This is a genomic window from Arthrobacter bussei (genome assembly GCF_009377195.2).
Lineage (GTDB): Bacteria > Actinomycetota > Actinomycetes > Actinomycetales > Micrococcaceae > Arthrobacter_D > Arthrobacter_D bussei.
Genome location: NZ_VJXX01000008.1, coordinates 1 through 55,221 on the forward strand (window position 1 = coordinate 1; position 55,221 = coordinate 55,221).

The 55,221-nt window shown below is 61.1% G+C and carries 63 protein-coding genes and 1 pseudogene (1 of these 64 only partly in view); 25 read left to right on the forward strand and 39 right to left on the reverse strand.

The window, feature by feature from the left end:
- Positions 1-286: 286 nt before the first annotated feature.
- Entirely contained in the window at positions 287-850 is a 564-nt protein-coding gene (locus FNH21_RS16160) for a recombinase family protein (RefSeq protein WP_191932082.1), read from the forward strand.
- A gap of 36 nt (positions 851-886) precedes the next feature.
- Here the strand turns inward: FNH21_RS16160 and FNH21_RS16165 are convergent, their stop codons facing one another.
- The 4 genes from FNH21_RS16165 to FNH21_RS16180 form a co-directional block, all read right to left on the reverse strand.
- Entirely contained in the window at positions 887-1,240 is a 354-nt protein-coding gene (locus FNH21_RS16165; protein ID WP_152817083.1) for a hypothetical protein, read from the reverse strand.
- 183 nt (positions 1,241-1,423) lie between these two features.
- Positions 1,424-1,936, reverse strand: coding sequence for a GNAT family N-acetyltransferase (locus FNH21_RS16170; protein WP_338403330.1), 513 nt, complete (start codon positions 1,934-1,936; stop codon positions 1,424-1,426).
- 59 nt (positions 1,937-1,995) lie between these two features.
- On the reverse strand, positions 1,996-2,610 hold the full coding sequence (locus FNH21_RS16175; RefSeq protein ID WP_152817084.1) for an SGNH/GDSL hydrolase family protein: 615 nt from the start codon (positions 2,608-2,610) through the stop codon (positions 1,996-1,998).
- Between the two features lie 38 nt (positions 2,611-2,648).
- A complete protein-coding gene (locus tag FNH21_RS16180; RefSeq protein WP_152817085.1) occupies positions 2,649-3,344 on the reverse strand; it encodes a nucleoside/nucleotide kinase family protein in 696 nt (231 codons plus the stop codon).
- Positions 3,345-3,512: 168 nt separating this feature from the next.
- Between FNH21_RS16180 and FNH21_RS16185 the strand changes: the two genes are divergently transcribed.
- The 3 genes from FNH21_RS16185 to FNH21_RS16195 all read left to right on the forward strand — a co-directional run bounded on the left by FNH21_RS16185 (position 3,513) and on the right by FNH21_RS16195 (position 6,014).
- The gene (locus FNH21_RS16185) at positions 3,513-4,163 is read left to right on the forward strand and encodes a hypothetical protein (RefSeq protein ID WP_152817086.1); all 651 of its coding nucleotides are present in this window, start codon (positions 3,513-3,515) and stop codon (positions 4,161-4,163) included.
- Between the two features lie 2 nt (positions 4,164-4,165).
- Positions 4,166-4,405, forward strand: coding sequence for a helix-turn-helix domain-containing protein (locus tag FNH21_RS16190; RefSeq protein ID WP_152817087.1), 240 nt, complete (start codon positions 4,166-4,168; stop codon positions 4,403-4,405).
- Positions 4,406-4,529: 124 nt separating this feature from the next.
- Positions 4,530-6,014 (forward strand): hypothetical protein, encoded by a 1,485-nt coding sequence (locus tag FNH21_RS16195; RefSeq protein WP_152817088.1) that lies wholly within the window; start codon positions 4,530-4,532, stop codon positions 6,012-6,014.
- Positions 6,015-6,075: 61 nt separating this feature from the next.
- Here FNH21_RS16195 and FNH21_RS16200 read toward each other — a convergent pair whose 3' ends face one another.
- Both FNH21_RS16200 and FNH21_RS16205 read right to left on the reverse strand, forming a co-directional pair.
- Complete coding sequence (locus FNH21_RS16200; RefSeq protein WP_152817089.1) at positions 6,076-6,426, reverse strand: hypothetical protein; 351 nt, start codon at positions 6,424-6,426, stop codon at positions 6,076-6,078.
- 101 nt (positions 6,427-6,527) lie between these two features.
- Entirely contained in the window at positions 6,528-7,085 is a 558-nt protein-coding gene (locus tag FNH21_RS16205; protein WP_152817090.1) for an ArsR/SmtB family transcription factor, read from the reverse strand.
- Positions 7,086-7,159: 74 nt separating this feature from the next.
- Between FNH21_RS16205 and FNH21_RS16210 the strand changes: the two genes are divergently transcribed.
- Together FNH21_RS16210 and FNH21_RS16215 are read left to right on the forward strand one after the other, a co-directional pair.
- On the forward strand, positions 7,160-8,410 hold the full coding sequence (locus tag FNH21_RS16210) for an MFS transporter (protein WP_152817091.1): 1,251 nt from the start codon (positions 7,160-7,162) through the stop codon (positions 8,408-8,410).
- 310 nt (positions 8,411-8,720) lie between these two features.
- On the forward strand, positions 8,721-9,134 hold the full coding sequence (locus FNH21_RS16215; protein ID WP_206687076.1) for an ASCH domain-containing protein: 414 nt from the start codon (positions 8,721-8,723) through the stop codon (positions 9,132-9,134).
- 34 nt (positions 9,135-9,168) lie between these two features.
- Here FNH21_RS16215 and FNH21_RS16220 read toward each other — a convergent pair whose 3' ends face one another.
- The 5 genes from FNH21_RS16220 to FNH21_RS16240 all read right to left on the reverse strand — a co-directional run bounded on the left by FNH21_RS16220 (position 9,169) and on the right by FNH21_RS16240 (position 12,233).
- Entirely contained in the window at positions 9,169-9,645 is a 477-nt protein-coding gene (locus FNH21_RS16220) for a hypothetical protein (RefSeq protein WP_152817092.1), read from the reverse strand.
- A gap of 107 nt (positions 9,646-9,752) precedes the next feature.
- Complete coding sequence (locus FNH21_RS16225) at positions 9,753-10,877, reverse strand: hypothetical protein (protein ID WP_152817093.1); 1,125 nt, start codon at positions 10,875-10,877, stop codon at positions 9,753-9,755.
- Complete coding sequence (locus FNH21_RS16230) at positions 10,874-11,206, reverse strand: PadR family transcriptional regulator (RefSeq protein WP_152817094.1); 333 nt, start codon at positions 11,204-11,206, stop codon at positions 10,874-10,876. Before FNH21_RS16230 ends, FNH21_RS16225 begins: the two co-directional genes overlap by 4 nt.
- Positions 11,207-11,340: 134 nt before the next feature.
- Positions 11,341-11,664 carry a hypothetical protein gene (locus FNH21_RS16235; protein ID WP_191932089.1) on the reverse strand — a complete coding sequence of 108 codons (324 nt, stop codon included), beginning with the start codon at positions 11,662-11,664 and terminating at the stop codon, positions 11,341-11,343.
- A 92-nt stretch (positions 11,665-11,756) separates the two neighbouring features.
- The gene (locus FNH21_RS16240; protein WP_152817095.1) at positions 11,757-12,233 is read right to left on the reverse strand and encodes a hypothetical protein; all 477 of its coding nucleotides are present in this window, start codon (positions 12,231-12,233) and stop codon (positions 11,757-11,759) included.
- A gap of 110 nt (positions 12,234-12,343) precedes the next feature.
- Between FNH21_RS16240 and FNH21_RS16245 the strand changes: the two genes are divergently transcribed.
- Entirely contained in the window at positions 12,344-13,432 is a 1,089-nt protein-coding gene (locus FNH21_RS16245; protein ID WP_152817096.1) for a DNA glycosylase AlkZ-like family protein, read from the forward strand.
- Positions 13,433-13,512: 80 nt separating this feature from the next.
- On the opposite strand, the gene FNH21_RS16250 is transcribed toward FNH21_RS16245, so the two are convergent.
- Together FNH21_RS16250 and FNH21_RS16255 are read right to left on the reverse strand one after the other, a co-directional pair.
- Positions 13,513-13,848, reverse strand: a complete 336-nt coding sequence (locus FNH21_RS16250) for a hypothetical protein (RefSeq protein ID WP_152817097.1) — start codon at positions 13,846-13,848, stop codon at positions 13,513-13,515.
- A gap of 112 nt (positions 13,849-13,960) precedes the next feature.
- On the reverse strand, positions 13,961-14,461 hold the full coding sequence (locus tag FNH21_RS16255) for a DinB family protein (protein ID WP_152817098.1): 501 nt from the start codon (positions 14,459-14,461) through the stop codon (positions 13,961-13,963).
- 137 nt (positions 14,462-14,598) lie between these two features.
- On the opposite strand from FNH21_RS16255, the gene FNH21_RS16260 reads away from it, so the two are divergent.
- The 3 genes from FNH21_RS16260 to FNH21_RS16270 all read left to right on the forward strand — a co-directional run bounded on the left by FNH21_RS16260 (position 14,599) and on the right by FNH21_RS16270 (position 16,230).
- Positions 14,599-15,006, forward strand: coding sequence for an ASCH domain-containing protein (locus tag FNH21_RS16260; RefSeq protein WP_152817099.1), 408 nt, complete (start codon positions 14,599-14,601; stop codon positions 15,004-15,006).
- An 85-nt stretch (positions 15,007-15,091) separates the two neighbouring features.
- Positions 15,092-15,616 (forward strand): GNAT family N-acetyltransferase, encoded by a 525-nt coding sequence (locus FNH21_RS17520; protein WP_152817100.1) that lies wholly within the window; start codon positions 15,092-15,094, stop codon positions 15,614-15,616.
- 95 nt (positions 15,617-15,711) lie between these two features.
- On the forward strand, positions 15,712-16,230 hold the full coding sequence (locus FNH21_RS16270) for an HAD family hydrolase (protein ID WP_338403331.1): 519 nt from the start codon (positions 15,712-15,714) through the stop codon (positions 16,228-16,230).
- A 58-nt stretch (positions 16,231-16,288) separates the two neighbouring features.
- Here the strand turns inward: FNH21_RS16270 and FNH21_RS16275 are convergent, their stop codons facing one another.
- From FNH21_RS16275 to FNH21_RS16290, 4 genes are all read right to left on the reverse strand, one after another.
- A complete protein-coding gene (locus tag FNH21_RS16275) occupies positions 16,289-16,582 on the reverse strand; it encodes a hypothetical protein (RefSeq protein WP_152817101.1) in 294 nt (97 codons plus the stop codon).
- Positions 16,583-17,046: 464 nt separating this feature from the next.
- Positions 17,047-18,636 carry an AlbA family DNA-binding domain-containing protein gene (locus FNH21_RS16280; protein ID WP_152817102.1) on the reverse strand — a complete coding sequence of 530 codons (1,590 nt, stop codon included), beginning with the start codon at positions 18,634-18,636 and terminating at the stop codon, positions 17,047-17,049.
- Positions 18,637-18,762: 126 nt separating this feature from the next.
- Positions 18,763-19,359 carry a class I SAM-dependent methyltransferase gene (locus tag FNH21_RS16285; RefSeq protein ID WP_152817103.1) on the reverse strand — a complete coding sequence of 199 codons (597 nt, stop codon included), beginning with the start codon at positions 19,357-19,359 and terminating at the stop codon, positions 18,763-18,765.
- A 139-nt stretch (positions 19,360-19,498) separates the two neighbouring features.
- On the reverse strand, positions 19,499-20,095 hold the full coding sequence (locus tag FNH21_RS16290; RefSeq protein ID WP_191932083.1) for a TetR/AcrR family transcriptional regulator: 597 nt from the start codon (positions 20,093-20,095) through the stop codon (positions 19,499-19,501).
- A 64-nt stretch (positions 20,096-20,159) separates the two neighbouring features.
- On the opposite strand from FNH21_RS16290, the gene FNH21_RS16295 reads away from it, so the two are divergent.
- Positions 20,160-20,717 (forward strand): hypothetical protein, encoded by a 558-nt coding sequence (locus tag FNH21_RS16295; protein ID WP_152817105.1) that lies wholly within the window; start codon positions 20,160-20,162, stop codon positions 20,715-20,717.
- 376 nt (positions 20,718-21,093) lie between these two features.
- On the opposite strand, the gene FNH21_RS16300 is transcribed toward FNH21_RS16295, so the two are convergent.
- The 3 genes from FNH21_RS16300 to FNH21_RS16310 form a co-directional block, all read right to left on the reverse strand.
- The gene (locus tag FNH21_RS16300; protein ID WP_241743321.1) at positions 21,094-21,522 is read right to left on the reverse strand and encodes a GNAT family N-acetyltransferase; all 429 of its coding nucleotides are present in this window, start codon (positions 21,520-21,522) and stop codon (positions 21,094-21,096) included.
- A gap of 105 nt (positions 21,523-21,627) precedes the next feature.
- Positions 21,628-22,134 (reverse strand): GNAT family N-acetyltransferase, encoded by a 507-nt coding sequence (locus FNH21_RS16305; protein WP_152817107.1) that lies wholly within the window; start codon positions 22,132-22,134, stop codon positions 21,628-21,630.
- Positions 22,135-22,272: 138 nt separating this feature from the next.
- Positions 22,273-22,470 (reverse strand): MazG nucleotide pyrophosphohydrolase domain-containing protein, encoded by a 198-nt coding sequence (locus tag FNH21_RS16310; protein ID WP_206687077.1) that lies wholly within the window; start codon positions 22,468-22,470, stop codon positions 22,273-22,275.
- A 255-nt stretch (positions 22,471-22,725) separates the two neighbouring features.
- Here FNH21_RS16310 and FNH21_RS16315 point away from each other — a divergent pair, with 255 nt between their 5' ends.
- A complete protein-coding gene (locus FNH21_RS16315; protein WP_152817108.1) occupies positions 22,726-23,208 on the forward strand; it encodes an SRPBCC domain-containing protein in 483 nt (160 codons plus the stop codon).
- A gap of 94 nt (positions 23,209-23,302) precedes the next feature.
- On the opposite strand, the gene FNH21_RS16320 is transcribed toward FNH21_RS16315, so the two are convergent.
- From FNH21_RS16320 to FNH21_RS16330, 3 genes are all read right to left on the reverse strand, one after another.
- Complete coding sequence (locus FNH21_RS16320) at positions 23,303-23,701, reverse strand: hypothetical protein (protein ID WP_152817109.1); 399 nt, start codon at positions 23,699-23,701, stop codon at positions 23,303-23,305.
- A gap of 398 nt (positions 23,702-24,099) precedes the next feature.
- Entirely contained in the window at positions 24,100-25,236 is a 1,137-nt protein-coding gene (locus FNH21_RS16325) for an MFS transporter (protein WP_241743322.1), read from the reverse strand.
- Between the two features lie 321 nt (positions 25,237-25,557).
- Positions 25,558-25,983 carry a hypothetical protein gene (locus tag FNH21_RS16330; protein ID WP_152817111.1) on the reverse strand — a complete coding sequence of 142 codons (426 nt, stop codon included), beginning with the start codon at positions 25,981-25,983 and terminating at the stop codon, positions 25,558-25,560.
- Positions 25,984-26,545: 562 nt separating this feature from the next.
- Here FNH21_RS16330 and FNH21_RS16335 point away from each other — a divergent pair.
- Positions 26,546-27,094: pseudogene (locus tag FNH21_RS16335) on the forward strand (recombinase family protein); the annotation flags it as partial.
- A 184-nt stretch (positions 27,095-27,278) separates the two neighbouring features.
- On the opposite strand, the gene FNH21_RS16340 reads toward FNH21_RS16335, so the two are convergent.
- The 4 genes from FNH21_RS16340 to FNH21_RS16355 all read right to left on the reverse strand — a co-directional run bounded on the left by FNH21_RS16340 (position 27,279) and on the right by FNH21_RS16355 (position 30,176).
- Positions 27,279-27,818: a GIY-YIG nuclease family protein gene (locus FNH21_RS16340; RefSeq protein WP_152817113.1), complete on the reverse strand. Its 540-nt coding sequence runs from the start codon at positions 27,816-27,818 to the stop codon at positions 27,279-27,281.
- Positions 27,819-28,026: 208 nt separating this feature from the next.
- The gene (locus tag FNH21_RS16345) at positions 28,027-28,668 is read right to left on the reverse strand and encodes a hypothetical protein (protein WP_152817114.1); all 642 of its coding nucleotides are present in this window, start codon (positions 28,666-28,668) and stop codon (positions 28,027-28,029) included.
- A gap of 158 nt (positions 28,669-28,826) precedes the next feature.
- Entirely contained in the window at positions 28,827-29,198 is a 372-nt protein-coding gene (locus FNH21_RS16350) for a hypothetical protein (protein ID WP_152817115.1), read from the reverse strand.
- Positions 29,199-29,621: 423 nt separating this feature from the next.
- Entirely contained in the window at positions 29,622-30,176 is a 555-nt protein-coding gene (locus FNH21_RS16355; RefSeq protein WP_152817116.1) for a hypothetical protein, read from the reverse strand.
- A 200-nt stretch (positions 30,177-30,376) separates the two neighbouring features.
- On the opposite strand from FNH21_RS16355, the gene FNH21_RS16360 reads away from it, so the two are divergent.
- From FNH21_RS16360 to FNH21_RS16390, 7 genes are all read left to right on the forward strand, one after another.
- Entirely contained in the window at positions 30,377-31,075 is a 699-nt protein-coding gene (locus FNH21_RS16360; protein ID WP_152817117.1) for a DUF6308 family protein, read from the forward strand.
- Positions 31,076-31,887: 812 nt separating this feature from the next.
- Positions 31,888-33,768, forward strand: a complete 1,881-nt coding sequence (locus FNH21_RS16365) for a hypothetical protein (RefSeq protein ID WP_338403332.1) — start codon at positions 31,888-31,890, stop codon at positions 33,766-33,768.
- Positions 33,769-33,835: 67 nt separating this feature from the next.
- Positions 33,836-34,132 (forward strand): hypothetical protein, encoded by a 297-nt coding sequence (locus FNH21_RS16370; RefSeq protein WP_152817118.1) that lies wholly within the window; start codon positions 33,836-33,838, stop codon positions 34,130-34,132.
- Between the two features lie 310 nt (positions 34,133-34,442).
- On the forward strand, positions 34,443-34,643 hold the full coding sequence (locus FNH21_RS16375) for a hypothetical protein (RefSeq protein ID WP_152817119.1): 201 nt from the start codon (positions 34,443-34,445) through the stop codon (positions 34,641-34,643).
- 1,092 nt (positions 34,644-35,735) lie between these two features.
- On the forward strand, positions 35,736-36,506 hold the full coding sequence (locus FNH21_RS16380) for an AAA family ATPase (RefSeq protein ID WP_152817120.1): 771 nt from the start codon (positions 35,736-35,738) through the stop codon (positions 36,504-36,506).
- A 2-nt stretch (positions 36,507-36,508) separates the two neighbouring features.
- Positions 36,509-37,129 carry a hypothetical protein gene (locus tag FNH21_RS16385; RefSeq protein ID WP_152817121.1) on the forward strand — a complete coding sequence of 207 codons (621 nt, stop codon included), beginning with the start codon at positions 36,509-36,511 and terminating at the stop codon, positions 37,127-37,129.
- 6 nt (positions 37,130-37,135) lie between these two features.
- Positions 37,136-37,831: a M48 family metallopeptidase gene (locus FNH21_RS16390; RefSeq protein ID WP_152817122.1), complete on the forward strand. Its 696-nt coding sequence runs from the start codon at positions 37,136-37,138 to the stop codon at positions 37,829-37,831.
- A gap of 278 nt (positions 37,832-38,109) precedes the next feature.
- Here the strand turns inward: FNH21_RS16390 and FNH21_RS16395 are convergent, their stop codons facing one another.
- Positions 38,110-38,421 carry a hypothetical protein gene (locus FNH21_RS16395; protein WP_152817123.1) on the reverse strand — a complete coding sequence of 104 codons (312 nt, stop codon included), beginning with the start codon at positions 38,419-38,421 and terminating at the stop codon, positions 38,110-38,112.
- A gap of 709 nt (positions 38,422-39,130) precedes the next feature.
- Here FNH21_RS16395 and FNH21_RS16400 point away from each other — a divergent pair.
- The 4 genes from FNH21_RS16400 to FNH21_RS16415 are packed head-to-tail and all read left to right on the forward strand — an operon-like array spanning position 39,131 to position 42,619.
- Entirely contained in the window at positions 39,131-39,535 is a 405-nt protein-coding gene (locus FNH21_RS16400; protein ID WP_152817124.1) for a plasmid mobilization protein, read from the forward strand.
- Between the two features lie 2 nt (positions 39,536-39,537).
- Positions 39,538-41,220: a relaxase/mobilization nuclease domain-containing protein gene (locus FNH21_RS16405; protein ID WP_152817125.1), complete on the forward strand. Its 1,683-nt coding sequence runs from the start codon at positions 39,538-39,540 to the stop codon at positions 41,218-41,220.
- Positions 41,221-41,241: 21 nt separating this feature from the next.
- Positions 41,242-42,000, forward strand: a complete 759-nt coding sequence (locus FNH21_RS16410) for a hypothetical protein (RefSeq protein WP_152817126.1) — start codon at positions 41,242-41,244, stop codon at positions 41,998-42,000.
- Positions 42,001-42,028: 28 nt separating this feature from the next.
- Positions 42,029-42,619 carry a GNAT family N-acetyltransferase gene (locus tag FNH21_RS16415; RefSeq protein ID WP_152817127.1) on the forward strand — a complete coding sequence of 197 codons (591 nt, stop codon included), beginning with the start codon at positions 42,029-42,031 and terminating at the stop codon, positions 42,617-42,619.
- A 120-nt stretch (positions 42,620-42,739) separates the two neighbouring features.
- Here FNH21_RS16415 and FNH21_RS16420 read toward each other — a convergent pair whose 3' ends face one another.
- The 11 genes from FNH21_RS16420 to FNH21_RS17465 all read right to left on the reverse strand — a co-directional run bounded on the left by FNH21_RS16420 (position 42,740) and on the right by FNH21_RS17465 (position 54,840).
- Positions 42,740-44,515: an SIR2 family protein gene (locus tag FNH21_RS16420; RefSeq protein WP_191932085.1), complete on the reverse strand. Its 1,776-nt coding sequence runs from the start codon at positions 44,513-44,515 to the stop codon at positions 42,740-42,742.
- A gap of 96 nt (positions 44,516-44,611) precedes the next feature.
- Positions 44,612-45,535: a hypothetical protein gene (locus FNH21_RS16425; protein ID WP_152817129.1), complete on the reverse strand. Its 924-nt coding sequence runs from the start codon at positions 45,533-45,535 to the stop codon at positions 44,612-44,614.
- 86 nt (positions 45,536-45,621) lie between these two features.
- Complete coding sequence (locus tag FNH21_RS16430; RefSeq protein WP_152817130.1) at positions 45,622-46,245, reverse strand: Pycsar system effector family protein; 624 nt, start codon at positions 46,243-46,245, stop codon at positions 45,622-45,624.
- Positions 46,246-46,352: 107 nt separating this feature from the next.
- The gene (locus FNH21_RS16435; protein ID WP_338403333.1) at positions 46,353-46,847 is read right to left on the reverse strand and encodes a DUF4913 domain-containing protein; all 495 of its coding nucleotides are present in this window, start codon (positions 46,845-46,847) and stop codon (positions 46,353-46,355) included.
- Positions 46,844-48,577, reverse strand: coding sequence for a type IV secretory system conjugative DNA transfer family protein (locus FNH21_RS16440; RefSeq protein WP_152817131.1), 1,734 nt, complete (start codon positions 48,575-48,577; stop codon positions 46,844-46,846). Before FNH21_RS16440 ends, FNH21_RS16435 begins: the two co-directional genes overlap by 4 nt.
- Positions 48,574-50,190 carry a helicase HerA domain-containing protein gene (locus FNH21_RS16445; protein ID WP_152817132.1) on the reverse strand — a complete coding sequence of 539 codons (1,617 nt, stop codon included), beginning with the start codon at positions 50,188-50,190 and terminating at the stop codon, positions 48,574-48,576. The genes FNH21_RS16440 and FNH21_RS16445 overlap by 4 nt, the downstream gene beginning before the upstream one ends.
- Positions 50,191-51,699 (reverse strand): SCO6880 family protein, encoded by a 1,509-nt coding sequence (locus FNH21_RS16450; protein WP_338403334.1) that lies wholly within the window; start codon positions 51,697-51,699, stop codon positions 50,191-50,193. It lies immediately after the preceding gene.
- Positions 51,683-53,098, reverse strand: a complete 1,416-nt coding sequence (locus tag FNH21_RS16455; RefSeq protein ID WP_152817134.1) for a TrbL/VirB6 family protein — start codon at positions 53,096-53,098, stop codon at positions 51,683-51,685. Before FNH21_RS16455 ends, FNH21_RS16450 begins: the two co-directional genes overlap by 17 nt.
- Before the next feature lies 1 nt (position 53,099).
- Positions 53,100-53,852, reverse strand: coding sequence for a DUF8175 domain-containg protein (locus FNH21_RS16460; RefSeq protein WP_152817135.1), 753 nt, complete (start codon positions 53,850-53,852; stop codon positions 53,100-53,102).
- 18 nt (positions 53,853-53,870) lie between these two features.
- A complete protein-coding gene (locus FNH21_RS16465; protein ID WP_152817136.1) occupies positions 53,871-54,164 on the reverse strand; it encodes a TrbC/VirB2 family protein in 294 nt (97 codons plus the stop codon).
- 40 nt (positions 54,165-54,204) lie between these two features.
- Entirely contained in the window at positions 54,205-54,840 is a 636-nt protein-coding gene (locus FNH21_RS17465; RefSeq protein ID WP_338403335.1) for a DUF6668 family protein, read from the reverse strand.
- Between the two features lie 99 nt (positions 54,841-54,939).
- On the opposite strand from FNH21_RS17465, the gene FNH21_RS16475 reads away from it, so the two are divergent.
- On the forward strand, positions 54,940-55,221 hold the 5' portion of the coding sequence (locus FNH21_RS16475) for a helix-turn-helix domain-containing protein (protein WP_152817138.1). The gene runs 18 nt beyond the window's last position; only the first 282 of its 300 coding nucleotides appear in the window; the start codon lies at positions 54,940-54,942; its stop codon lies off the right edge, out of view.

Below are 55,221 nucleotides of genomic sequence, written 5' to 3' on the forward strand. Positions count from 1 at the left end.
CGATCGTCCCCGGCAGGTTTTGAAATGGGCCAGCTCCAACGAGCTCTACCAAGCCCACATCACCACCTTCGATCAGCCCGCGATACCCTCAAGACCACAGGTGGTGCATTGACCGGTTGAGGTCGCCATCCTTTGACTGGACGAACGGCAAGGCTCGACGACGGATCTGCGATCTCCAGGATCGGCGGGGGAGTGGGCGGCCGCGTCCCGTCCCAACAATGTGTCTCACGGCGGGTATTCTCAAAAATAGGAGAATCAGCCTTTGATGAGTGCATGAGGAGTCGGCGTGGGAAGTATCGGGTATGCCAGGGTCAGCACGCTGGAGCAGAACGCCGATCTGCAGCACGCAGCACTCTCGGCGGCGGGCTGCGATCGGATCTTCACCGACCACGGGGTGAGCGGGACGCGGGCGAGCCGGCCCGAGCTGGATAAGCTCCTGGATCATCTCCGGGCGGGGGATGAGGTGGTGGTGTGGAAGCTGGACCGGCTGGGCCGCAACACCCGGAACCTGCTGGCCCTGATCGATGACCTCGAACAAAGGAGTGTCCACTTCCGGAGTGTCACCGAGGGGATCAGCACCACCGGTCCCATGGGTCGGGCGATGCTGACCGTGATGTCCGCGTTCGCGCAGCTCGAGCGCGACCAGCTGGCCGAACGCACCAGGGCCGGCATGGCCGCGGCCGCCGAGCACGGGAGGAGGGCTGGCCGGCGGGAGGTCACGGCCGAGCACGCGAAGGTCCGGCGCGCCCAGGAGTTAAAGGCGCAGGGGCTGACGCCGGCGGATATCGGGAAGATCATCGGCGCCAGCCGGGCGACCGTGTACCGGTACCTGAGCATCGGATCGACCTGACCCGCCGGCATCAACTCAGCCCCGAGGCCGGGGTGATTAGAGGCCGCTGGGAGAGACGACCGCCGTCACTGCGAAGGCTGATCCGACGACCACCGCCATGATGCCGAAGAGGCGCGCGTACAGGGGCGTCGAGAGGAAGGATCGCGAGTAGTCGGCGCCCATGGGCCGGTACTCCTTGATGGCGGATGCCATCCCGTCGGCGGTGCCGTTGATGTTCAGGCTCGCGCAAAGACCCAGCAGAAAGACCAGGGTGCCCACTCCCACGAGAGCGACTCTCCGTGCTTCTGCGAGATCCATGACGAAGGTGGCGAACAGCAGCACGAAGGCGAGGAAGATCAGGACGTACAGCGTCTTCGCGGGCTGCGGGAGCCTGCCGATGAAGGAGAACATCCGGCCAGCCTACGACGCCGGGTGAGAGCTGGTGACCCGAGTGCAGTTCCGCCCGAATCTGGGGCCCGTGCTGGGCCTCGTGCCGCGTGGGGGCGGGCCCAGTTGTGGTGCCCCGTGCGATTGAAGGTCCTTGGCTGGGACACTGATGGACTCCTGACCGCACAGTGTGCCAGGAAGGGGTTCCTATCGGGCGTTGAGTGTTCGTATCATTTCAAGTTCTTGCTGGCCCGGGTCGAGGGAGTAGGCGGTAGTGATGCCAGTCAGGTCGTAGCCGCGTCGTTGATAGAACGCTTGCGCCCGGTGATTGTGCTCGTGCACGGTCAACCGCAGCGTCGCGGCGTGAGTAGCTGCCCATGTCTCGACAGCATCGAGCATCCTGTCCGTAACGCCGGCGCTGCGCCCTCGATGCGAGGGAGCGGTGTAGACGCCGACGAGCAGGGGACCGGTAGACGCGTTCGGAATCCAACCACTCATTGCTCCCACCCATGTCCTATCCGCGTCGATCGCTACCATCGATGCGCTGTCCATAGCGTTGCCCCGCCTTCCGCGCCGCCGCCACTCCTGCTCATCCTGTCGCTCGGCGTCCACCAAACGTTCGGCGAAGCCGTATGGGGTATCCCGAATCATCTCTAGTCGGAGGTTTCGGATGGCCTCCCAGTCATCCTCGGTGGTGGCCCTGATCGTTACGTCCTTCACGAGCCAAACCTACCATCGCCCCTCCTTGGTAGGCGCTGCCCTGTCCGTGAGTAGACCGTTTACCGGGGCAGCGAAATAGTTCGTTCAAGGGCTCGCTGGACGTACGGCGACAATGCCTCCGTCATGACCGCGGCCAGGACCGCATGCCCCTCGTCGTTGGGGTGCAACTGCCCTTCTTCAGGGAACAGGTACGGCAGATAGTCCTCGCCGAAGACGCCCCGTTGCCCCTTGACGAACGGCAACCCGGCTTCCTCCGCGCATGCACCGTGCAGGTCGAAGACGCGCCGGCCCTTCGGTGGTTCCTGGCGTGTCGAGGGCCAGTACGGCTCCACGACGAGTACCTGAGACTCGGGCAAGGCGTCGCGAAGCGCAGTCATGTCCTGAAGCATGACGCGACGCAGCTCGTCCTCCCGATCGGGGATGCACTCGTAGTCGTTCTGGCCCAGAGCGATCAGGGCGATCTGTGGCTGGGCGTCGATGACCATCTGCAGGGGGTGCAGCAAAAATGCGCCCGTGTCGCGCCGCCGGATGAAGCCAAGACCGTCGACGGAGAAGTTGTGTTCCTCCAGATTCAGGTTGGTACAGGTGATGCTTGTCCAGCGCTTGCTGCGGTCGGAGATTCCCCGCCACCCGGTGCCGATACTGTCTCCGTAGATCCCCATTCTGATGGTCATCGGTTCACGCTAACAACGCCCCGACTGTTATCCAGTCATCACCACGAATGACCGCAAGCGTACTCCTCAGGGGCCTGTCGGGGCAGCGTTGGGGCAGTGACGGGGCGGACGACGGGGGCGGTGAAGTCGCTGTTGTCGATCACGAAGGTAGCTCGTTCCCGGGGTCTCGCGGCTGCGAAGTAAAGCCGCTGACCGTGGACATACCGGCGCATCGTCGGGTGTTCCGGATCGCGGTTGGTGCCGTCCCGGGCTGCCATTCGCGCCGCGGTCACGGTGAAAGGAACGTCGAGGTACACCGAGGCGTCCCAGGACGCGACGAGTTCATCGCGGTGCAAGAACATGCCCTCGACCAGGACCAGCGCGTCCGGTGGGGCCTGGAGAAAGGCCGCCAGTGCTGGTTGGTCCGTCACCGGGTCGTAGGAAGCCGGCGAGTATCGTCCATCTCCCTCGGTGCCCAACGGTGTGAGCACATGCTGCTGGAGGGCCGGATAGTCGTAGGTGTCCTTCCAGAATCCTTCCGGTGAGTGCCGGCCGCGGGCGTGCCTGAGTGGCGAGGGGTTGAGGAAATCGTCTGCGTGGATGGTGATGACGGGGCGATGATGAGTCTCCGCTGCCAGGTTGGCTGCGAATGAGGTTTTTCCGCTGCCATCGACGCCGTCGATCGCCACGATCCTCCGCCCGGTCCCGACGGCGCCGAGAATGCTCTCGGCCAGGTCACGCATGAACTTCCCCATGCCCCCATCCTCCTAGAGATGAACGTCCAGCAGCGTGCGAAGCGGGATCCGTCACCGGACGCGGGCCGTTACTGCTTGACCGGTTCGGTCGGGAACTACTGCCTTGTCACCTGCGGCCTTCGGATATATCGTCTATCGATAACAACGGTAATCGATAAGGATGTGGGTATGAGTATTTCTTCCAGCGAGTCCTCCCGACCAGCGGGTGGACGGATGGCTGTCTCCCGTTCCACCCGCACCGACCTGGTGGCGACTCTCGGAGTCGGCGTCGTCGCCGCGGCCTATGTCCTGACTGTGCTGGTCCTGCGCCTGGTCGAGATCCTCGGCGGCACCGGTATAACAGTGCCGGTGCAGTTCGCACCAGTGGAAACCCTGGTTCCGGGTCCAGACTCCGGAGCGCCCGTGAGCATCGATGAAGGGCTCGTCGTGGTCTCGGACCTCCCGATCGCCACGTTCATCAGCGTGCTCCTGGCGGAGGTGCTCCCGGCCGTCGCGGCGCTGATCGTCATCGGCTGCGCGGTCGTCGTCTTCCGGCGACTGTGGCACGGCGAGGCGTTCGCACCGGGGACAGCCCGCCTGGTGACCATCAGCTCGTTCGCGATCCTCGGCGGGTGGGTCGCGTCCTTCGTCTTCGGGACCATGGCGTCCATCGGTGCTCTGACTGTCGCGCTGGGCGCCAACGCACCCGACGATGGCAGTTGGCTGTTCGCCGCGCACGTCGACTGGCTGCCCTTCCTCGCCTCTATGGCACTCGGCGGGCTCGCGATCCTCACTCGCAACGGAGAGAGGCTGCGCGCGGACACTGAGGGCCTGATCTGAGCATGCCCGACACCGAGTTGAGTGGCGTGCACTGTCGCCTCGACGAGCTCCTGACCGAACGGGGTATGACTCTCACCCGATTGAGCGAACTGGTCGGCGTCAGCCTCGTCAACCTGTCCGTACTCAAGAACGACCGGGCACGAGCGATCCGCTTTTCAACCCTGACCGCCATTTGCCGGGCCCTTCGCTGCGATATCGGAGAGCTCCTCGTAGTAACCCCAACACCTGAAGCACAGCCGTAGACGGCACGATCGCCGCAGCATTCCTCAACAGGACGTCATTCCGATAGCCGATTGGCTTGCGGGCATCCGCAGCGGCTTATTCGAGGATGTCCACCATTACAGGGATGATGATCACGTGCTATCCATGCTTGACGTCATCGACAACTACCTCGCCACGCGAGAGGACACCGACTTCTCCACTGTCCCGGGGCGCGACATTGAAGCGTTCGGTGAACGGGTTAGAGAATTTGCCGTTAGCCACACACCGACGATTCAGCAAGACGCACACCCCATCTACTTGGGGGGCTGGCCCTCAGCAAACTTCGCGCTACTCGGCGGCGACCTAATCTTTTCGAGTCTGCTTTACAGCGGGCAGGTTCTCGTGCGCGATCCCATCGCCGATTGGTTCTCTGGGGAGCAGTACCGCATCGAACACATGATTGCTGCTCGCCGCGGCTATCGCCCTCCAGACGACGACGCAGAAACCCGGACGCGACGCACCCGCGCGTTCCTGTGCACCGTGATACCGGCGCTGGTTCGCATGCGCCCGCTCATTGAAGCAGGCATCATCGTCCCCGTTGCGTCTGAACCGCTCTACTTCGAGCGGCGAGCCGCCATCGACCAGCTACGACGCGAAATACGCGCGCGCGTCCTGCAGGATCCGCTCCATTACGCGAGCAGATTTGGTGCCGCCGAGATTGCCGCTGAGGACAACGTTCGCGGATACTTCGCCTTGGCCCCGGGCGCGAACCACGGCCCAGGAATCGAAAGAGCCATCGATCATGGCATCCGATATTTCTCCCGCGAGTACACGTTGGCAAACGCCTACGGCGTCACCTACAGTGCTCCGTTCGACCACGAGCGATTCCTCTGCCGCGAAGGGATCACTCCCATCGTCGGAAGCTCAACGAGGGTTGTCGAATCCGTCCTGCGGTCGGGTCTGCCGATCTTCCACGGTCTCAGCCCACGGTTGATCCGAGATATTCACGACGACGATTCGTTCGCAGAGTTCAGAAGCACACTTCATGAGGTGTACCAGGCGACCCCAGTCGAAGATGCCACACAGGCAGAGGCGTACCTCAGGGATCAGGAGAACGCACTACTGCGCCCACTGATCGCGGAAGCAGAACGCGGCGCCTCCGAGGGACTGCTCAATCGCTTAGGGGCTTCGCTCACCGGCAACAAATACGGCATCGCGGCCGCCCTTGCCGCCGACGTCGTGTTCGGTACGGTCGGCGCGGCAACCGCCCTTACGGTTGCTGGTACGTTCCTCGACGATCTTCCAGGCCGGCGCAAGGGACCGCAACGCATCTGGTCGTCTCTTGTGGCACACGACCGCACCGCCGCTAACGAGCTCGACGGTGTCACGCGAATGCCCGCATCCAACGCGGGTCGCGACAAGGCGGCGGCAGCAGAAGGCGATGCCGCGACCGTGTCGCCTTGGGGCGTGCCGAGCCAGGAGGCAATGAGCATCTCCGTCACAGCTGGTGAATTGATCTGGGATGCCGACCCGCGCACACTTGTCGAGCCAGAGATCGACGAGCAGGCACGTTCTCGCCTCGGCGTCTACGGACCTTGCCGCTGCGGTAGCGGGAGAAAGAACCGCTTCTGTTGCGCCGGCCTGCAGTGAACACACTCGTTCAATGAAGGACCGATGCTTTCGGGCGCTTAGTGATCCTGCAACGGACTTACTACTGTGTGTTCCCAGGAAGATCCGCCCGTGTCTGCCGTTCTAGGGTGGCTGCGCGGCCGATCAAAGCCCAAAAGCCCCCGATGATGACGATTCCGGGCAGGCTCAGCACTAACGATAAGGAGTAGAAAACTTCCAGATTCGTGGACTCCGCGCTTGACGGTGCGTCAAGCCTGCCCTGCATTGTCATCAGGGCGACCGACGCGATGACGGCAAGGCCCACCATCCACAGGTATCGCGTCCAGGCTTGCATGTCGGGTTCTCTCCTGAGAACGAGGAGCCCGACAACCAGAACGCCGATTGGCAAAGCAACGAATCCTGCGATGAACCAGATGAGCTCCATGGAATTCATGATTCACCATAACCAGACCAGGTCTGCAGGCAAGTGTTCACCTAGTGTCCGCAAGCCGATCCTCAACGCAACACCTTGAGGTGGTGTTCCGCAGCTTCCGCCTAGTCGGCTGTTCGGTGAAGGACGAAGATCCCACCGTAGGTGGGTTGATCAGATCGTTGCTTGTCGCTGTCGGTGTATTCGCTCAGTACGGCATCGATGCGCGTGATGAGGTCTTCGGCGTCTTCTGCTGAGAGGTGCAGAGCGAAGCGCGACAGGCTCGCCAGTGCGTCCGGACCCGCTTCGACCAACTCTTCCCGAAACGCCTCGACCGGCGCCAGGGGGCTATCCGGATCGGCGTCGCTGAGGGCGGTATCCAGGTTCCAGGACCGCCCGGTGGATCGGTACGGCTTCTCGAGGGCGCCGCTGCTTCCGGTGCGGACCTCGGCCGGTTCGAGGAACCCGGTGGAGAGCAGTTGCCGCACGTGATAGAACATCGTTCCCGGATCCTGGCCGAGCCGGTCGGCGAGTTCCTTGTTGGTCAGTTCCTGGAGTCCGCACAGGCGCAGGATCCTCAGGCGCAATGGATGAGCTAATGCCTTGATCTCCCGGGCAGTCGCGGCCGGCTTCTCTGTCCGGTTTGCCTGCCCATCTGCTTCTAGCGGCGCCGCATCGGTCATGAGCCCATCCTACGGTCTAATGTACTGAAATCTATCACCTTGAAAATAATCAATCAGCATGGAATGGTCCACCTATGACTCCTCATGCAGCGCAGGCGAACACGACGGGGCGGGCGCCATTGGGTGCCTCCTATTGGAAGCTGTGGGCCTCCTCGGGGCTGTCCAACCTCGCCGACGGGGTCTTCAAGATCGCGCTGCCGCTGCTGGCCATTCAGCTCACCCAGTCGCCTGTCCTGATCGCCGGGCTCAGTGTCGCAGCTACGCTTCCCTGGCTGTTGTTCGCCCTGATCGCGGGAGCGCTGGCGGACCGGCTGGACCGGCGCAAGTTGATGGTGTGGGCGAACCTCGGCCGGGCTGTGCTGCCTGCCCTGTTGGTGGGCGCCATTCTGCTCGGCTGGGGGTCCCTCTGGGCCCTCTACGTTGTTGCCCTGACGGTGGGTGTGGCCGAAACGCTCTACGACACCTCCGCCCAGTCGATCCTGCCCCAGGTGGTGCACAGGGATCAGCTCTCACGCGCCAACGGCCGGCTTTACGGGGTCGAACTCATCACCAACCAGTTCATCGGACCACCGCTGGGCGGACTGCTGGTGGCTCTCGGCGTCGTTGCTGCCTTCGCTATGCCCGCGGCACTGTGGCTTGTGGCCGCTGGTGGCCTGATCATGATTCGGGGATCGTTCCGCACCGAACGCGAGCACAAGACCACGCTGCGGTTCGACATCGGCGAAGGTCTGCGGTTCCTACGGGATCACAGGATCCTTCGCACCCTCGCGGTGATGACCGGAGTGTTCAACTTCGCCTCCAGTGCCGCCTTCGCGGTCCTGGTGCTGTTCGCCGTCGGCCCGGCCTCACCGATGGGCCTATCCGCAACGAGCTTCGGTCTCTTCTTGACGACCTCGGCCGTGGGCGCGTTCGTCGGCTCGATCATCGCCGAACGGGTGGAAGCCAGACTCGGCAGGTCGGCATCACTGACTGTAGCGATCGTCGGGGTCGCGTTATTCGTCGGTGCGCCCGCCATCACCGACAACCCCTACGTCCTCGGACCGATCTTCTTCGTCGGAGGCATGCTGATCGTGCTGTGGAATGTCATCACCGTGTCCCTACGCCAACGCATCACCCCCGACAACCTGCTCGGCAGGGTCAACAGCGCCTACCGCTTGCTGGCCTGGGGCACCATGCCGCTCGGAGCCACAGCCGGCGGCCTACTGGCCCAATGGCTCGGCCTACAAGTTATGTTCGCCATCATGGGACTACTGACTCTGGCACTACTGGGTTTGATGCCCGTCCTCACGAACAAGGCAATCACCGCCGCCGACATCCAGCCATAAGCCGACAAGGTTCTCTGCCGACCGCCCTCTGAACCATTGGACTCCAAAGTCCACTACGAAGCTCACCCGTACCCGACCGGGAGTTTGCACCTCATACATGCGCCAGTTGGTCGCGGAGACCGTTGCACTGGGGTACACCCCAACGCCACAGTTCCAGACAGCCGGTTTAGTTGTGACTTTTCCTGACCGTGGCGGGCTTTTTGAAGCCTCGATGGCGGGGCAGCCCGCCAACGCCCTCCCGTGGTCAAAGCATCCGGGGTCGTTCCAGCGTGAAATGAAGCCTGGTCGAGTGAAGTGCGAGAGTGGAAGCATGACTGAGCCACCGCTATCTCACGCTGAGTTCGGGTTCCCAGGGCCGCTTCGAGACTCGCTGGTCGCGTCCATCCTGTCGGGCGCAAAGACCACGACGACATCGCTGCTTGTGGAGTACGCCGTCGAAGGTGATCCGCTACCCGCAGTGGGAAGGAGGCAGGCAGTGATTGATTCGGCGGGACAGCCTGTCGCCATCATTGAAACAGTGCAGGTCGACCAAGTGAGATTGGATCAGGTACCACTCAGTCACGTCATTGATGAGGGAGAGGGGCATGTCTCCGTCGCTCAGTGGCGTGTAGATCACGAGCAGTACTGGCACGGTGAAGAGATGCGCTCTTATCTAACGGACCCTGCGTTTACGGTCCGCGATGAGACTGCAGTGATTCTCGAGCGCTTCCAACTCATCAGCTAGAAACCGCGGAAAGACCGCCCCGTAAGACGATCCCTCAGCGGGCGGTTGGGTCTACGTCGCAACTTCTGCCGGTGGAGTCGCCGTCGACTGTGAAGTCCAGGTGCAGCATGACGGCATGTGATGGTGGTGCCGGCGTGTACACGCGCATGTCGTCCCAACCGATACCATCGCCGATCATCCGGAACCCTGACGGCTCGTACCGGGTGCCCTGGTCGTCCGTGATGGTGATGCCTACCCTGCTGAGGTTGCTCAGCTTGGGAGGACCGTCTTTCTGGGCTTCCACCGCTTCTGCGGCAAGGTCCTCGAGGCTCCGGGTCTGAGCAATTTCCGCGTCGTGGCTCACTGTCTCGTATCCTCGTGCTGCGCTGAGGTAGACCACTACGCAGGGGGTACCGGATGGAACATCTACGTGCTGGGGAGCTTTCGTGACGTCGATTCCTGCGAGGCGGACATCAACCTTTCCGATGGTCGCAACGATCAGGTTCCCTGGTGCGCGCACGATGGTTGTCATGCGTCACCCTAACTCTCGGCCCCGATGCATCATCTCGTATAAGGATGGTGCATCGTGCGATGTGGGTCGTGCGATGTGGGTCGTGCGGGGGGTGTTGCGGTGTGGTGTTAGTGGGATGTTCGGTGGCGGAGGAATCCAATGACGGTGAAGCATGCGGCTGTGAAGGCGATGGCCATGATCCAGCGCACGTTGCTCCAGGCCCACCCGTGCTGCAGTCCTTCGAACGCGAGATACCCGAAGGCCGGGAGTGCGATGATCCACGCGATACGGCGCCAGCGTTCGCGGACGCGTCTTCCGGATGTTGATCGAGGTAACCGGGAGGCGTAGTCGTTCGGTGCACCGAATTCCTCGCTCAGGGTGGTGTTGTTGTTCCGTGCGTGCTGGCGTGCTTCGACGATGGTGGCTCGGACTTCCTTTTCCGGCATCTCGATGCGTAAGCGCAGGAGCCCTGCCAGCTCGAGAGCCCATTGATCGTCGGTCTGGGCGGTCGGGGCGGCTTTGTGTTCGGTCTGGGTTGTGGCGCCCTGCCGGGATAGCGTTGAACGCAGTGAGTGGTGAAGTGTGCGATGTGCTTGAGCGTCGGAGAAGTAGCGGTAGAGACCGATTGTGACCAGGGCGTGTCCCACGGTGAGTACGGCGTACCACCACAGGGGCCCGGTGAACAACGGTGTCGTATTGCCGAGAACGAAAAGTGAAGCGGTGAGGGTTATTCCCAGGAGGGCGGGAAGGAGCGCGAGGACAACAGCCCAGAGTCGCCTGATGTGTTGGAGCCGGGTCTCAAATGTTGTGAGGCTGACCAGTGCGGTGGTCCCGATCAGTGCTGGGGCCAGGAGCTTACCGAGGGTGTAGTCGGTGGTCCAGTTGCCGGAGAACAGCTCGAGAACCCCGAACATGGCGATCGTGAAGGTCGCGATGCTTGCGGCCAGGACAGGAACGTCCCGCCAACTCGTCGGGGGCTCCACCGGTAGAACTGGGGCACCCTCAGTGCGCCACTGTTGGATCTGGGCGTCGACGTAGTCGAAGGGATCGCCGAAAAGATCCTGCGGGCTTTCGCCGGAATCGCGCACGAGTGCCAGTACCTGAGTCAATTCCGCATGAACGAGGGTGTGGTTGATGTTCTCCAGATACATGCGGCCGATGACGAGTTCGGCCCAGTCCTGATCCGCCTTCACACCCCGGGCAAGGCCGAAAGCGGCCGGAAGTTTGTGGACGTCCAGTGTGGGGGATGTCATGATCGGTTGTCCTTTCCGCTGCTGAGTGCTTCCGTCAGCGTTTGCCACTTGATCAGCCCATCGGAGAGATACTGCCGGCCTGAGTGTGTGATGGAGTAGCTTTTACGACCCGGGCCGGTATCTGCTTGCTCCCACCGCGCTTGAACGTATCCGGTGTCTTCCAGTCGGCTCAGAACGGGGTAGAGCGAGCCGCCTTTTGGTCTTCCGAAGCCGCGTAGTTCAAGTTGTACCGCGATCCCGTATCCGTGTAACGGCCCCTCGAGGACACAACCGAGCACGGCCAGATCCAGACTTGCTCGGATCCACGGCAACGGCCACTGCATCTCCATGTACCTAAGTATGCAGCATACCTATGCAGGCGATCAATCCCTTGGTCCTCGAACTTGATGCCTTTTACACACGAGTAATACCGTTCACCGGAGCGTTTCAGGATCCTGCTGCGTGCTCTTCGCACCGCGTTTCTCTAGCTCGGCGCGAAAGCCGAGATGTACACCGGTTCTCCGGCGTTGGGGTTGCTTCCGAGTAACCGGATGAGCCCACTCTCACGTGGGCTGGCGAAGGGCTTAACTGGCTCGTGCTGCATCTCGACGAAGAGCTCGAATCGGCGCCCACGCGCGTTCTCTTCTATCCACTGGTGGACCTGCGTCAAATCCTCAACATCGCTAAGAACGAAAGCATCGAGCATCCAGCCCCGCGGCGGTGATGCTTGTTCCCAAAAGTTCACCCGGTAGAACGGAGAGTCAACGAAATCATGGTTCTCTGCGTGAACAGTTTCAGATGCCTGCATGCTCTCCACGGTAGGCACCTGCATCGCCGCCGGCGGCTCAGGACAAGAGAATGTGACCTAGTCGCAACGGAGCAGTGCCGCAGGAGGATCCCTCAGCGGGCGGTTGGGTCTACGTCGCAACTTCTGCCGGTGGAGTCGCCGTCGACTGTGAAGTCCAGGTGCAGCATGACGGCATGTGATGGTGGTGCCGGCGTGTACACGCGCATGTCGTCCCAACCGATACCATCGCCGATCATCCGGAACCCTGACGGCTCGTACCGGGTGCTCTGGTCGTCCGTGATGGTGATGCCTACCCTGCTGAGGTTGCTCAGCTTGGGAGGACCGTCTTTCTGGGCTTCCACCGCTTCTGCGGCAAGGTCCTCGAGGCTCCGGGTCTGAGCAATTTCCGCGTCGTGGCTCACTGTCTCGTATCCTCGTGCTGCGCTGAGGTAGACCACTACGCAGGGGGTACCGGATGGAACATCTACGTGCTGGGGAGCTTTCGTGACGTCGATTCCTGCGAGGCGGACATCAACCTTTCCGATGGTCGCAACGATCAGGTTCCCTGGTGCGCGCACGATGGTTGTCATGCGTCACCCTAACTCTCGGCCCCGATGCATCATCTCGTATAAGGATCGGCTTACGGGCAGTCAGGGTGCAGCTGAATGCCGATGGCGCCGGAGAGGCATACCCTTAGTCCATGGCTGTGACCTGGGCTTCGGCACTGGGTTGGCGCCTGCGCCGTCAGTACCTCGACGACGAGCGAGCAGCAACGGTCGAGGGTGTGGTGGATCGACTCGTGGCCTTGCCCTCGTGGTCCGGAGACGCTGCAACTTCAATCCGGTTGCGGCTGGCTCGTTCAACCCCGGGCGACGTCGAGACCGCGATGATGGAGGGACGCGTCTTTGCGACGTACGCGTTTCGCGGAGCCACACACCTTATGACCTCTTCGTCGGCAGCGGTCCATCTTGCGTTACGCTGCGCAGGTCGGCAGTGGGAGCGGTCAAGCTGGCGCAGCCACTACGGTATCGAACCCGAGGAGTGGCCGCGCCTGCGCGCGACGGTGCGCGAGGCGCTGGTCGCCGGTCCCCTGACCCAGCATGAGCTGGCCGAGGCTGTCGCGAAGGACCCGGCTTACCGACATCTAAAGCCAGCCTTCGCTGATAGGTCCCACACGTTCCTCAAACCGTTCGGGTGGCAGGGCGACCTGTGCTTTAGCCCCTCAGACGGTGCGCCCAGGTTTCAGCTTCTCGAGTCCGTGCCCGGCTGGACCGGGCTAGCCGAGCTCGATGATGCGGGGCCTCGGGCGATACGCGCCTACCTCGCAGCGTATGGGCCTACCACTCCGGATCGGATCCAGTACTGGCTGGGTGAAGGTCTGAGCGCTGGGCGCAAGCGCATCGCAGGCTGGATCGATGAGATCGACGCCGAGCTCGCCACGGTCTGGGTCGACGGCGTTGAGGCGCTGTGCCTAAGTGAGCACGTCGAGCCCATCGCGACTGCGGCCGAATCTCACCAGGTGGTGCTGCTGCCAGGATCCGATCAGTGGGTCCTCGGTGCCGGCACGTCAGCGACCTCTATCGTGCCTGCCAAGCATCGGGGGACCGCTACCGGCGGGGCGAATCTTATTCTGATTGGCGGGCGGGTCGGCGGGACCTGGAAGGTTGACCGCAGCACGATCCGGATCAGCTGGTTCGATGGGATGAGCGCCGCGCCCTCGTCGGTGGCCACCGCTGCCGATTGGTTGTCCCAAGCACTCGGGCGCGAGCTCGAGCTTGAAAGTCATTGAGGCGAGGGGAACATGTCCGGTGTAGGGATCCAGCAACGCGACGTTCGCTCGAGGATCGGTCTACGGGACGGGGTGATGGGCTAAGAGTGGTTGAGGGGGCCACGCAGTTCACCCCACCCGAAATGGCTTTCAGCGATGAAGTCCTGAAAATCGCTTTGCACAGAACGAACGAGGGCGTCTACACCGTCATCAAGCCGAAGGCTTCCAGATCCACCTTCTTCACCCAGCACCTGCCACTTGACCCAAGCGTCATGCGTTTCGATGATCGCGTCCGCAGGAAGCTCGCTGCCACGCCCACGGTCGGCGACTTTCTCCAATCGAAAGGTCAGCGACTGTAGCTCTGTGGGATTGAGCATGAACTCAAACATGGGCTCGAGCAGTCGCTTCACGTTTCTCACATACACCCGTTCAGCCATGCGCTCACAGTAGAGCCATCGGTCCCAAGCTGGCCGCCCCGTAGGGCGATCCTCGTGCGCTCATGTCGCAGATGTGTTCGAGGCGTTGCAGGCGGACCGTGAGATTCCTTGCCTAATCTCCGGTAGATCCGTCCAACAGTTCGCGCAGGATGTCTAGGTGCCCGCAATGCCGGCCCGTTTCTTCGATCATGTGCACCAGAACCCACCGCACACTTTGTGCGCCGCCTCCACCGCGGCAGAGATCGTCCATTCCATGCCGCTGCAGCACTTCACGGGATTGTCGGCAGGCAGCCTCGTAGTCTTCGATGATTCCCGCCAGGCTGTCCTCTTCGCTTACCCGGAACTCCCCGTCGGGATCCTCGGCGGACCATCGGGTGGGAACATCGTGTCGGCCGTCGATGCGGTCCTGGAACCAGAACTGCTCAACGTCGGTCAGGTGTTGCACCAAACCTGACACCGTTGTCAGCGAGGGCACGAGCCGCTTAGCGCCGTCGGCATCGGTGAGGCCACTGGCCTTCATCACTACAGTGGCACGGAAGTATTCCAGGAAGCCGGTTAGGGTTTCCCGTTCTCCGGCTGCCGTCGGCGGCTCAGTCCGAGTGTCGTTGTCCATCTGCCCAACCTAGTCATGGCGGTCGAGGCGTGGCATAGGCGCGCCCAACCCCACCAACCAAGAACTGAGGACCGGCCATAACAAGAGTCCCATGCCGATCGACTTACGAACTTGCCGGGCTCTGCTTAGCTGGTGACATGAATGCTGTCCTTCCACCTGTTGAGTTTGCCTTTCCCGGCTCCCTCCGCGATTCGCTGATCTCTGCTATCCAGTCCGGCGCCAAGACCACGACAACTTCGCTTCTGCGCGAGTACGAGATCGAGGACGAACCGCTTCCGATGGTCGGTCAGCGAGGCGTCGTCATCGACTCGGAGGGCAGGGAATCGTTCGTCATTGAAACGACCGGAGTAGTCACGGTTCGGTTGGGTGATGTTCCCTTAGAACATGCGGTGTCCGAGGGTGAGGGGTACGAGTCCGTGGCGCAGTGGCGGGCCGGGCATAGTGAGTTTTGGTCCTCAGCAGCTATGAGGGCAGAACTTGGATCCGATTTTGAGCTGACCGATGACTCACTGGTAGTTCTCGAGCGGTTCGTCGTGGTTCGGTAGCCGATCGGTCACCAGGACGGCCAGCGATCGGCTTGCGTACTGATCGCACGGAGAGATCCAGCGGACGGGCCGATAGGTTGAGGACATGACTCCCTCAGCTTTGCGCTTGCGGCCTCTGCAGCACGCGGATGCAGCTGTCCTCGCTGCATGGGGAGAGGACACTACTTTCTGTCAGCACACCGGGTGGACCGTAAGGTCCCGAGCTGCACTGCACGACTTCTGGGTGCGACAGGTCGAGTATTCGCCTGGTGAGTTGATCCGGTTGGCGGTCGAAGACGCCGACGATGACCTGGTCGGGTACGTGGATCTTCACGGCTCGACTTCGGGCGAGAAGGAGCTCGGGTTCGTGATTGGCCCCTCATGCCGCTGGGGACATGGCCTTGGCCAACGAGTCGCCCGAGCCGGCCTTGCGTATGGCTTCAACGAACTGGCTCTGAACTGTATCTGGGCGGAAGCGCTGGTCGCCAACACGGCTTCCGTGCGGATCCTTCGATCCCTTGGGATGCAGGAGACAGGAACAGGTGGGCCGGGAGTGTTCCTTGGAGCGGAAAGCTACTACCTGCAATTCCGGACGAGACGGAATGGGTGGACACGGAGCCTGGAAGAGTGAGGCTCCCTGCCGGAGTTCAAGCAATAGTGTTCGACGTCGGCGACACGCTGGTCGATGAATCCCGATCTTAGACAACACAGGCCGAGCGTGCGGGAGTGACGCCCTTTGCGTTGATGGGGACACTCGGCGCCCTGATAGCCCAGTACAAGGACCATCGTGGTGTCTGGGACGTGTTGGGTGTCGAGCGTCCTGCTGAGCCTCCGTCCATCGACCAAGCGGACCTGTACCCCGACGCGCTGAGCTGCTTGCAGGCTGCCAGAGACGCCGGTCTCGTTGTTGGGATAGCTGGGAACCAGCCAAGCGGTGTTGAAGCCCAACTACACGAGCTCGGCTTCAATGCGGACTTCATCGCTTCTTCCGCTGCCTGGGGTGTAGCGAAGCCCTCTGGTCAGTTCTTCTCCCGCGTTGTTCAAACCGCCGGGCATGATGCCAGCGCGATCTTGTACGTCGGGGACCGCTTGGATAACGACATCCTGCCAGCGCGGGCAGCAGGTATGCGCACCGCTTTCATCCGTCGTGGCCCGTGGGGATACCTGCACGCGCAACGCCCTGAGGTCGACCTTGCCGATGTACGCCTTGAATCCCTCACCGAGCTAACGAGGGCGTTCACCTAGCCCCGAACAGATCTCAGTGAAGGATCCGCTTGTGCGATGCACACCGATGGCGGTGTAATCAGCCCGGGGTGTCTTGGGTGGTTTCGGTAATGCTGATTGCCCACTGCTGACCGGTCTCGCCCTCGACCTCCACAGAAAACTCTCCCTCTATGGAGCGGGTATCGAACACGTTCCGCAGGCCCTCACCTTCCGGGTCGACCTGACACGGTGCCGTGAAGCTGCCGAGGCTTGAGGCCTGGACGTCTACTGTTCCAGTACCCCTGCAGCCGACGTACACGGCGATCGCAGGTGCCTCCGTCGAGAGCGGCCCGAGCGCATTGGTCCCTTCCTGCTCATCCAGAAAGCCGAGCACCGTCTCATTCGCCGGCTGGTACGCCAGTATCGGGCCCGGCGTCGGTGTTGTGGCTGCAGGCGTCGGCGCTACGGCTTGACTCGGTGCGCTGGCCTCAACTGTGGAAGGAGTCGTTTGATCGGGTGCCGGGGACGAGGACGTACATCCGCACAGCGCGAGGAGGCTGCCGATCAGGATGGTTGAGGCCGTACGGCGCATACTGCTACCCCCACGTACTTCGGTATTCTCTGACGATGTTCCTCGAACTGTAGAGGACGGGGTAGAAGGATTGCTGATAGCTGAGGCCTCATTTCCCATCAATACAAACCACGAAGCGGAACGACTCCCCACAGGGCGCTAAGGGATGGGCTCGAGGAGTCGCTTCACGTCTCTCACATACATCCGTTCAGCCATCCGCTCACAGTAGAGCCATCGGTCTCAAGTTGGCCGCCCCATATGACGATCCGCTACCGACCCTAAAACGTCTAACGTTCGAGGATAGAGGCGTTCTTTCTCGTCCATCCAGACAAGGGAAGATCACGAGGACCGCGCCACCATCCACCAGACTGCCAAGACTGGCCCTCGGCAGAATCGATGACCGTAACGATGGAATCCGCGATTTCTTGGTCCGGGATTGTTCCAAAAACCGCTTGTCGCGTTTCAGGTTCGCCCTCCAGCTTGGACAGTGCCGGTATTACCCGGTGCTGGTGGTACATGGCGCAACTCGGGTAGAAAGCAGCCCCGATTGATCCGTCATTGGCTGCCAGTGACAGGCAACACCAGATGAAGTCGAACTGACATAGGGAGTCGAGAAAAACATCCGGAGAGTCAGTGCCCGACGGTAGCTCAATGTCTGGACGTAGCTCTGGGGTCTCGAGGAGGAGTGCGGCGGTGAAGGCGATGAGGTTCCCTCCCTTGCCGGACGCATCGGCCCTAACGAACATGTTTGCTCGGGAAGCTTCGACCAGACCGTGGCGAATCCACGATCGGTATGAGTATGTTTCGTCGCCGATGCGTCGAAGGACGATCGTTGGGATGGCCTCATACATGCCGGCTCGGATGGCGGCGGACCCTACTGCCATCACGCGCAAAATGATCTCTAACCACTTCGCTGGTGCTCCGGGCCCACCAGTTGTTCTGTCCGGTGTAATCAAGTGTGTCTGGTACAGCTCGAAGAGCGTGTTCATCACGTGCTCCACGACAGCAGGTTCGGAGATCAGCACTGCCTCGGTGGCGACCGCGGCGATCCGGTTGAGGGTAGCGGACTGCTCCTCGGCTGTAGAGCTGTTCTGGTAGGCATTTTTCGCGGTGAGGAGGAACCGCTTGAAGAGCCGCTCGTTCCCCTCGTTGAGGGTCGAGCGTACAGCGTCGATGAAGGTGGCAGGATCCATGGCCAGGTCGGGGATGATCACGGATTGTCCCGGTCGATCGCCCATCGTCTGGACCACACGACGGATCAACGCGTCGGTGTCGCTACGGGCTTCGGTTCGAACTTGGGTACGGAAGTTCTGCAGTACCTGGCTCCACGTTCGATGACTCACGACAGCGTTGGTGGTGCCCTCACGGGTGAAGACTGTGCCCTGATGGAACTTGGTCTCAGGGCGCCCAGGAGGTTTGTGCGGGATGATGCCCGGCTTGGACATGGCGGCGGGAAGACCATCAGCAGGGGGTGCGACATAGATGACGGCCATTGTCGCGGGCTTGCCTTCAATCATGAGCTGGTGCACTTGTGCCCTGATGTCCACCGGCGCATCGACGTAGCCTTTGACGATCTGAGTCAGCGCAGCAGACTCGAACATCTCCTTCGTGGGTACGGCAACGGCTCCCGCCGGGGTGCCATCATCATTTGCCCCTATGACCAGGTACCCGCCTCTAGGAAGGTTCATCATGGACGCGCAGTCCTTGACGAAGTCGAGCTTCTTCCCGAGGTCTTTTAGATCCAGTTCCCTTTTGAAATCTAGATCAGGCCGTTCCGCCCCGAGAGCCAACAGTTCGACGAGCTTTTCCTCCCCAACCTGACCGTCATAAGCAAAGGGAGGTATCGACCCGGGAATTTCGCTGGGGCTATCACTCATTTATTGATTCTACTCACTATCTCGAGATGGGAATTGGACAACGAAAATGAACTGAGTCGCCCAGGGCAGAACGTTGGCCCCTTGAAGCAGGGTGGGGCGCGTACGCTGCAGAATGGTTCACTGCACCTATTTACGTCGAGCGGTGATTGCTCCGTGGGGCCGCTGAGTTAAAGTTGTTCTGGTATGAGTTTCGACTACCTCGAAGCCGGCGGCAGCAAGCTTCTCGCTAAGAACACTCACTGGCCATCGATACGCCGGAGTCACTCCATGGGCGAACTGGTTGACCAGGGGGCCTTCGAAAAAGCCGATGAGCAGCGCACCATCTGGTTTCAGAGCCCGGCCGAACTCTTGAAGGGGAATCCCGATCGTGCTGGGCTCATGGTGAATGAGCGAGTACCACGAGAAGATTCCGTCTACCGTGCCGGTTTCAACATTGAGGGTGTTGAGACTGCTGACTTCGAATGGGACACCTGGATAAGTGGTGCGTGCGTGCTCGATGAACTCGGGGACTAAATCCACGCCGCAAGCAGCGAGCCGATGCTCGGTTAAGAAGTTCGTCCACTGGCCAGGACCACAGCCTGCATCGATGACGCAACCATTGATGCCCTCAGCCCAAGTGGCTACGAGCTGACGATCGGACGGATGTACAGCATCCATCGACCCGAAGAGCCCGGCGTACTCCGCTGCACGACGCGCGTACGCCTCGCTCACCTCGTTAGTCATGCGATCGAGTCTAAGCACCTTCAAATCTGCGCCCGCAAGCCAGTCCCTGACCGGGACGGGTGGATGACGAGATTCCTGTCACTGACGCCGAGGGCAGTGGATGCGGCCACGATCGCGTGGTGACGGATGACCACATGATTCATCGTCCTTCCATGGCGAGGCAATCGAGATGGCGGGAGAGCTCTCTTGCCGCCCAGTTCGTGTCCTCGTTTTTGGGCTGTCGAATGAGGTGGAGTGCGAGCCCGTCGATGACGGCGTGGGTGCGCGCTGTCTCGACGGCTGGGTCAAGTCCGCCGTACTTCGAATCCACCGTGAGTAGTTCGAGGAATTTGAAGCATCCTGCCCGCAGGTCCTGGTGCGCTCGATCGTAGGCGGGCTGGAGTACGGGATCTGTCAGGGCGAGAACCCCTACGGAGAGAAAGACTTCCATCTCCACGCGACGCTCGGCATCCAGCGGTAGAAGTTGGGAGAAGTAATTCTCCACCGTCTCCCGCGGCGACACCGAAGGCTCAATCGCGACAATCCGGTCCAGGACGCGCTGACGGACCAGGTCCAGCACGTAGACGCGCAGGACCTCCTGCGTCGGGAACACATACCGCAAAGATCCAGCGGCAATTCCAGCTTCCAGAGCGACGTTGCGGACGGAGAGACTCGTGATCCCATCGCGTACGACGACCCGCCAGGCGGCTTCACCAATAAGCCTTTCCCGGGCCGACTTGTCGATCAACTTAGGCATAACCATGATTCTGACACGACCGTGTGATAACTTCGTGGCACAGTCGTGCTAACAAGGGGCATTCATGATTCTGGGAATCATCATCGCGTGCGAAGTAGGGTTCTGGGCCGCCATCCTTTCCGGGCTCGCAGCTCGATACATCCTCGGCGCCAAGCGGCTCGGCACTGCCCTGCTCCTCTGTGCTCCGCTGATCGATGTGGTGTTGCTCATTGCAGTTACCGTGCACCTATCCAGCGGTGCTGCAGCTTCCTGGCACCATGGTCTGGCCGCCCTCTACATCGGGTTCTCCATCACCTACGGCCATCGGATGATTGCTTGGGCCGACACACGGTTCGCCCATCGATATGCCGACGGACCGGCACCATCGAAGCTCGCCGGTGCGCGATACGCCCAACGGTGCTGGGGCGACTTCCTGCGAACCCTCGGCGCTGCAGTGATCGCCGGAGGAATACTCGCAGCCATCACCTGGTGGATCGACGACCCTGTCCGCACCGAAGCGCTCACAAGATGGAATGGCATCCTCGGAATCGTCGTCGCCGCCGAATTCATCTGGGCACTGAGCTACACCATCTGGCCGCGCAAACTCTCTACATCGACCGTCCAGAACCTTTCCACTCCCTGATCATCGATCGCTGGCTGACAGCAAGCAATCAATCTGGACACGGCTGTTGCTGGTGAGGTAGTTATGGCCAGAACTGCGTCCCGCTACCCGGTCCCCACCGGCACACCTACACCCGACATCGAGCTGACCGCTTCGTCCTACTCGCGACAGACGGCCCCATTCCCGTAAGACCTGTCCGACTTAACGCCCGGTGAACGCACCGTATGCGGGACACCGATGTGAATCGCAGCGGTGAATGGCGTGGTTCTCGCAGCGTTGGATGGCCGACCAACGTCCGTACCAGGATCGATCGGCTTACGACAACCTTCGACGATGATCGATCGGTGCGTGCGCTGCGGCTGCCCTGACTTCGGACTTGTAGGAGACTCGGGTCGAGTCAGCTGCGGTTGAGCATGCGGCTGTGTCGGTGTTCGATGATTGGGGGATCGAAATGTGCGTCCTCCAGGGTGCCCCCGTCGTCGAGCCAGCCGTGCTTGTTGTAGAAGCTGATGGCTCGCTCGTTGCCTTTCGCCACCCAGAGGAAGGCCCGTGCGTAGCCAAGCGCGGTCAGTCTTTGCTCGGATGCGATAAAGAGCGTCGACCCGAGTCCTTGCGCCCACCAGTCTGGGTGCAGGTTGAGGGCGTACAGCTGTCCGGTGTCGGGGGCGCAGTCATTTGGTGCTGGGCCGAAGATGGCGAAGCCGACGGGGAGATCGTCATGGGTGACGATCAGGTGTTCTGTGCCCTTGGCTGGGTCGGTGATGTTCCGTTGCCAATGAGCCGTTGCACGCTCGATGCTCATGCCGTCGAGACGCTCGTCGGTCATGATGCCTCGATACGTCGCTTGCCACGCTGCTATGTGAATCTCCGCTAAGCGCCCGGCATCGTGGTCAACAGCTGGGCGAACCGAGGTTTGAACAGGATCCATGGTCTACGTGTCGATCCAGTAGCGCAGTTTCGGTGTCTCAGCAGTATCAGCCGTCAAGGGAGCCTCGAGGACACCTCCGCACCTTTCGATAGTAGTTCTGGACCCCAGGTTGTCCGCGTCGCAGGTCACCAGGACGTGATCGATCCCGAGCCGTTTCGCTTCAGTGAGGGCGTGCTTCAACATCTGCTGGGCATAACCACGGCGCCTGAACTGCGGGCGAACCGCGTACCCGATGTGCCCACCGACAGTGCGCAAGAACGGGTTCAGACTGTGGCGGATTGAGATCCGGCCGACGAGGTCTCCGTCGACTTCCGCGATGAGGAAAGTAGCCGGGACGTGCTCCTCGGGAAGGTTCTGGCCTTGTCGTGTGTCTTCGACCTTCTCGAGATACTCCGCCCAGTCGAGACCGTCGTCGTAGCTGAAGAGGAAATCGAACTGCTCAGCGGCCAGTTCCCTGTGGGCGAGTAGGGCTTGGTCCTCATCGGACGTGGAAAGGAGACGTAGTTCCATGGGTTCAGATGGTACGGGCAGTCGTTGGACCTGCCCGAGAGGCGAAGTCGATGAGCGGCAGAGGATCCCTCAGAGGGATGGAGTTTTTGCGGGTAACCCGGAGTCGGTGTCCCCTGAACTGGCCGGTAGCCAAGCCAACTACTTACTAGTGATTGCTGATTCGAGATCGACGTCGTGGTGCCGAACCAGCAGTAGTACCTGCCCAAGGACATCTGCCAGTTCGGCTGCAAAGTTGTTGTTGATCTCAGCCGGGGAGAGCTCTTTGTCTCGCGCCTGGCCAACTTTCATCAGGTAAGCCTGAGTGAGCTCACCAACCTCCTCATGCAGCTTCAGCATGAATCAGGAGTCATCTCGTTGGATGCCGTTGCGCTGGGGTTGGGCCCGAGACACTTCTTCCACTTGGTGCGAACAGTGCTCTAGTTCCATTTGCACACCCTATGTTGCGCCAGCCCGTCGCACGGGTGAGCATAGGTATCCGTCGAGCAGGTATGCGCAGGTCGATCTCTCTACCGGACACGATTTGCTGTAAGAGTGCGCGCTGATTCAAATCAGCACGGCAGAGAGCCCCCGTACCCGCGTTAGTGTCTGGTCATGCCTCTCATAAATTCTTCGATTCGAACGATCGATAATTCGGTGTCGCATACCTGGCACATGGCCGTGCCGGCAGATCGCTTGTGGTGGGCTCTCACCGACCCGGTGGCATTGCCGCAGTGGTTGGGGAAGCTAGCTGCTGGAAGGTTCGTTGCAGGAGACGTCGTAAAAATTCAACACGCGGCAGACTCCTTCTGCACCAGCCGGATCATGGAATGTGAACCGGAGCGTCGGCTCCAGATGACGTGGGAGTTTCCAGATGAACCTCTATCGACAGTCCTCATAAGGCTCGCTCCTGAAGCGGGTGGGACCCGTATGGACGTGATGCACGAGGGGCTAGGAGACGAGACCCGCAACTACCTTCCTGGATGGCACACGCACCTGCTCTACCTTGAAGCGCTGCTTCTGGGTCAGCCTCGATCCATGAATGACTTCTGGCCAACCTATGAAGAACTTTCCAAGTCTGAGACCGACTTTCGTTGAGTACTGCGACAGTGCCTGTCAAAGTAGCCAAACCACCTCGTGAGCATAGACATGATGACCGCAAGTCGATAGCTGTGCGAGCGGTGTTGCTTAGCTATGGTTGCGTGCGGGATTTTTGAAGGTACTGTTCTCGCACCTCGAACCAATCGTTCGGTCCAAGCCCCCCGGGATAGGGCAGCGGTGTCATCGCCAGCCGCGATGGTGGAATGGCGCCCACCTGCCATTGGTCTTGGTAGACAATTTGACCAGGATCAGATGAAATTTCGCGCTCCCATATGACACTTTTGGCATCAAGAATATCTAGGAGCGGCTGAAGAGGGTCCGTCATGTCGTCAGCTTGCTCCCTGAACCAGGTGATAGCGCCGACGGAATTTCCATCCGCGTAGAACGGCGGGTTGGGCAGGTTCTCCTGGAACCATGCATCAGCAAGGGCGTAGCGGGTGATTTCTTCTTCATTGAGTCGTCCCGCGCGGCGTAGATGGTCCACCGCCACGAACACGCCTACGGCCGCCCCTGTTCGCCCCACACACTTTGCCTGGAATCGTTGGTAGCTCACCATATCGGCATGATTTCACTATCGAGCCTTCGCCACCTAACCCTTGAATCAATTACTGTCCCGCAGCAACAGGAGGCGCCCCATCACGTGCAGTTACGCATCGACATATGCCGAGAGGCGCGCCCGTAAGCATCGGTCGGTCGCCCCTGCAAACCCCTCTGGGATGTGTGCAGGCGATTACAAGAACCGACACGTTTACCCCGGAGATGGGAATGCATGCACAGGCTCCTCGTACGTGCATCAGTTGTTGCAGTAGATGTCGGGTTGGGGTACACCCTGCGCAGCGCCGCCCGCACGGAAGCCGATCCCGCTGTGGGGCGCGAAGCTGGTGGGCATTATTGGTGGCTGGTTGTGGGGGTGAAGTCTGAGTGGAGCGGTTTATCCATTACTCCGAGTTTGCGTAGTGCCCAGGGACCTACGATGGCTCCGGAGAGGATCACTCCTCCTGCGATGAAGCAGGTGAGCTGCCAGGATGCGGCATCGTAGAGCATTCCCGCGGACGAGGCCCCGATAGCTGCTCCGATGAGCGTGGCAGCTGTGTAGATCCCCATCGCTGCCCCGATCTGGTGCGGGTACTTCTCGGTGATCACGGCTTGTTCGATCGGCATCACCAACGCCCATGCCACCCCGCAGAGAATCCATAGAGCGGCGATGATCAGGGGCCCGGAAGCGTATGCCAGGGAGATGGCAAAGACGCCGCTCAGGATGGACCCGACGATCATCCCGGCGCGCCGACCGATGCGCAGGACGACCTTGTGCAGCACTGGTGGAAGGACTCCCATGGCGATCGCTCCTGGGAGGAAGATGTAGGCGATTCCGCTAACACCCAGCTCGAACGCGCGCTGAAGATGCAGGAGCAGCAAGATCCCGATCATGGTCTCGGCCAGCGCGGTCATCAGCGTCGCAATGAGCATCGGGCGCAGCGAACCGATCAGGACACGTGACCCCTGGGGCGTGGTGGATGCCTGTCTATCCGCTGACCGCAACGGTGCGGGTGCTGGGCTGAGGAAAAGAAGCACGGCGCCTATCGCGCATGCCGCCGCGCCGGCGAAGAAGGTCACCGGAAACGAATCGAACTGCCCCAGCAACATCAGGCCGGCAACAAAAGCGATCCATACCCCGGTTTCCTGGAAGGACATCAGCCGGGCGAACACACCGGAATCCTGTGGGAGATGCTCACCGACCATGGCTCGCAGCGAAACCCACAGGAGTGCTCCGCCGATACCACCGACAGTTGCTGCCGTGTACGCCAGAGGCAAGGAGCCGGCTACTGCGTATCCGCAGCAGGACAAGGCATACAGGAGGGCCCCGAGACCGGCAATGCGTTCGCGTTTCCGGGAATCTGCAAGGTGCCCGGCGATCGGGCGGGCTATGACGGAGACGATCATCTCCAGTGCAACGAGGAAGCCCACCTGTGCGGGACTGGCGCCGAGGGCTATTCCGGCCCAGAGCGGAATCAGGAAATCGAGCAACTCAGCTGGCCCGTTTGTGAGACCTGCTGCGACCAGTGCTGATCCGAGACGGGTGCGGCCCCGTGCAATGTCCCCCTGCATGCGCTCGATCCTAGCCGTACGAGACCAACCCTCCACAGCACTACTGCAGCGACCCCATAACTAGCCGTTCCAGGTGGCTGAAAGCTCGTCCGGAACCGATTGGGCCAGAACCCGGCGCGGAGGGTTTCGGTCAGGACACGTGGGTGTCGCGTTGGGATACACCGAGAGCAACATCGACGATACACGCGGAGCTTCTTGACCGCTTTCTCTGCACTAAGTCATTTCTTCTTGGGTGAGGGGTTAGCGGATGGATGGGCCGTTTTCGTAGACGAACTTTGCCTCGTACTGGGTGTCAGGCTTGGTCGCGGTAATGGTCACGGAGTGCTGCCCTGGTTGGAGCTCGTAGGAGGACTTGGCCGTGGTGGTGCCTGGCGAGGCCTGGCAGATCACCTCGAAGCCATCAGTCAGAGTCAGAGTGCCGGCGCTCAGGCACTTCAATTCGGCGCCGATGTGTGTGGCGTCCTCGGGCGGTTCGCCGAGCTCGATGGTCTGCGTGCCCGTGTAGGTGCCCGATACAGGTTCTGCAACCGCCGAAGGGACAGGGCCAGCGGGTGCGGGTTGGGGCTGCTTCTCCGTTTCGAGGTCTCCGGCGGTGCATCCGGTGATTAGGAGGCCGGCCAGTAACCCGGTGAGCACTAGGACTGGTGATCGTCGCATGATCGACATGGTTTAGATCTGCGCGTCCGTGGCTTCAGCTTCCCTTGATCGCTCGAGCGCCGGGGCCAACGTTCTGATGACGATAGCTGCGCCGACGAGGGTCGTGCCCATCGGTATCAGTGCCCATCGAACCAGTGTCAGAACAAGGTCCACGAGTCCGACCCCGATAGAGGCCGTCGGTCCCACTGATTCTGCAAGTGCACCCATCAGCTGCGGAAGGAGTACCAACATGAATCCGCCGGTCACAATGAGGATGATGCCCCACTGGACGCACTTTTTGGCTGTCGCTTCCATTGTTCCCCCAAACGAAACTGATGATCGTCTGCTGATCGTAGTAGTTAGGCGGGTGAATGGGACCGGGGCGGGCACACAATTTTGGTCACGAGTTTCCAACTGTCTCTGACACTCTCGGCATAGAGGCGGTCCGCCCAACAGGTGTTGCGTTTGGGTACACCCATACCTGACGTCAGACGATGTGGCGTAAACCGTCAGATTAGACTCCGATCTATCATTTGTGGACAGTAGTTGTCACAGGTCTTAGAGTCAAAGCTGACAGATGAGGGGTACTTGGGTGACCGGGCAGCGCGTTGGCTACATCAGGGTGAGCAGTCTTGACCAGACGACGCTCCGTCAACTCGATGGAGTCGCCCTTCACCGCAAGTACACCGATCACGCGTCAGGCAAGGATCAGAATCGGCCCGCGCTAGAGGACATGCTCGATTTCGTCCGTGACGGCGACACTGTGGTCGTTCACTCGATGGATCGGCTCGCCCGCAACCTCGAGGACCTACGCAGCATCGTCCGACGACTGACCACAAAAGGCGTCCGGATCGAGTTCGTGCACGAGAAGCTCACGTTCACAGGGGACGACAATGCGATGGCGACCCTGCTGCTGAACGTCATGGGCGCGTTCGCTGAGTTCGAACGCTCCCTGATCCGCGAACGCCAGCGAGAAGGAATAGCCCTCGCGAAAGTGCGTGGCACCTACAAGGGACGTTCCCGATCTCTGAGCCCGGAGCGGGCAATCGAACTGTGTGAGAAGGCCGCTGCCGGCGTACCTAAAGCGGTACTGGCCCGTGAGTACGGCATCAGCCGTGAAACCGTGTATGCATACCTCCGCGCCGGATCCGGTCAGAAGCCTGAGGCTGATCCTGACGGGGAGAGCACGTTGCGTACCCTCGTTGAGAGTCTGCCCGCCGATACCAGGGAAATCCTCACAGTCAGCCCCTACGACAGCTTGCTCTCGGCATCTGCTACGACCCCGAACCCTTCACCTAAATAAGCCTCACTTCCTAGCTTGAGGGCTACACCCTGTTCAACGGCGGCCGAAATGCATGCCGAAGCCGAGTCTCCAACGCGGCAGCGTCATGCTCAGTACGCGCAAGGAGCCATGAAACGTCGCAGCTCAGCAGCCAGTTCCGAATCGCTGTCGCCTGCTCAGTCGTCACTTTCTGCCGGGTCGGGTTGCCCGTGACATTCGGCGGGATCTGAAACAGCAGTGCACATACGTTCCGACGCAACGAAGATCCCGCAAGGTTCACGCCTCCGCCAAGGTGCGTCGAGAGCCGCGTCTGCAGACTTGTCGCCTTCCCGACATACTGCGGTGCCCCACCACGTGACCACAGGTAGACCCCAGGCTCATTAGGCAGATCCGCGCGGGTCAGACCACTTGCAGCACGTCTCGGCACCGCAAGGAGCTGACTCCAGTCCTTGTCCGCAGGCTCAGTGGAGTCGAGCGGTGTCGACGAAGTCGCTTTCTCCATCGCATCAAGGATGGCGTCCATCTCGAAGTCATCCTCGGCACCGTAAATGTTCAGATCGCTTTGGTCATAGGAGTTCGTCACGACGCAACAGTATCGCCATCAGAATTGCAGACAAGAGCAGGAGGACCAGGCTGACCGGTGCTCATACGCCGAGGCCGAACCGAGCCGCTCATGGCGCCGGCTAAGAAGATTTCTCACTCGGCCTTCGAGTGGCCTGGGACAAGTACCTGCGGACGCCGAGAAGAAGTCGGCATCTGCAGAAGAAGGCCGCGGATCGTGCTTGTCGTCGTCAGTCCTGGGTCCGCCGGGACTTGATGAGTTCGATCGCCCGTTCCCAGCTCGGCCGCGCTGGCTTGTGGTTGGCTCCGGGAGGCGCCAATGCGTACGCCTCGACGTGTTCAGGTTCGACTTTCAAGCGCCGAACGTAGTCGCGCGCCTTGCCTCCGAAGGCAACGACTGTCGCGTTCGGAAGCATCTCCAATTGGGCCCGGAGGTAGCGCTGAGCGCATCGGTGGTCTCTCTGGCTGCCGATCTCGTTATCGATTGAGCACAGGCGGCCCTCGGTGAGCCACACGTGGCGAAGCTGCTCATCGAAGGTGAGATCGGGGTACAGCTGATCCATGAACCAGCGGACATTGCGATGGAACAGATCCGTTCCCTCCGCGAAGGACTGATGCGCATGACGCATCCCATTTTCAAGCAACGTATCCGGACCGTCCTGAGGGTCGTAGATCTCCGACGGGTGAGGATGTCCGGGTTCCGCGAAGACCATCACGAGCTCCACGTCCTCAAGCGCACCCGTTGCGCCGAGGAAACCACGCGGGATGTGCCCCGATTCCGGTGCCCACCGTGCTTCCCGGCAGACCCCAAAATTACTGCAGGGCAGGTACGCCTGACGCAACAATGCTGATAGCTCGTCGTCCGGACGCATCTGAATCCCCCATATGTGAAGCCAGTCCGTGTTCACAGTAGTCGCAGCTTCCAGCGGCTCCGCAGTGGTTGTATGCGGGCGGGCGCGGTTCTTGCGGGACTCGTCCCTCGGCCGTGAAGCGCTGTGCGAACTATTCATTCATCGGTGCGACGCTCGTGTTAGGAGATCGCTCCTGTAAAAACGACCCTGTCATCAAAGTTGTTGCCGTAGATTTCCAACTGAACTTTTTGAGCGTCAATGGCTGAGAGACCGTACCCGAAAACGCCCGTTTTCGTTTCTCCGGGCAGGATCGAACCGAGGGTTGGGTTGGTAATACCTTCATCGGCCGCGGAGGGCGCAGGCGTCCCGGTCTCTCCTGCGGAAGCGGTCAGCGCTGAGACGCCGGCCGCGTCCACGACCTCCTCGCCTTCGTTCGTCACGGTAATCTGCACCGCGGCGATTTTGCCCTCCACAGCTCCAGCCGCGTAGGCCGAAGCAGGTTTCAGACCTGCGCTTTGTATCGTTACTGTCATACCGTCGGCGAAGGTCACGGTGTCCCCGAACGCTGCGACGTCGGGCAACGCGGGTTCAGAGGCAGAAGGCGCTGCGGATGATTGAACGCTCTCAGGTGCTGTGTCCCGTTCTATTTGTGGTTCAGTGCTGCTACTGCATCCGACCACCGTCACGACGAGGAGAGTGCCGACTAGCCAAAATTTCCTGTTCATACGTCTGAGCCCCAGTTTCGATGTACGGCCCCCGCCCTCGCGAAAGCTACCTCAGACACATTGGCATATCGATGGCGGAGCGCGGGATTGAAAGTGGTTTGCGACTGAGTGTCGAGTTCATTCACAGGTGGACGGCTTGGAGCTCTCACCCTTCGGGCTTCGCCCACCCCGTACGTGGATGCCGGGAGTGCTGCATGAATGGATCAGAAGCTTCCGCCCGGTTGCTCGGTTCGGGCGGAAGCTTCTGAATCATGCCTTGAGTGATGCGGGTCTAACGACGTCCATCCAGTCCAGGAACTCAGCGACCGTACCGATGCGGGCAATTCGTTCGTGGATGGCTCGTTGGTCGTGCCCGGGAATGAAGTCGCCTCGGGTTGTCCATCCTTCGCAGCCACACCGGCAAAGTGCTCCAGAGCCGCCATCCAGTTCTTCGTCGTTGAAGTAGCGGACAGGATTCCTGGCCACGCTGACTGGAGTTGGTTTGCCCACGTACTTGTCGAAGACCGGATGTCCATTGGACAGGATTTTCCCGTGAATGGTGTATCGGTGGTCCCTTGTGTCGTCAGGTTCGCGTTCGTTAGTGAGTTCGAGAGATTCGATCTCGACGGCCTGGATGACGGTCCTGCCGAAGGAGAAAAGCGCGAATCTCTCGTTCTGTGCACGCGCTCCGACGGCCCACTCCCCGTGGTTCGCTTCGTACATTTCGTCAGGCGTCATTCCAGCTTCATACCCTACAAAAGGTCGGCCGAGGCCATCCAGTTCAGGATCCACTGACTTCTTCGCAGTGACGGTGATGTGCAGCATGATGGCTCTCCTTGGATAGTTGGCCCTTCCGGAATAATCAACTATGCATCATAAATCAACCGGCTGTCAATAGTTGGGTATCCCGGGTCGTTCAACTATCGAAGCAGCCGTGCACAGACACCCAGGCATCAGCAGTTCCTGTCTACTCAGGCGCTACTGTAGCTGCGGGTGTATGAGCACCTCTCAGCAAGGGGGAGCAAATGCTGCACGAGATTCTGGAAGACACTGAGAAGGCCATCGCACACGTGCGCGATTACTACCGGGCCGACTTTCGTCAAGGACTCCCGCGCACCGGGGCGAGCTTCGACCAATGGGCGGGCGGAGGTGATCGCGCCGACGTCGCCAATCAACTGACTGGCGATGACTTCGTGGCGGTCTCCTTCCTCAGTGTGGAGGTGCCGCCGATGGCTGCCATCGGGCTGATGCGCGACGAGAAGAACAACGTCGACCGCCTTCTGTCGCTCATTCCGACGAATGTGAGGATGTCGGACCTCGACGAGAAAGGCTACGAGCGGCATCTTGGAATGGATAGCCCCGCGCAGGAGCTATGGGAGGTCATTACCCGCCGTAACGGTGCCAAGTGGGACATCGGGTCAACGACGGCAAGCAAGATCATGGCCCGCAAGCGCCCGCACCTCATACCAATAGTGGATAAGGTCATCCAGGACCTCATCGGGGCCGGCCACTACTGGCACGACTGGCACAAAGCTCTGACGGATGGGTTAGGGCTACCGGAACGGCTCGACAAGATCCGTTGGGACTCGGGCATCCTCGACCTCGGCTACGAGCCCTCGCTCCTGAGGATCATGGACATCGTGCTGTGGCAGGAAGGCCTCGCGGAGAAAGCCCGACGGCGCGACATCGCAACCGCCGCGGCTTCCATGATTCTCCCCGCCTAACCCTGCACTCGTCCCTGGCCAAGAGGTTCGAGCCCCATCGTCGTCTTCACCTCGAACCTCGCTTCACACTGCTAGCTCAACGAAAACCGACGGAAGAACTCAAGCGAGGAGCTCGGTGGCACGCTGCTTACGACCTTCTAGCGAGACCGGTACCGACACCCTGCAACTCAACTCCCTGACCTATACCCAGATGGTCTTGGCGGGCTTGAAAGCGCAGCTGTCAGCGACTGACGCGGATGACTCGTGCGGAGGTGCGCTCGTCGTGAACCTGAAGGCATCAGCTCGCGCAGGTATTGGTCAGCCGGCAGCTTGATACCTGTTGATTGGGTAGCTCCACATCTACGTCCAAGCGTCCTCGACCATCGAGGTTCCGGTAGCGAAGCCGTGCGACACGCCGTTTAGCTTCCCACTTAAGTGATTCAGAAATCATAAGTTGAAGCTATGGCACCTTCAGGACCTAAGAAGCGCGGACGCCCTAGCAAGGGCGACCGTCAGGTTGTGACGTTCCGCATCAACACGGTTGACGCTGAAAAGCTCTTCCGTATAGCGGAGAAGCTGGACATGTCCGTCAGTGACCTCGTAGCCGAAAACATCTACGGGTACCTCGAAGGAGCCGACGAAGCCAAACTCTCCAACCAGGAGGCCCTGTCCTTCGATAAAGCCAGTTAAAGCGAGAGGGTCCGCCTAGGCGGACCCTCGTCATATTCAATTCTCGAAGCGTTTCACCCCATCGCTGCCAGGCACCGGGTGAACCGCTCAACCAACTACGTCCTTCTCAGGCCGTACCTGTATATGAGAAAGAGTGTACCTGAGTGCTTGAAGCACCTCCACATCTTCCTGCGCCGACGCGCCGTGGTGATTCTCGTGTCGCTGCGTGGGTTCTCGCACCGCTCATTGCGGGCCAGCAGTTCTACCGTCTCGGGCGGTGGAAGGACGGCCGGTTCCAGTACCCGCGGCCCACCACTCCCCTGCCGATTACCAGGACGCCTCCTGCGCGTCCGGCGGCGGTCATGCTGCACGACGTCGACGGCTCTGTCCGCACACTATGCCTCGACCTCGACACCTCGAAGGCCCGGAAATCGGTCGTTGATGACGACGCCCGCCGCCTCGGAGGGATCCTGCGCACAGCAGGCCTCGCCTACGTTGAGGACGAGTCCCCAAGTGGCGGCCGCCACCTGTACGTGCCGCTGCAGGAACCAATCACCGCAGCCGAGGCCCGCCAGCTGGTCGAAGCCCTCGGACATCGCGCCGCCAGCCTCGACCCGAGTCCGCACCAGAACATCGTCCACGGCTGCATCCGCGTCCCAGGATCAGCACACAAGACCGGTGGCCACCAGAGGCTCGTCACGTCGGTCACGGACGCCTACGGCATTCTGACCCGCCGCAACCCCGTCAGCGCGGTAGAAGCTTTGCGCCGAGCGCTGGCACCGGAGCTGTACCGCATCGAGCAGCAACGCCGCGCACAGGAACGCGCGACAGCGGCGACAGCAGCCGTCCGCGCGATCGCGAAGGGCTCTGGGGCACCATCGGTGGGCAGTGAGCGCCCGCTGCGTTCGGTGGCCCGCACAGGGATCTACGACACCAGCCGTTATGCCAGCCACTCCGAAGCCCGCATGGCGGTCCTCAACCACTTCGCCTCCTGCCACTGGACCCTCGACCAGGTCCGCGCCGGCATGACCAACCAGTTCGCTGGCCTCGCCGCCCTCTACGGCAGCAAGACCGACCGGCTCCTGCCCTTCGAGTGGGCCAAAGCCCAAGCGTTCACCGCCGCCACAGCGCCAGCGAAAGACCCCTCCCAGCGAGCAGGGAAGAAGACTGCGCACAAATACGACACAAGCCGTACTTACCTCACGGGGGGCAGCCCCGAACCCTTCACAGAGCTAAGCCAGCACTCCATTCATCAGCTCGTGAACGACCTCGAGAATGTCCTCTACGCGACTCTCGATTACCGGCTCATGGAACGAGGCAGGGAAGGCATTCACCTGCGCTTCCTCATTCGTGCAGTCCTGGCTTATATGCGGACCATGGAAACGAACATCCTCGACGTCGGGTGCCGCACCTTCGCCCTCGCCCTCGGCAAGAGCCATGCCACCATCGCCCGCCTCCTACCCATCCTCGAACGAGTATCGGCAGGCATCCTCACCCGCATCGACCGAGCACGCGGCCGCAACGCTGATACCTACGCCGTCCAGCTCCCAGAACACTTCCAGCAGCTCGCGCGCGAGCTCACCTGGCGCAAAGGCAAGATCCACGCCATCCGCCCCGTGTTTCGGGTCCTCGGAGACGTCTCAGCCCTCGCCTACGAAGCCATCGAACGCGATCACCACTCCCCCAGCACTGCCGACCTCACCCGCACCACGGGCATCTCACGCCGTGCCCTCATCGACCACCTCGCCGGCATGGAAGCCCTGCAGATGATCCGCAGACACCACGGCCGCTGGGAACTCGTAGCCACCACCAACCTCGCCCAGCTTGCAGACCGCCTCGGTGCTACCGAGGACCGTGAAGCCCAGCTCACCCGCTACCGCAAAGAACGCGCCGCCTGGCACGCATGGCTGGACCGCCACCTCATCCCCCAGCTCAACGAGCACGAGCTGCACGACGCAGAAGTAGACGATCACTGGCTACCGCCCCTCGAGAACGAGGACGAGTACCAGCGATCCCTCTGGAACGCCTCGAGACAAGCGGCTTAGCATCGACCACAACACTCAACTTGGCCGCGAGCAGTTCCACGGGCTGCACCGCATGGAGGTTTCAACAATGTCTGAAGTTGCCGGCGACCAACTCGAAGCGTTCATCAACTCAAGCGCTCACCGGGGCCTCGGTCACGGTCTTCGGTGGCTCAGTGCCTACGCCAAAGCCTTCTTCCTCGGAGATTTCAGCGGGGCCTCACTCGGCACCATCGTGGTCAGGTACAGGACCACCGGAGAGGAAGTGCTGCGTGTCAGCAGTGGAACCCGCGACGAGACAGCCGACCTGCTCATGCGCATCGAACAAGACCTGGCACAGCTGACACTTAGCGACTTCCTCGCGGAGTGGAACGCGACCACACCCTGACCGCACAGTGGCCGCGCCTCCTGCCCACCCGGGCACGGCACCAGCTCCCCCACGCTCCGCTACTTGTCCCGCACACACATGGACAGCAGAAACCCCGTCACCGGCTACACGCCGCCCTGATTGCACTCACACTCCCAGCTCCACCTCGTTTAAACGGCTGCAGAGCAGGGTCTAAGACTGTTGTAAAACATAAGACTTCAAAGACTGTAAAGACTATAAAGACTTGCAAGGTGTAAAAGACCAATAAGACTTTTAGGACTGCCAAGACGGGAGCTGCCAGTGCATCACGGTGGATAGGTAGGGTCAGGTCATGAACGGATCAAACATTCCTGCTGATAAGACCATCGACCCGGTGAAACTCCAGGCGTGGATCGAGATGAATACCGTGACGGGGCGAAACCCCAGCCCAGGTGCGGCCTTCATCTACATCGATGACCTGATGCAGGGATTTGTCGGTAGTCGCTTGGAGCCGGCTCGTCCTCACCCTGACGCCGACCCGATCACAGACTGAGTCGCGGACCAGCTGGTTGAAATCCTGATCGAGTACACAAGCCAGACTGTGCACGGTCACCACTAGCCATTGGTGACCTTCAAGCAATGGTGACCGTGGTGACCGTGGTGATCGTGTGCAGGCGATCGCCTGGTCCCTGCTGTCCACATGTGTACGGGACAAGCAGCGGAGCCGCGGGGAGCTTGTGCCGTGCCCGGGTGGGCTGGAGGCTACGAGTTCCACCAGCGGTACAAAAGCTGGAACCCCCAAAAACATATAGGACTACAAAGACTAATAAGACTTACAAGGGGTATAAGACTTGTAAGACTAAAAAGACTTGTAACGCACATAGAACTGGAATAGCAGCGTAAAGGCTTCGGTCCTCCGCTTCGCTGCGGCCTGCAAATCTTTCTCCGTTGTGCGGGGCGGGGCTTTCTCCGTCATACAGGGCCGCTGATCGTAGCCGTCCGGGGGCCCGTCCAGTCAATCCACGCGCCCTGCACCGGGGACGCGGTCGCTGGTGCTCCCTTATTTCGCCCCCGGTCCTGGTCACTCTTCGGGATTGACAGTCCACCCTCGACCGGCTGGCTCAGTGGGGCCCCGCATGTCGGGGCAGGAAGGAGGTGTGGCTATGAGTAACGACGCAGTCGAACTCACTACTGCGGTGGTGCAGCTGGCGACGGCAATCGCAACTCTTCTCGCTGCACAAAGCGTGCGCTTAAAGCGCAAACGCTCCCGAGCTGGAACTCGGAAGCGAAAGCATCGTGCAGGAAGGTAGTCACTCATCAGCCCGGTGGTCGTGACCGTCAGTTGCGGCCGCCGGGTCCTCCTATTTTATCTGTCCGATACCTAGAAGGGAACAGCGAATGGATTATCTCAATCTCGTCATGAGCATCATCGTTCTGGCGTCACAGGGCGTGTTGATCCGCGAACTGAAGCGTTCTCAGTCCGAGTAACGAGGCGAGGGGCCGGCATGCAGCTGGCCCCTCACCTGGCGGGGAGGCAGGGGCCCGTTCGTTTCACGGAGCGTCGACGCACCGATGAGCTAGTACGACTTCAAAGACTCCAACAGCTAGAGTGACTCATAAGACTCGTAAGACTAAAGGAGTGCGCGTGATCTATACATTCGCTTTGCCGAAGGGTGGAACCGGCAAGACCATCTGCGCAGCTGAGGGTGTGTACTATCTGTCGCGCCTTGGCAGGCGCGTCCTGGCGATCGACCTCGACCAGCAGGGCAACCTCTCGCACCGTCTTGGACTCACGAAGGACGCGGAGATCAAGTACGGGAGCGCGCAGGTGTTGACGGCGACCGCTGACGCGGCAGACGCCGCGGTGCCAGCCCTTTCGATACCTGCGGACGTCGTGCCACACGTTCTGGTGGGAACGCATGAGCTTGCGGCGGTGGAATCCCAGCCGCCGGCGGATCTCGTGACGACGCTGCGCGATCACCTGCCGTCGGTTGCGGGGGAGTACGACGACATCGTCATTGACACCCCGCCTTCGGCTACAGGGCTCGCCCTGGCGGGCCTAGCCGCTGCGGACGTGGTGATAGCACCTGTAGCAACTGCTACGGAGTCCTACGACCAGCTGGAGCGGTTGGACGCCATTCTCACGGTCACGCTCGGGAAGCGCATCAATCCCGGTATCCGTATCGGGTGGGTGATGCCGACGCGCTATGACCAGCGGCGCATCCTTGATCGGGAAGTGGTGGAGGCGATCACGGAGCATTACCCGGGCAGGGTCACAGTTCCCATCCGGGAAGCCGTCACGGTGAAAGACGCATACACAGCTGCATTGACCATCAGCGCCTACCGCCCGACAGCCCCTGTCGCAGTGGACTACGCCGCAGCGTTCGCTCAGATCATGCCGGAAGGGAATCTCTGATCATGGCGAATCCCAAAAGGGTGAGTCTGCCAAAGCGGACTCCCGTCGCCCCTCAGGTGTCACCGACGACTGTCCGGGAACGCGAAGCTGCTGCGATCGCTGAGACGGTCAACCGTGACCTTGCCCGCCTATCTCAGCCAGTGCCTGTGAGGGCCCCAGTACAGCCCCCGAAGGAGAGGGTTTCCAGTGGTGCGAGTCCCGTCGGGAAGAGCCGGCTGGGTACGAGCTGGCAGGCTGTCACGTTCGAAGAGGCCAAGAGCGCGTACATGGTGGATCTCGATCTGAGCGATACCACCCCTAACGCGTTCAACGAGTGGATTGAGGCGGCGATTGTCAGGCATGCGCGCCTGTCACCGAACCGCCGGCAGAAGGTTGTTACAGCGATACCACCGGAGACCAGGGATGAGCCTCCGCGGCCGCGGAGCTTTGACGTTGCTACCAGCGCCCTCAGTGCCATGGATGAGGCGATTACCGAGGATCGGCAGAAGCTCGCGGTTCTCAACGGACGCTCGTCCTTCGTCAGGGACGCTGTGCGTGCCGCTGTGGCTGATGTGAAGCAGCGCAGCGGACGGACGGAGCTGCCGCCGGCGCCGGCACGGCTTCCCCGCCGGCCTCCCAAGTAGATCCTCTTGGATGAGGATGAGGCGTTGCCCATTGCGCGCTCAAAGGTAGACCAGGCATGTTTGGCCGCCGGGCTCCCGCTGCCTGCCGTGGTGATTGTTGAGAAGTTGCGGGGCAGGAAGGGGTCTGACTTCACGGCGCAGTTCCATGCCCGTCAGGGTGTACCCACCATTGAAGTGCCACTCCGGGTCGTCAGGGAGTATCCCGATGATGCTCTGACGTGGCTCCTCGCGCATGAGGTGGGCCATTACAAAGAGCATGCGGGTCGGCGCGTGAAGGACCGTCTTTTCAAGACCGGAATGGTCGTCTTCGGGACTGTGCTAGCTGCCTGGACGCTGTGGGTTGTCGTCGGCGCCGTTATGAGTCCTGTGTCTTCATTCGGTGGGATCTTCGTTTGGCTCGGATTCTTTGCGTACACCACGTACCTGGCTCTCGTGCTGGCGGACAGTCGCGCGGAGGAACGCGCAGCAGACCGTTTTGCTGTTCGGTATCAGGGCTCGATGGCGGGCGCCCTGCAATGGGCGTCACTGCCGCACCGCAGCTCGTCCATCGCCGTCCAGCGCCGCGGTCTTCGACGGTGGGGAAGGGCCCTCTTTGAACCTTTCAATCAGTGGTTGGGATTGATCTTCAGTACCCACCCCTATGTGCCTATGAGGATCGATGCGATGCGTGCCGAGCTGGAACACCCGGTCGAGAGGGGATAGTCGTCAGACGACTAGTGCCCGCACTAGGAGACTCGGCGTAGCTCAGAGAGGTTCGCCGCAGCTCATGCAGGTGTCTTCGCCGTCTTCGTAGATGGCCCCGCAGCATTACTTCGATCCTGAATACTCGGAGTCAGCGTTGCAGTCATCGCATTCACCCTCGGTGAAGTCGAGCACGTCGGTCTCTTTGCCGCAGGAGGGGCACGCTTCCGTCTCCACAGCATTGCTAGGTGATGCGCTGGAATCATCACTTGAACTGCCGAACAATCGGCTGATGAGACTCACTCTTGTTCCTCGCCGGTAGTCGAAGCCTGGTCGCTGGGTGACAGGGCGGCCGACTGCTTCCGGTTGTTGCGGCGGCGGGTTGTTGCAGCGCTATTCTCGAGCCCGAGCTTCTTGAGTTCATCGGCACTCCACCCGTCCTTTGTGGCACGGACGTAGGCGCGCTTATCTTCCTTCTCTGCTTCGGCGAGCTGCTCCTGCAGGTCAGCTATTCGCTGCCTCGCTTTGACCAGAGCTGTCACGGACTCGATGCGCGAGTTCAGGAGGTTGCGTGCCTGCTCTTGTGTCTGTTCGATGCTCAGGTTTGCCATGCTTTCCAGCGTAGCTGCGACCTTCCTCGGCGGCACTAGCTCACACACCGTTTCGCCACTTCTTCGGCAGGGAAGTCATGCAAATGTGCGTAGTCGGGGTCGTGAAACCAGTCACCGACGTCACCGATGTCATAACGGATGATCCGAGCCAGTGGCTGGTAGTAGTCAGGCCCGATACCGAGTCGCCTCCACCGAGCCAGCTCCGCCACAGGCACGCCGTACTTCCGCTGTACGTAACGCGCTCCTACCAAGACCATTGCACCCATCGTGATCCCCGCTTTCATCATTGCCCCGTTCCTTTCGGCAACGCCGTCATCACTTGGACGCGAAGTGAATTGGCAAGTCGGAGACGGTGGACCGTGGAATACCGGAGGGAGCGCAGCGAGTGAGGATATGCCGCGAAAGCCGCCGTCGGAGACTTGCCAAGAGAAGGGCGGACAGTACAGTTACCAGCCGAAACGGAACGGCGTAGCCGGTCCAGCATCGTCAGGCGCGAAGCGCGCCATTGAACGTCAATGACCCCGAGCCCTGTGAAACCGCTCAAAAGGGAGATTGGGTAGTGAGACGGAGCAAGCTGGCAGTTTAGGTGCCCTAAACTTGGTCCTTCCTCGACGCTCGGCGTTCGGTCGGGCACACTGGGAGTGTGATCCCCGGGCAGGCCGGGTTCGCTGCGCTGGCAAAGACACGGGCGGGAAGGCGGTACAAACGGATGAGCGAAGGGATCGCGGGCAGCGGCCTCGCGGGATGGAAGTCGCGCCGCCGCCGCGCAAACGTCGACGGGGGGCGGATGCACCGCCACGTTGTGAAGGTGACCCCGGAAGAAGAAGCGCAGCTCGTGATGGTTGCCGAGCGCCACCACGTGACCGTCGCACGATTACTGATCGAGTCAGCGTTGAGCGAAGCCGGCGAGACTCCGTCAGAGCGGCGGAGCCAGTTCGTGGAGCTGTCAAACCTTGCTCGCCTCGTGGGGACAGTCGCGAACAACGTCAACCAGGTCGCGCGTCATGCGAACAGTACGAGCGAGATCCCCGCCGATGCCGCAGCGTCCGTCGCGCACGCGAAGAGCGTTATCTACCGGGTTGACCGGCTCCTCGCGGAAATGTCGGGTAGGTAATCGTGATCCCGAACATCACCCAGGGTGACCGTATGAGTGGCCTCATGGTCTACCTCGCCGGTCCGGGTCGAGCGAACGAGCATGAGGAACCGCACTTAGTTGCCGGAGACGCCTCGCTTATGGCATGGCACGACGATAACGAGTTGAACCGTGATGCAGCGCTGGACATCGCAAACTCACTAGATCGGGCCAAGCAGTTCTACGGAACCGACGTTGACGGCGGTCACGTCTTTCACTGCTCACTGAGCCTCGCTGCTGAGGAAGGCAAGCTCACCGACCAGCAATGGGGCGACATCGCAAACGATTACATGGACTCGATGGGATTCACGGGTGCCGATGGCAAAGCCCCTTGTCGATGGGTCGCAGTGCGTCACGGCGTCAGTAAAAACGGTAACGATCACGTGCACATCGTCGCGTCTATGGTGCGTGATGACGGCACTAAGTGGAACGATTGGAAGTCCAAGTACAAGTCTCAGCAGGTGTCCCGTGAGCTGGAGAAAAAGTACGGATTGAACCAGCTTGGAGAGATCCGAGCGGAGCGTGGATTCACTCCGGCTGAGCAGGAGAAGGCCCGACGCCAGGGCAAGCCCGAGGTGGAGCGGCACAGCGTGGCACGGACCGTCCGTGCCTGCGCTGCAGCATCAAGTGATGAAGCTGAGTTTGTCCGTCGCACTCGGCAGGAAGGCTTATTGGTTCGCCCGCGGTTCGCGGCGGGAAGAAGCGACGTCGTTACCGGCTATTCCGTTGCGGAGAGACCCGTAAGGGGGGAGCGGGCCATCTGGTACGGCGGTAATGCTATGGGTCGGGATCTCACCTTGCCCAAGCTGCGGATGAGCTGGACGAGTACTCCCGAGAACGCGACCGAGGCTGTCAGTGAATGGACCGCCGCAGGGCGTAATAAGCGCGTCGTGACACCGGGTCGAGAGACCATCACCCCGAGCGCCGAACTATGGCAGAAGCATGCTGAGGAAGTGGGGGAGCTACGGGCCAAACTCGCAGCCACCCCGTACACCGACCACGCGGCGTGGGCGCAGGCCGCACGAGAGACGTCAGCGGCGTTCGGTGCTTGGTCCAAGCGCATCGAACCAACCCCGGGACCGCTGGCAGACGCGGCGCGGGAGTTGTCGAAGTCCGCGCAGCTGCGCCACTACCCACAGGTCGGCGAGCCCCGCACGGGGCAGTCACCAAAGGCCGGCATCGTGTCCGCCAGGGGAGCGACGATGATCCTGCTGGCATCGACCTCCAAGAGTGACCGCGCGGCCTATGCGCTGATGTTCCGGCAGCTCGCGCTCACCGCGAAGGCTATCCACGATATGCACGCGGCTACTAACGACCTCCAACGCGTCCGCAGGCTCACCACGGCGATGGCTGGTATCACCCAAGCCGTCGAGGCAAGCGCCCTCGCCAACACCGTCAGGACCAGCACCCCCGACGAGAAGGTTTCGGAGCATGCTGTGAGAACCCCGGTGAAGGTCCAGGAGGCGACGCTGGAGGAACTGCGGGTGCAGCACCCAGGGGCCGACGAGGAGACGCTGAGAGCCTTCCAGATCGCCGGCCGAGGTCGTAGCGGATCGCCGGTACCGACACCGCTCACCAAGGGTGAGGGCCGCGCGGCACTGGCAGGTTCTATGCCACCGGCACGAGCACCACAACACACGACCAACGAACCAGACCTTGAACGATGAGTCAGAGATAGGGGACTACTGATGAGCGAAGCCGATGGCATTGATGACGTTGTGGAGAACACGCTGCGGGCAGGGCTGATGGCAGCCGCGCGGATAGGTGAGCAGCTGGCGCGACTGCGCGAGCAGGAGCAGCGCAGAATCCAGCAGGAAGAGGAACACCGGGCTCGCGTCCTGAAAGAGCGGTTGACCGCATCGCAAGCCGCGGCACGCGCCCAGCTTGAACCGGTGGGCCGAAATGACTGGTGGGACAAGGCAACGCCAGCCATGGTGGAGCGAGCCCACGAGACGGCGACCGCATGGAAGGACCACGACCCGATCGCCGCGGAGCACGCAGCGCGGATCAAAGACCAGGTGCAGCAGCGCTACGGAATCGACGTCGACAACACTGGGGCCACTGAGCAGCAGATCTCCGCAGCGCTTGCCGAAGCCGAAAGGGCACGCGGGCAGTCGCAGGAAGAACGGACGAACGGCGCATCGGCCAGAGCCGATGAAGCGATAGTCGGCGTGGCTGTGGCAGGAGCACGCAGGGAAGACGCCTCACGATCTGTAGAGCCCAGGCAGGAAGGCTGGGACACCACGGAACGACGATCAGACCTCGCCGCCAACCTCAGCAAGAGCGCGGGCAGCGAAGCCGTACAGGCACGAATGATCGCGGACACGCACCAAGCCACCCACCCAAGCGCCGCGGTGAGCAGCCGCCCGAGAACGACACAGACGGCCAAGAGCCGCCCAGTACAAAGCCCAGGCCGCACCATCGAGAGAGACGGACTCTCGCGATAGGAGTTTTGAAGCTGACAGGCCCGAACGGATGAGTAGCGACGAGTACGACGCATTCGAGATGTCTTTTCCCCCCAACCGAGATTTGAAGCGCATCGAATGGCGCCGAAATCTGGCAACTCTGTCATCATCAGACTTCTCGATACGCGAAGCGACCATGACTGCGTCAGATGCTCGCCGGGTGACCGATCTACAGGGTGCGTGTGAACCACTTAGCATCAGGTCTGTACGAGATAACGCCTCGATGATCAGTACACAGACTGTCCTTATAGCCGAGATCGATGAGACACACATTGGCTTTTGCGTCTCGTTCCCCGGCCTCCAGGAATTCGACCCCCTGTTCATTCAAGTCATCGGGGTGGTACCGGAAGCTCAACGACGAGGATTGGCCACAGCGCTACTCCACACCGCAGCGGAACGAGAACCACACCGCGATATCGCACTCGCCACCCAGGACGACAACCTCGCTGCACAAGCTCTGAATAGACGCTTCGCCCACTCCATCGGCGCGAACATCGAACGCCTTCACCTTGGCACCTACCGGGATCACGACCTTGGAATCATACGAGGGATGGGCTATCGCGCCTGGATCATCCAACGTGAAAAACGCATCCAGAGCTGACATCACACATCAGCCAGCGCCGCGGTCTCCCCTACGGAATTTCGTTAACTGAGCCAACCGAAAGCGCAACCAGGAGACACTAGCCCATTGCTACAGTCAGCCACTCAAGACAAGAACACATCACCACCCAGCGTGGGCTTTGAACTGCGACAGTTTTTCTCGGTGTGCCACCAGACGTGCCTCGTAGCCATCGAGCCCTCCAAAAGCCTCAACCCAAGGCCATTCGTGAGCAAGGCCGGCTGCTTCTCGGAAAGCTAGCTCTGCCAGCGGCACGTCCTGTTGGTCCCTCGACCATGCTCTCTCGCCGACATATTCACCCGGCATAGGCCCGTGGAGATACTCCGTACCTTTGGCGGTGAGGGCATGGACGAGGCTCATACGGTATTCGTACCCGTGAAAGGTCTCGATGTATTGATCGTCGTCCGGTATGAGACTGGACAGGGCATCCCTAGTGTCCTCCCTTAGAAGGCGGCTGACTGGGTAGATCCAACGCTGATTTCGATAGCGTGGCAGTAGTTTCACACTGTCCTGGTCGAGGGCGCGCCAGGGATGCACGAGTTGTGCTGCAGGAAACCTGAGGCGGACTCCGTAATCGAGTGTTCCAACGACCTGCGTACCGAGGTTGATAATCAGGTCGTCGCGACGGCGATGTGTAGCAGCGGTTCCCATTGCTGACTGGACGAGTAAGGCGGGATAGAGCCGGGCCTTGTCCAGATGCTCCTGAATGGGTACTCCAAGACGTCTGACGGAGCCGACATCCATTAGTCGCTGAAGGACATCCAGCCACAGTCTGTCGTGGACTCTATCGCTATCGTGTCGGACGCCTTCGACAAGGAGCGTGCGTAGGAGATGTGATCGTTCTCGGTGATCATCGAGCACCTCTTGGAGTGCCACGCCCTTGTCTTCCGGTATGGACAAGGGCTGCTCGATGACACCCTGGGCCACTACCTCGGTAGCGTCCATCACCAGGTCGTGCAGACTAATACGTCGGATAGGGTCTGGTAGGTATCGCTTCAAGCGAGCGACAGCCATAGCTGTGGTCAACGGCGGGGTGGCCAATCGTTCCAAAGCTTCGATGTTCGAAAGCACCTCGGTGAACAACTCATCAGCACCAGCTGCTGGGATGACCGCCCCTTGGCGCCCAGCCAGGAGTTGTTGAGCGTTCTCGCCCTTGCTGCTGCGCGCATCCCAGTACAGCGGGTATCGCCTGTTCGGGGACGCATTCATGAGAGCCACCAGTGCGGTGTCCCAGTCTGCGGACCAACCGGAAATCACCAGTCCGTACTCATCCAGCACCCGTCCCACGAGGTCGTTCCACGGCTGCGGGTAGGAAGCCAGCTCCTCGGGAGTATTCAGCGAACCCAAGTCTTTGTAGTCACCGTGCAGTTTGACGACCGTTATGGGCGCGTGGGGTAGGGACTGCATTCCAGCCACAGCGTCGGAGCGGGAGATCACTTGAGCGGCCACTCCCTCGGCGCTCAGCGCCTCCTCCATGAGACGATCGAAGTTCGTGGTGAGGATGACCTTTACGTATCCCTTTTTGACCAACTGGGCAATGGCCCGGTGGGCGGCACTCGGACCCTTCACCCCGTCCTCGCGCTCCTGGTTGGTGGGTTCAAAATAGCCCTCCAATAGACCCTGACGAGCAGCGGCAGTCGGGGCTAAAGACTCGAGTAGGGAGGAGTACCCAAGGCCCTCACCGTGGTGCTCGGACCACCATGCCTCGGGGTTGGCTGCGGCCTGATCAGCAGTTTTGGCATCTTCCTGAACGGCAACCTTCCGAACCAAGTCCGTGACGACGCCCCAGCCTGTCGGCATACCAGCACCGGTTGATATGCCTGAGCCCAGCAGCAGGGCGTAGACCCCTGGTTGGGCGTGCATTGATGTCGCGAGCATCGCACTAGGTGAAAGTGGCCTAGCCATAATCTGGGACCCTTCGGTATTCGGCTCAGTTTGTAAGTAGGGAATGGAATCGATGGACTGCCCTATGGCTCAGCGGAATCCACGCAACGCGTTGCGCCGCTGAACATCAGACGCGAGCTTGGCGGTGAGTGCTTCCTGCATACGCATCTTCTGAAGCCCACGTCGCACATCGTCTGGGATATCGCGCTTTGTCTCTCCTGCCATGATGGCGTCACAGAACTTGGGTCCACAGGTATCACACCAGCCTGATTTCAAGACCACGGCGTCTTGGTCATCCTTTGGCAACCGATCGACCTGTACATCGGACCACAAGCTCGCGGATGGCCCATCGTGACAGTCGCAGCTGAAGGCAATGTAATCGTTGCCCCTGAACTTCTCCCAGACCGACTGCGTGACGATGACTTGGTGACGCTCAGCTGCCTGCGCGCACTTAGCTGCGTAGTTGACCGGCTTACCTGCCCACACGGCTTCCTGCTCGCTTACGACTTTGCGAGTCCCGATCCGCTTAACCAGCGTGCGGGCCGCATGGATACCTACCTTGTACCCGGTTTCGGGGGCGTGCGGCCAACGCTTTTCCAGCCGCTGCACGAGGTCTTCGCTGAATGTCCGGATCGTCACGCCGGCACACAGGGCGCGCTCGTAGGCACGATCACCCCAGAAGAGGCCGAAGCCGCCATCCCCTTGGATGTCGATGAAGTTGGCCTCGAAGGTGTGCAGAATACTGACAGCGCCCTCGACGCTGCTCTTGTAGATGCGGGCCGTCGACTTATCGTGCTTGCCCGTTCCGAGGTGGGTGGAACCCTTCAGGTCACATACCACCGCAACCACCTCGGGAAGTTTCACCCAGGTATCACTGGAAGACGAGGGAATGTCTTTCGCGTCGAAAGTTCCGTCCTTCTCCACCACAGGAAAATCCGAGTTGGCGAGGACCGTGTCCACCTCCTCGCCCAAAGAGTCGAGGAGGGAGGCCAGGAAGGAGGTGTCATCGCTCATGGAAGAAGGCTACGGAGGGTTTCTGACATTTTCGGCTACCAGGAGTGGATCTCAACTACCTACGTATAAGACACAACCGACCTTGCTCAGTGGCCGACAATCACAGAGATTACGATGCCGATCAGGACAGCTACTGCAGCTAGTTCTGCTTTGATGGCTCGATCTACGTACTTGAACTTGTTCGTAGCCACATGTGAGTTCTCGTGAATCTGTGCAGCGATTTGCCCCGTCAGCCGCTCCCTGTCCTTCGTGATGAGAGTGAGCACCTCGTGGTAGCTCGGGCCTTGGTCCTTGTAGTGCGTGGCAATGTGCCCAAAGAAGAGCAGGTTAATTTGATCCTGCTGCGCAGCTTTCCCCGCCGTTGTGGCGTCGGATTGAGGTTGTCCCTTTCTCCTTTGAACCCACTTGCGTCGCTCGGCCCGAGTCTTCGTACGAGGAGAGAGCGCGAAATAAGCAAAGGTAATTGCCAACACGAGCGCTAGTAGGTCTGCAAACACGAGGATGTTGAGGAGCGGGCTCCATTCCATCTCGTCCTTGACCAGGTTGAAGAGCGTCGTACCAGTTACGCCAACAAACGCCAACGTGACACCTGTCTTTGCGTCAGCATGACGAATCCACTCATTCGTTGTCGCAAGGACCTTCCACGCATGATCAGGTTCTGCCAGTACAACTTCGGGCACCGAAGACGCAGGCTTTCGAAAGAGGTTCATTCGACCGTCTCAGGTCTGATTGGTTTCGGCACCTTGTTGCGTGTTCGGTTGGTGTTACCCACGGGTGAAGTTCCTCGGCTCTCTCAGTCTTATAAGTCTTACGAGTCTTAGTAGTCTGGGTACAGATCCATCTCAGGTTCGATGTGCGGCAAGCTCAGATGCTCTGGCTTCGTGCGCTCCGTGTGGCCGTTGTAGACGCACTTTTTAAAGCACCCATTGGGAGCCATGAGCATCCGCATGTGCGGGTCAGCGTGGTTGATCCACCACGTACTGATCCCAAGGGAGCCGTCCATGCGCAGGTATTCCCATGCTCTCCAGACCGCTTCTATCCGGCTCAGAGCCTCAGGGTGTTTGTGCCACTCCGGGCACCAGATAAACTCGGAGCCGTTGCCGACGTCGCGCACATATGACGGCCCCAGAGTGCCGGCGAAGAACGCGATCGGGTTGGGATAGTACAGCTGCGGTGCAGCGTCTTCCGGTTCGGCAGCGGCAGCGGCAGCAGGTCCGTCGACGTCGACGGAACCGGTCAGCTCACCTGTGTTGGTGTCGACAGCCTCCAACGTGTCCTCATCGGAGTTGAACACGTCCACGAAGTCACTCACGCGACGACCTCACCGAGATCCCGAGCTGCGGCAGTTGCTTGCGCTGCTTTCAGCCGCTCCGCGTGAGGACCGTTCATGTACGGGATCGTTTCGATCATTGTGGCCGGTGCTCCCGAGGCCAGCATGATTGCGCGAAAGCGAGGTAGGGCAGTCAGATCGGACACGGACAGGATCTCGTCCTTCGATTCCTGCCGTGAGCTGGAGCGCCCAGATTTGCCCGAGCTCCGGGAGACATTGATGTAGCTGTACTGGCCGATGAGCCGTGACAACTCATCGAGGTATTGCACTTCCGAGACGCCGCCGCCGTAGATCTTGATGTTGGACGCGGACCAGAGCTTCCGCATTCCCTCGACGTTCCAGACCTCCACGCCCTGTGACCAGGACTGAAGGATCGTCATCAGAATGATCCCGCGCGAGCCGTAGTGGCTGTACTGATCGGGCAGGTTCTTCCACCGGCAGACGTTCGCGGCCTCGTCCAGAACGCCGAGCAGGGGACGCGCGAGCCGTCCCCCGGGCTGGGAGGTAGCGAATCTCTCAGCGGCCTCGACAACGGCGACCGTCAGGGCAGTGACGAGGGGGCCGGCGGTCCCCTCACCTTCACGGGACAGGCTATAGAGAGTGCCGGTGCCACGCACGAAATCCTCCGGAACGAACTCCGGGCGCTCCTGGCCGCCATCTGAGACAGTGCGGTTGATCCACTTGCTCACCTTCCGATCGGTGAGACACGAAACCATTTCGAGTGCTGTACCGAACACGCCGGCACGCTGCTTGTCTGGCTGGTTGAGACGCGAGATCACCGTCTCAGCGAGCAGGTCGTAGCTGTGTTCCTTGAGAATGTCAGCGGGACGTTCGTCAGCCTGCCGAGTGAGCCATAGGTAAACCTGCGTGATCGGCTGACCGTCGAGAGCTGCTGCGAGCAGGTACGACTTCAACAGGTTCCGCGCAGCCGGATCGAAGTAGGCATCGGGCTTGGAGCCCGGTTCCCGTGAGCCGGTGGCGAAGTGGACCGCCAGCCGCGCGGCCGTGGCTTCGTCGGTGACATAGCTCAGGGGATTCCACCACCAGGTGGCTTCCTCTTCGGCCACGTTCTGCGGGTCGAAGACCCACACGTCGCCAGCCTCGCTGCGGACCGCGCGGGTGACGTCCACGATGTCTCGCTTGTTCGACGTCGCTACAACCGCTCCCGGTGCCTCCAGAATGGCCGGCACTGCGTAGGACGTCGTTTTCATCGTTCGTGGTCCCGCAATGAGGATCAGCATGTCCTCCCACGAGGACCACAGCGCCCGCTTGCCGGCCACCGTGCGCCCCAGCGGCACGCCGACCGAGTCGGAGACGCCGAGGCGTTCCGCGGTGGCTTTGGCGCCCTTAGTGGAAAGGTGATCGAGATCCTTGCCCCGGCCCATGTACACGGCTGCTTTGTCGACCCGTGTCCGGTTCTTTCCGGAACGGGTGGCGAGCACGATGATCATGACGATCAGGGCCAGCAGGATCACACCCAGACCGCCGGCGACGAAGGTCGACTGGATCGGCCACGGGATTTCTCCCTTGGCCAGAGCTGCGATGAGCTCCACGGGGTGTGAGGGCGGGGCCGGCAGGCCGGCTAGAGCTGATCCCCAGTGGAGGCAGATCCATGAACCTCCGACGACGACGGCCACGAGGCCCAGAGCCGAGAACAGGAGGATTGCCTCGGTGTAGCTGCCAGTGGTGCTTTTCCGCTTCGGAGCGCTCATGAGAAATCTCCTGTAGCTGGAGTCGGTACGGGAGCCAGTGCAGCGGATTCTGCGAGGAGTGGTGCTTCCCCTGTGCCGTGCCACCGCTTCTCGGTGTCGTTCAGCCGGAGATCTTCTTCCACGTTGGTCAGACCGATATGGACGGGGATGCCGGGGCGACCGCCTACCTTGATGAGGAACTTTCCCCGCCCGGGTGGTTCAACGTCGGTGCCGTGGGAGTCCCATGCTGGCGGATCTTGCCAGGACACGAGTTTCTGCTGTTCCTGACGCGACAACGGTACCGCTTTGGTCAACAACGCCATCTCGGATGCCGGGAGGCCACCGCAGATGACCATCCCGGAACGCTCCACAAAGCCTTGGGCCTTCATCCGGTCCTCTTCGGCCGGCAGTGCCAGAAGGTCACTCATCGTGTGGGAGATCATGACCTGTCCGACACCGACCGAGCGGTTGAGGCGGGTGAGCGCGTCCACGCGGTCAACCATGCCCTTGCCCGCGCGCAGCGCACGCCACAGCTCATCGAGCACCACGAAGTAGTGCCGCCGCGGTTCGATACCGGCGTCAGCCAGAGCGTGGGCCACGTTGACGGTGGCGAAGCCGTAGGACCAGCAGGCCAAAAGGATCGCTGCCTGCAAATCGGTTTCGGTCTCGTCGACGCTGGACACGTCGAACACCACGGCCTTGCCTCGCTTCATCGGGTTTGACGTGTGGCGGGAGAAGATTTCACCGAGCTTCCCACCGCCGGTCAATCCGAGCAGCGTGGCCTCCAGAGCCCGTGTCTCCTGCTGGTAGAGCGCCCAGTCGCCACGGTTCAGTGCTACCTGCTGCAACTCGTCAGGGCCGTCCTGGAGGACTTTGAGCAGGTCCCCGAGGATCGGCACGCCGTCGAAGTTGTCATCGAGCCAGCGCAGCGCACGGTCAAGGATTGTCTGTTCCTGATCGGTGGGCGGCATGTTCCGGCTGATTGTCACCAGCGCAACCACCATGTTCAGGCGGCGCGCGTGTGCGTCTGCACGCACCCGTGACGCCTCCTCTTGGTGGCCCTCGCGCTCGAGAAGCTGTGCGACCTCGATGGCCTCGCCCGGGTCGAGGATATTCAGGTATCCACGGCCTCGACCGAGGGGAATCACCTGACCCTCCAGAGCCTCCACCAGGTCAACGTATTCGCCTTTTAGATCCCCGAGGATCAGGGGGCTTGTGCCCTGACCGGCGAGCCCGAGCGACATCCGACGCACAAGCGTGGACTTCCCCAGACCCGGCTTCCCGAGGATGAACGCGGATGGATTCGAGATCAGCCGTGCCCGCTGGAACCAGCTGATTGGATCGCAGCAGACTGTGGCCTGAGTTTCCTCATGCTTGCCCAAGGGAACGCCGATCATGGGTGAGGATGCCCCGGAGGCGAACGGCCAGAGGCCGCAGACCTGCACTGTCGTTCCGCGGTACTCGCGGACCGTCGGAATCAAGGACGTCGCGCCGCCACCGCGGCCGCGCCAGCCTCGGGAACCGGGGACCTTTTCTCGGATCAGTGCCGGCTTCTGGGCTTTCTTCTCCTTTTTTGGCTTCGGTTCCGCCGTGCCGGCCCCGCGGGCGGTCTTCTGGATCTTCATGCGAGCCATCTACAGTGCCTCCCGGATCTCGCTTGGCAGCAGGGCGTGCCTTGGCAGCACCAAGCCGATCGGCAAGGACGCCGCGAAGGCAGTGTCCTGCGCCCCGTAGGCGCGGCGCAGCAGCAACCGGGCAGCGCCCGACGTCTGTTCCACAGCGGCAACAGCATCGGGCAGCCTGTCGACTGCGTTGACGGTGGCCGTGACGACCAGACCGAAATTCACGAGCCCCGCACCTTGGGCTTCCTCAGCCGCCGTCTGTGCAGCGGATCGGGCGTCGACAAGGGCACGAGCTGAGGGGCGAGTCCCTGAGGTAATCCGCACGTTGGCGTTGTTCTGGTCACGCTCCACGACTTGAGCGGCCCGCGACGAGTCCATCGGGCGGTACAGCAGTGTCACCCGTTTGCGGTCAACGTCCCCGTGCGGAGCCAGCAACTTAGAGAGCACGTTGGCATGGACAGACCCACGCGGAGCGGCTGTCATCGTCCACGACGCCGAAATGGCCCCCTCGTGCCGGTAGTGCTCCCAGTTCGTCTGAGCCCCGGACGGGCCGACGTCGGCCCAGGACAGTTCCACGGGGTGACCGGCGGCGTGAGCCTCATCGATCACGAGCGCAGCCGGCGGATCGTAGGCGACCCTGACAACCTCGCATAGCTCCTGCGCAGCCATCGGGCGGGCGATGCCGGCACCGGTTGCCTGCAAGCGCTGAGAGAGCCCAGGAAGGCGGGAAGCAAGGTCACGAGCGACCTCCTGCGGCTCCCGCTTCCGTGAACCGGCACGCATCGTTGCGTTGAACGTCAGCGTGATCCATGCACGCACGGTGGCCGAGCCCTCAGGGTAGGAACGGATGACCTCCCGCAGCATCGCCTTCGCGACCTCCGGTGCCGATTCGTCAATGTTCATCTCGACCTCGTTGCGAAGCCGGTACCCCGAATCGGGGGCGGTCTCGACCGTGACCGATGCGGCCTCGATCCCCGCCTCATCACCTAGAGCGGCAATCCAGCCACCCCAGTTTGCAACCCAGTTGTCGACCTGTTCGGGATCGACCAGCGAAGCACCGTCAGGTTCCGTCGAGAAAATCACCGTGTAGTGACCAGTTGTAGGCATGTGCAGCATGGCGAAACGCCGCTTGTACGAGTCCTCGAACTCGTACAGCCGGGACTTCGCGGCGATACCGGGAAGCTGGAACATTCCCCAGGGCGTCACGCCGAGCGGGCCGGAACGGTAGAGATTTGTGCCTTTGCGCCGTGCACGGTTGAACACCGCCCGTGTCCCTACCCGGTCCACGAGCGTTTGCCCGTGCTTGTCCTTGATCGTGAGCAACAGAAGGGCGATGCCGAAGACGCCGAGCACGCCCAGGCCAACGAAAATGTTGAAGATCGCGAACGAGCTGATCGCGAGGATCAGTCCTACGAGAATGATTCCGGTACCGATGGCACCGAAATTGCCGAGGCCCGCCGATCGTGGAACCCGCCAATTCCCGTATGTGGGCTCCTTGTAGTTGTTAACCGTTGCTGCCACTTGGACCATCCCCCGCCGCTTCGTCTGAGACCTGCTTTACTGCCTGCGCACCCTTGGATGCCGTGGAGATCGCTGCACCCGCAGCGGCCCCTACAGGACCAGCTACCGCACCGACTCGTGCTCCTGCCGCTGCGCCAGATGCAACCCCAGCACCACCAGCACTCGCGCCGGCACCGGAGACTCCCGCACCAGCCATCGCCGGCACTGCGCCACCAGGAGCACCGGACGGCCCCGGCGTGCCGGTACCAGCTGCGCCCTGCGTACCCTTGCCACCCGAACCCGCAGTGGGCGCGGCTCCAGAGGAGCTACTCCCTGTAACAGAGCTACCGGACGGCGAGCTGGACGACTTACCGCCGCTGTCACCACCACTGGAACTCTTCCCGCCGCTCGAACTGCTAGCCGGCGTTGGAGCCGCCGCACCACCACCGCGGCCCGCCGCTCCAGTCGATCGCGCACCAGAGGGCATCGCAGCTGTGGCCGCAGCGCCGAGCGCTCCAGCGGCCATACCCCCACCGCCGCCGCCGCTTGCGATAGCACCCACAACAGGAGTGACGAACCGCAGCAGGGCAGGTAACGCCAGCAGGGCGACGATCATCAACGCGACACCGGTAATGGTGTTCAGCAGTACGTTCGCGTTCGCGAGGTCCGTGTCAACAAGCCGGAAAGCCGTTGCATAGACGATGGCAGCAGCGGGCTTGTACAGGATGAAAGCCAGCGTCCAGCCCACTGTCTTCTGAAACCACTGCTTGCCCATTTCGGTGTTCGTGAACGCCGCAGTGGTCGGGAGTATCCCGGCCAAAATGACGAGCATTCCGCTGCGCACGACCATCAGCACGATCTGAATAACCGACGTGATGATCCCGACCAAGCCGAGGATTATCACCATGAAGATGGCGATTTCTCCTTCCCCGCTCAGGATCATCGCTTGAATCGCTGGAGCGAACCCGTTGCCGTCCGTTGACTGATCGATGATCCAGGACGAGAATCCGTCAGAGGCGACGATCAGGAGGGCGATGACCGCCAGACCCATGCCTGACACAAGGGTCAAGGTCATCAAGGAGCGCAACAGATCTCGCACTGGCTCGCCGCGCTGCTCCCACATCATGCGGGTGCCGCCGACGATGACGGCCACAACCGCCAGCGCTGCTGTCCAATACCAGAGCCCATCTTGAAGGAACGAAACCGTGGGAGATCCAGAGACGCCGTCAGTGGTCGTCAGGTTGCTAGTAGGCATATCGACCCAAAAGGTCGATAGGGTGGTCACGATTTGACTCAGTGACTCAGTAATCGCGACACCTAGATTTTCGAGTGCATCGCCGGCAACGCTACCTACCCAGTCCGACGTACCTTCTTTTATCTTGCAACCCGCGTCCCAGAACTGACACTCTTCGTCTTCCATATCAGACACCGCTCCATGGAATGAAACCGGTCAGGTCATTGAGCTGCCGCGGTTCTGGAGGTCCGCTTTGTTCCAGAGCCAGCTTCCAATCTCCGTCTTCCCACACCAAAGGCATGGTGATAGAGCCGACTGAGCCGTTTTCGATGTTGAAGCCAAGTACGACAGTTGCAGCGGACGTTGAGTACCGCTGTAACTGGAAACCCTGCACCTGGAAGGCAGGGTTAGCTGGAGTGCTGGAAACTCCATTCGCTTGGAGCGCAGCGATAGCCTCATCACGTTCTGGACCGGAAGCTACCTGCTGCTGAAAGACGTTCATCTGATCGCCGTAAACAAGTGAGGCGAAGATGTTGGTCGCCGCGTAGAGGGCGCCAGTGGGAGTTGCTGCGAAGCAATAGGGAGTGCCGGAGTCAGTAGCTTCGCCCGGGCCTACCTGTGCAGGATCACTGGGGACGGCCATCGTTCCAGTCAGCTCCCAGTTGCTCTCAGGCGCAGCACCTAAAGCAGTTTCACTACTCCCGCTGAGACCACACACGCTCTCCCCCGCCGCTGCACTCTGAGCCGCACTAGGTTCGGCGGTAGCGGCGGAGGAAGTTGCAGCTGGTGTCGGCGTGGTGGCCTCATCGTTTCCGTTCCGAGGCAGGAAGGCTATTACCAGCACGGCCGCAATGAGCGCCACGATCAGCGCGGCAGAGAGGATGAAACCGGGCCGGGTGAAGGGGTTGCGGTTGTCGTTCTCGGTCGTCGATTCACTCATCGTGGGCTCCGTTCCTGATTAGACGAAGGTGGCGACGAGGCCGGACGCGCCAGCGACGATGACGCAGCCTGCGAGCACCCATCCAAGGCGGGCGAGACCTTCACCGCCGCTGCCGTTGCGGACCTGAATCATCATCGTGATTCCGGAAATAATCACGCCGAGGACGCCGATCGCGAAGCCGATCCATGCCGCCCAGCGGAGGATCGTCAGCAGACCCTCAGAGCCGGGAGGTGCCTCACCACCGCCGGGGTTCGGTACTACTGCGAGGACGTCCAATGCTGCGGCTTGTAGTGCGAGGGCGGAGTGAATCATGGTGAGACCTTTCAATTAGAGACGACGCCGCTGCACGAATTTAGGGCAGCAGCGAATTTACTTCGGTGAGAAATTTTCGGATTTCGCGTGGCAGTTGTTCAGGTGCCACATCGCCTGTCCGCCAGGCTTCGACCCATGGCAGATGCCACAGGCGTGGGGCTCCGCCTCCCACGATCGCTGCGAGATCTCGCAGCGGCTTGGGCAGCTTTCCCGGAGCGTCTGCCAGCACGGTCAGCCCGAGGAGATCTACCTGAACTAGTGGCGTCGACGTCCACTCGATGAGTGCTCGTTGCGCCGCTTCCAGCCCGTTCATGCTGGAACGGCAAACTAAGAGAACTCGCGGGTTGGTGTCTGTATCCCCGGTCACGGGCCATGAATGGTGCGTGGCTCGTGAGCCCTCGATCAGGCGAGAGAGAGTGCTTTCGCCCGCTCCGCCGTGACTTCCAACGACCCAGAGGGATGCTGTCCCGAGGACCTGCCGGCGAGGAAGCCGATCGGCGGCGTCAGGTGCAGGGATGCCCCCCTGAGGAAGGGCCGCACCTGTCAGTGGAGGTAGCGAAACTGGTGCAGCCTCCGCCTCAGCCGGTGCCACTACAGGCGTGACTGCAGCTATCCAGGCGTTCTGCTGCTGATTCATAAATCCCCCTTTCGAATCGAGGATGATCCTATAAGGCATTAGTGACGATCCGCGTTCTGCCGTCCTTACAGCTTAGAGGATCGTACGGTTTTGTCTACCTAGTTCTGTTTTGTCTGTTTAGGCGTGTATTATGTGGCGATGGAAGGTGTACAGCTAGTGGGAGTTTTGTATGACCGGTTCGCGGAGTTGCCGGAGAACCTGACCATCGAACAACTGGCCGACGTGCTGGGAGTGAAGCGGGCTACCGCCTATCAGTGGCTTAACCGCGGGGTGGTCCCCGCCTACAAGCTCGGCGGAACGTGGATCATCTTCCGCGACGAGGTGCGCGAGCACCTGATGAGCTCACGCAACATTCAGTCTCCGTCCGAGGCTTCGACAGAAGAACAGGCAGAGGTGCCGGAGAAGGCACCGACTGAACTG

Coding starts and splice junctions, on each gene's coding strand:
- FNH21_RS16375 (WP_152817119.1), top strand. CDS start 34,443: ATGAACGGATCAAACATTCCTGCTGATAAGACCATCGACCCGGTGAAA.
- FNH21_RS16355 (WP_152817116.1), bottom strand. CDS start 30,176: ATGCTGCACATCACCGTCACTGCGAAGAAGTCAGTGGATCCTGAACTG.
- FNH21_RS16305 (WP_152817107.1), bottom strand. CDS start 22,134: ATGGAACTACGTCTCCTTTCCACGTCCGATGAGGACCAAGCCCTACTC.
- FNH21_RS16260 (WP_152817099.1), top strand. CDS start 14,599: ATGAATGCTGTCCTTCCACCTGTTGAGTTTGCCTTTCCCGGCTCCCTC.
- FNH21_RS16360 (WP_152817117.1), top strand. CDS start 30,377: ATGCTGCACGAGATTCTGGAAGACACTGAGAAGGCCATCGCACACGTG.
- FNH21_RS16185 (WP_152817086.1), top strand. CDS start 3,513: ATGAGTATTTCTTCCAGCGAGTCCTCCCGACCAGCGGGTGGACGGATG.
- FNH21_RS16425 (WP_152817129.1), bottom strand. CDS start 45,535: ATGAGCGATGACACCTCCTTCCTGGCCTCCCTCCTCGACTCTTTGGGC.
- FNH21_RS16195 (WP_152817088.1), top strand. CDS start 4,530: ATGCTTGACGTCATCGACAACTACCTCGCCACGCGAGAGGACACCGAC.
- FNH21_RS16240 (WP_152817095.1), bottom strand. CDS start 12,233: ATGACAACCATCGTGCGCGCACCAGGGAACCTGATCGTTGCGACCATC.
- FNH21_RS16400 (WP_152817124.1), top strand. CDS start 39,131: ATGAGCGAAGGGATCGCGGGCAGCGGCCTCGCGGGATGGAAGTCGCGC.
- FNH21_RS16410 (WP_152817126.1), top strand. CDS start 41,242: ATGAGCGAAGCCGATGGCATTGATGACGTTGTGGAGAACACGCTGCGG.
- FNH21_RS16370 (WP_152817118.1), top strand. CDS start 33,836: ATGTCTGAAGTTGCCGGCGACCAACTCGAAGCGTTCATCAACTCAAGC.
- FNH21_RS16205 (WP_152817090.1), bottom strand. CDS start 7,085: ATGACCGATGCGGCGCCGCTAGAAGCAGATGGGCAGGCAAACCGGACA.
- FNH21_RS16210 (WP_152817091.1), top strand. CDS start 7,160: ATGACTCCTCATGCAGCGCAGGCGAACACGACGGGGCGGGCGCCATTG.
- FNH21_RS16175 (WP_152817084.1), bottom strand. CDS start 2,610: ATGACCATCAGAATGGGGATCTACGGAGACAGTATCGGCACCGGGTGG.
- FNH21_RS16190 (WP_152817087.1), top strand. CDS start 4,166: ATGCCCGACACCGAGTTGAGTGGCGTGCACTGTCGCCTCGACGAGCTC.
- FNH21_RS16430 (WP_152817130.1), bottom strand. CDS start 46,245: ATGAACCTCTTTCGAAAGCCTGCGTCTTCGGTGCCCGAAGTTGTACTG.
- FNH21_RS16455 (WP_152817134.1), bottom strand. CDS start 53,098: ATGGAAGACGAAGAGTGTCAGTTCTGGGACGCGGGTTGCAAGATAAAA.
- FNH21_RS17465 (WP_338403335.1), bottom strand. CDS start 54,840: ATGCCTTATAGGATCATCCTCGATTCGAAAGGGGGATTTATGAATCAG.
- FNH21_RS16255 (WP_152817098.1), bottom strand. CDS start 14,461: ATGGACAACGACACTCGGACTGAGCCGCCGACGGCAGCCGGAGAACGG.
- FNH21_RS16180 (WP_152817085.1), bottom strand. CDS start 3,344: ATGGGGAAGTTCATGCGTGACCTGGCCGAGAGCATTCTCGGCGCCGTC.
- FNH21_RS16440 (WP_152817131.1), bottom strand. CDS start 48,577: ATGAGCGCTCCGAAGCGGAAAAGCACCACTGGCAGCTACACCGAGGCA.
- FNH21_RS16465 (WP_152817136.1), bottom strand. CDS start 54,164: ATGATTCACTCCGCCCTCGCACTACAAGCCGCAGCATTGGACGTCCTC.
- FNH21_RS16345 (WP_152817114.1), bottom strand. CDS start 28,668: ATGCGTCCGGACGACGAGCTATCAGCATTGTTGCGTCAGGCGTACCTG.
- FNH21_RS16445 (WP_152817132.1), bottom strand. CDS start 50,190: ATGGCTCGCATGAAGATCCAGAAGACCGCCCGCGGGGCCGGCACGGCG.
- FNH21_RS16415 (WP_152817127.1), top strand. CDS start 42,029: ATGAGTAGCGACGAGTACGACGCATTCGAGATGTCTTTTCCCCCCAAC.
- FNH21_RS16295 (WP_152817105.1), top strand. CDS start 20,160: ATGATTCTGGGAATCATCATCGCGTGCGAAGTAGGGTTCTGGGCCGCC.
- FNH21_RS16220 (WP_152817092.1), bottom strand. CDS start 9,645: ATGACAACCATCGTGCGCGCACCAGGGAACCTGATCGTTGCGACCATC.
- FNH21_RS16215 (WP_206687076.1), top strand. CDS start 8,721: ATGACTGAGCCACCGCTATCTCACGCTGAGTTCGGGTTCCCAGGGCCG.
- FNH21_RS16330 (WP_152817111.1), bottom strand. CDS start 25,983: ATGTCGATCATGCGACGATCACCAGTCCTAGTGCTCACCGGGTTACTG.
- FNH21_RS16280 (WP_152817102.1), bottom strand. CDS start 18,636: ATGAGTGATAGCCCCAGCGAAATTCCCGGGTCGATACCTCCCTTTGCT.
- FNH21_RS17520 (WP_152817100.1), top strand. CDS start 15,092: ATGACTCCCTCAGCTTTGCGCTTGCGGCCTCTGCAGCACGCGGATGCA.
- FNH21_RS16165 (WP_152817083.1), bottom strand. CDS start 1,240: ATGTTCTCCTTCATCGGCAGGCTCCCGCAGCCCGCGAAGACGCTGTAC.
- FNH21_RS16420 (WP_191932085.1), bottom strand. CDS start 44,515: ATGCTCGCGACATCAATGCACGCCCAACCAGGGGTCTACGCCCTGCTG.
- FNH21_RS16250 (WP_152817097.1), bottom strand. CDS start 13,848: ATGGCTGAACGGGTGTATGTGAGAAACGTGAAGCGACTGCTCGAGCCC.
- FNH21_RS16385 (WP_152817121.1), top strand. CDS start 36,509: ATGGCGAATCCCAAAAGGGTGAGTCTGCCAAAGCGGACTCCCGTCGCC.
- FNH21_RS16290 (WP_191932083.1), bottom strand. CDS start 20,095: ATGCCTAAGTTGATCGACAAGTCGGCCCGGGAAAGGCTTATTGGTGAA.
- FNH21_RS16200 (WP_152817089.1), bottom strand. CDS start 6,426: ATGAATTCCATGGAGCTCATCTGGTTCATCGCAGGATTCGTTGCTTTG.
- FNH21_RS16310 (WP_206687077.1), bottom strand. CDS start 22,470: ATGCTGAAGCTGCATGAGGAGGTTGGTGAGCTCACTCAGGCTTACCTG.
- FNH21_RS16460 (WP_152817135.1), bottom strand. CDS start 53,852: ATGAGTGAATCGACGACCGAGAACGACAACCGCAACCCCTTCACCCGG.
- FNH21_RS16395 (WP_152817123.1), bottom strand. CDS start 38,421: ATGGCAAACCTGAGCATCGAACAGACACAAGAGCAGGCACGCAACCTC.
- FNH21_RS16285 (WP_152817103.1), bottom strand. CDS start 19,359: ATGACTAACGAGGTGAGCGAGGCGTACGCGCGTCGTGCAGCGGAGTAC.
- FNH21_RS16230 (WP_152817094.1), bottom strand. CDS start 11,206: ATGGAGATGCAGTGGCCGTTGCCGTGGATCCGAGCAAGTCTGGATCTG.
- FNH21_RS16315 (WP_152817108.1), top strand. CDS start 22,726: ATGCCTCTCATAAATTCTTCGATTCGAACGATCGATAATTCGGTGTCG.
- FNH21_RS16245 (WP_152817096.1), top strand. CDS start 12,344: ATGGCTGTGACCTGGGCTTCGGCACTGGGTTGGCGCCTGCGCCGTCAG.
- FNH21_RS16235 (WP_191932089.1), bottom strand. CDS start 11,664: ATGCAGGCATCTGAAACTGTTCACGCAGAGAACCATGATTTCGTTGAC.
- FNH21_RS16300 (WP_241743321.1), bottom strand. CDS start 21,522: ATGACCGACGAGCGTCTCGACGGCATGAGCATCGAGCGTGCAACGGCT.
- FNH21_RS16225 (WP_152817093.1), bottom strand. CDS start 10,877: ATGACATCCCCCACACTGGACGTCCACAAACTTCCGGCCGCTTTCGGC.